Source organism: Clostridium acetireducens DSM 10703 (assembly GCF_001758365.1).
Classification (GTDB): Bacteria; Bacillota; Clostridia; order Clostridiales; family Clostridiaceae; genus Clostridium_C; species Clostridium_C acetireducens.
Map to the genome: position 1 here is coordinate 1 of NZ_LZFO01000007.1, position 57,671 is coordinate 57,671.

The 57,671-nt window shown below is 29.4% G+C and carries 73 protein-coding genes and 2 riboswitches (1 of these 75 running past the window's edge); of the genes, 2 read left to right on the forward strand and 71 right to left on the reverse strand.

What is annotated here, in order from left to right; translation table 11 throughout:
- Positions 1-149 precede the first annotated feature (149 nt).
- Positions 150-1,334 carry a dicarboxylate/amino acid:cation symporter gene (locus CLOACE_RS03075; protein ID WP_070109585.1) on the forward strand — a complete coding sequence of 395 codons (1,185 nt, stop codon included), beginning with the start codon at positions 150-152 and terminating at the stop codon, positions 1,332-1,334.
- A 42-nt stretch (positions 1,335-1,376) separates the two neighbouring features.
- Here CLOACE_RS03075 and CLOACE_RS03080 read toward each other — a convergent pair whose 3' ends face one another.
- The 18 genes from CLOACE_RS03080 to cdaA form a co-directional block, all read right to left on the reverse strand.
- Positions 1,377-1,844, reverse strand: a complete 468-nt coding sequence (locus CLOACE_RS03080; RefSeq protein WP_070109586.1) for a COG2426 family protein — start codon at positions 1,842-1,844, stop codon at positions 1,377-1,379.
- Positions 1,845-1,973: 129 nt separating this feature from the next.
- Positions 1,974-3,290: a Na+/H+ antiporter NhaC family protein gene (locus tag CLOACE_RS03085; RefSeq protein WP_070109587.1), complete on the reverse strand. Its 1,317-nt coding sequence runs from the start codon at positions 3,288-3,290 to the stop codon at positions 1,974-1,976.
- Positions 3,291-3,387: 97 nt separating this feature from the next.
- Positions 3,388-3,503: riboswitch (SAM riboswitch) on the reverse strand.
- Between the two features lie 64 nt (positions 3,504-3,567).
- Entirely contained in the window at positions 3,568-4,410 is an 843-nt protein-coding gene (locus CLOACE_RS03090; protein ID WP_341465047.1) for a YihY/virulence factor BrkB family protein, read from the reverse strand.
- 51 nt (positions 4,411-4,461) lie between these two features.
- Positions 4,462-4,896: a dUTP diphosphatase gene (gene dut / locus CLOACE_RS03095; RefSeq protein WP_101495374.1), complete on the reverse strand. Its 435-nt coding sequence runs from the start codon at positions 4,894-4,896 to the stop codon at positions 4,462-4,464.
- Positions 4,897-4,973: 77 nt separating this feature from the next.
- Entirely contained in the window at positions 4,974-6,710 is a 1,737-nt protein-coding gene (locus CLOACE_RS03100; protein WP_070109590.1) for an ABC transporter ATP-binding protein, read from the reverse strand.
- A 187-nt stretch (positions 6,711-6,897) separates the two neighbouring features.
- Positions 6,898-8,724, reverse strand: a complete 1,827-nt coding sequence (glmS, locus tag CLOACE_RS03105; protein ID WP_070109591.1) for a glutamine--fructose-6-phosphate transaminase (isomerizing) — start codon at positions 8,722-8,724, stop codon at positions 6,898-6,900.
- Positions 8,725-9,095: 371 nt separating this feature from the next.
- Complete coding sequence (gene glmM / locus CLOACE_RS03110) at positions 9,096-10,445, reverse strand: phosphoglucosamine mutase (protein ID WP_070109592.1); 1,350 nt, start codon at positions 10,443-10,445, stop codon at positions 9,096-9,098.
- Between the two features lie 153 nt (positions 10,446-10,598).
- Entirely contained in the window at positions 10,599-11,129 is a 531-nt protein-coding gene (locus tag CLOACE_RS03115) for a 2-oxoacid:acceptor oxidoreductase family protein (RefSeq protein ID WP_070109593.1), read from the reverse strand.
- Position 11,130: 1 nt separating this feature from the next.
- The gene (locus tag CLOACE_RS03120) at positions 11,131-11,880 is read right to left on the reverse strand and encodes a thiamine pyrophosphate-dependent enzyme (protein WP_070109594.1); all 750 of its coding nucleotides are present in this window, start codon (positions 11,878-11,880) and stop codon (positions 11,131-11,133) included.
- Positions 11,880-12,953 (reverse strand): 3-methyl-2-oxobutanoate dehydrogenase subunit VorB, encoded by a 1,074-nt coding sequence (locus tag CLOACE_RS03125; protein WP_070109595.1) that lies wholly within the window; start codon positions 12,951-12,953, stop codon positions 11,880-11,882. The genes CLOACE_RS03120 and CLOACE_RS03125 overlap by 1 nt, the downstream gene beginning before the upstream one ends.
- 21 nt (positions 12,954-12,974) lie before the next feature.
- Positions 12,975-13,184, reverse strand: coding sequence for a 4Fe-4S binding protein (locus CLOACE_RS03130; RefSeq protein ID WP_070109596.1), 210 nt, complete (start codon positions 13,182-13,184; stop codon positions 12,975-12,977).
- A 129-nt stretch (positions 13,185-13,313) separates the two neighbouring features.
- On the reverse strand, positions 13,314-13,976 hold the full coding sequence (locus tag CLOACE_RS03135) for an ATP-binding protein (protein ID WP_070109597.1): 663 nt from the start codon (positions 13,974-13,976) through the stop codon (positions 13,314-13,316).
- A 359-nt stretch (positions 13,977-14,335) separates the two neighbouring features.
- Positions 14,336-15,403: a butyrate kinase gene (buk, locus tag CLOACE_RS03140; protein WP_070109598.1), complete on the reverse strand. Its 1,068-nt coding sequence runs from the start codon at positions 15,401-15,403 to the stop codon at positions 14,336-14,338.
- Between the two features lie 27 nt (positions 15,404-15,430).
- Complete coding sequence (gene ptb / locus CLOACE_RS03145) at positions 15,431-16,375, reverse strand: phosphate butyryltransferase (protein ID WP_070109599.1); 945 nt, start codon at positions 16,373-16,375, stop codon at positions 15,431-15,433.
- The gene (gene buk, locus CLOACE_RS03150; RefSeq protein ID WP_070109600.1) at positions 16,359-17,462 is read right to left on the reverse strand and encodes a butyrate kinase; all 1,104 of its coding nucleotides are present in this window, start codon (positions 17,460-17,462) and stop codon (positions 16,359-16,361) included. Before buk (CLOACE_RS03150) ends, ptb begins: the two co-directional genes overlap by 17 nt.
- A 90-nt stretch (positions 17,463-17,552) precedes the next feature.
- Positions 17,553-19,151, reverse strand: coding sequence for an NAD(P)/FAD-dependent oxidoreductase (locus tag CLOACE_RS03155; RefSeq protein WP_070109601.1), 1,599 nt, complete (start codon positions 19,149-19,151; stop codon positions 17,553-17,555).
- Positions 19,141-20,376: a CdaR family protein gene (locus tag CLOACE_RS03160; protein ID WP_070109602.1), complete on the reverse strand. Its 1,236-nt coding sequence runs from the start codon at positions 20,374-20,376 to the stop codon at positions 19,141-19,143. The genes CLOACE_RS03155 and CLOACE_RS03160 overlap by 11 nt, the downstream gene beginning before the upstream one ends.
- Positions 20,346-21,194, reverse strand: a complete 849-nt coding sequence (gene cdaA / locus CLOACE_RS03165) for a diadenylate cyclase CdaA (protein ID WP_070109603.1) — start codon at positions 21,192-21,194, stop codon at positions 20,346-20,348. Before cdaA ends, CLOACE_RS03160 begins: the two co-directional genes overlap by 31 nt.
- 114 nt (positions 21,195-21,308) lie before the next feature.
- Positions 21,309-21,429: riboswitch (cyclic di-AMP (ydaO/yuaA leader) on the forward strand.
- Between cdaA and CLOACE_RS03170 the strand changes: the two genes are divergently transcribed.
- Positions 21,430-21,963 (forward strand): cell wall hydrolase, encoded by a 534-nt coding sequence (locus CLOACE_RS03170; protein ID WP_070109604.1) that lies wholly within the window; start codon positions 21,430-21,432, stop codon positions 21,961-21,963.
- 25 nt (positions 21,964-21,988) lie between these two features.
- On the opposite strand, the gene CLOACE_RS03175 is transcribed toward CLOACE_RS03170, so the two are convergent.
- The 53 genes from CLOACE_RS03175 to rpoC all read right to left on the reverse strand — a co-directional run.
- Positions 21,989-22,849 carry an NAD(P)/FAD-dependent oxidoreductase gene (locus CLOACE_RS03175; RefSeq protein WP_070109605.1) on the reverse strand — a complete coding sequence of 287 codons (861 nt, stop codon included), beginning with the start codon at positions 22,847-22,849 and terminating at the stop codon, positions 21,989-21,991.
- Positions 22,850-22,876: 27 nt separating this feature from the next.
- Positions 22,877-23,194 (reverse strand): thioredoxin, encoded by a 318-nt coding sequence (gene trxA / locus CLOACE_RS03180; protein WP_070109606.1) that lies wholly within the window; start codon positions 23,192-23,194, stop codon positions 22,877-22,879.
- A gap of 159 nt (positions 23,195-23,353) precedes the next feature.
- Positions 23,354-24,559 (reverse strand): tetratricopeptide repeat protein, encoded by a 1,206-nt coding sequence (locus CLOACE_RS03185; protein WP_070109607.1) that lies wholly within the window; start codon positions 24,557-24,559, stop codon positions 23,354-23,356.
- 61 nt (positions 24,560-24,620) lie between these two features.
- A complete protein-coding gene (locus tag CLOACE_RS03190) occupies positions 24,621-25,418 on the reverse strand; it encodes a DUF4652 domain-containing protein (RefSeq protein WP_084027535.1) in 798 nt (265 codons plus the stop codon).
- 97 nt (positions 25,419-25,515) lie between these two features.
- On the reverse strand, positions 25,516-26,289 hold the full coding sequence (locus tag CLOACE_RS03195; protein WP_070109608.1) for an NUDIX hydrolase: 774 nt from the start codon (positions 26,287-26,289) through the stop codon (positions 25,516-25,518).
- Complete coding sequence (locus tag CLOACE_RS03200) at positions 26,286-26,867, reverse strand: Fe-S-containing hydro-lyase (protein WP_070109609.1); 582 nt, start codon at positions 26,865-26,867, stop codon at positions 26,286-26,288. Before CLOACE_RS03200 ends, CLOACE_RS03195 begins: the two co-directional genes overlap by 4 nt.
- 21 nt (positions 26,868-26,888) lie before the next feature.
- On the reverse strand, positions 26,889-27,731 hold the full coding sequence (locus tag CLOACE_RS03205; protein WP_070109610.1) for a fumarate hydratase: 843 nt from the start codon (positions 27,729-27,731) through the stop codon (positions 26,889-26,891).
- A 244-nt stretch (positions 27,732-27,975) separates the two neighbouring features.
- Complete coding sequence (cwlD, locus tag CLOACE_RS03210; RefSeq protein WP_070109611.1) at positions 27,976-28,683, reverse strand: N-acetylmuramoyl-L-alanine amidase CwlD; 708 nt, start codon at positions 28,681-28,683, stop codon at positions 27,976-27,978.
- A 97-nt stretch (positions 28,684-28,780) separates the two neighbouring features.
- On the reverse strand, positions 28,781-30,406 hold the full coding sequence (locus tag CLOACE_RS03215; protein ID WP_070109612.1) for a Na/Pi cotransporter family protein: 1,626 nt from the start codon (positions 30,404-30,406) through the stop codon (positions 28,781-28,783).
- 241 nt (positions 30,407-30,647) lie between these two features.
- On the reverse strand, positions 30,648-31,040 hold the full coding sequence (gene rpsI, locus CLOACE_RS03220) for a 30S ribosomal protein S9 (protein WP_070109613.1): 393 nt from the start codon (positions 31,038-31,040) through the stop codon (positions 30,648-30,650).
- A 25-nt stretch (positions 31,041-31,065) separates the two neighbouring features.
- Positions 31,066-31,500 (reverse strand): 50S ribosomal protein L13, encoded by a 435-nt coding sequence (gene rplM / locus CLOACE_RS03225; protein WP_070109614.1) that lies wholly within the window; start codon positions 31,498-31,500, stop codon positions 31,066-31,068.
- A 153-nt stretch (positions 31,501-31,653) separates the two neighbouring features.
- Complete coding sequence (gene truA, locus CLOACE_RS03230; RefSeq protein WP_070109615.1) at positions 31,654-32,388, reverse strand: tRNA pseudouridine(38-40) synthase TruA; 735 nt, start codon at positions 32,386-32,388, stop codon at positions 31,654-31,656.
- Positions 32,388-33,191, reverse strand: coding sequence for an energy-coupling factor transporter transmembrane component T family protein (locus tag CLOACE_RS03235; protein ID WP_070109616.1), 804 nt, complete (start codon positions 33,189-33,191; stop codon positions 32,388-32,390). Before CLOACE_RS03235 ends, truA begins: the two co-directional genes overlap by 1 nt.
- Positions 33,192-33,223: 32 nt before the next feature.
- Positions 33,224-34,087, reverse strand: a complete 864-nt coding sequence (locus tag CLOACE_RS03240; RefSeq protein WP_070109617.1) for an energy-coupling factor transporter ATPase — start codon at positions 34,085-34,087, stop codon at positions 33,224-33,226.
- Complete coding sequence (locus CLOACE_RS03245; protein ID WP_070109618.1) at positions 34,072-34,917, reverse strand: energy-coupling factor transporter ATPase; 846 nt, start codon at positions 34,915-34,917, stop codon at positions 34,072-34,074. The genes CLOACE_RS03240 and CLOACE_RS03245 overlap by 16 nt, the downstream gene beginning before the upstream one ends.
- A gap of 99 nt (positions 34,918-35,016) precedes the next feature.
- Positions 35,017-35,358 carry a 50S ribosomal protein L17 gene (gene rplQ / locus CLOACE_RS03250; RefSeq protein WP_070109619.1) on the reverse strand — a complete coding sequence of 114 codons (342 nt, stop codon included), beginning with the start codon at positions 35,356-35,358 and terminating at the stop codon, positions 35,017-35,019.
- Between the two features lie 50 nt (positions 35,359-35,408).
- Positions 35,409-36,356 (reverse strand): DNA-directed RNA polymerase subunit alpha, encoded by a 948-nt coding sequence (locus CLOACE_RS03255; RefSeq protein WP_070109620.1) that lies wholly within the window; start codon positions 36,354-36,356, stop codon positions 35,409-35,411.
- 64 nt (positions 36,357-36,420) lie between these two features.
- Complete coding sequence (gene rpsD, locus CLOACE_RS03260; protein WP_070109621.1) at positions 36,421-37,041, reverse strand: 30S ribosomal protein S4; 621 nt, start codon at positions 37,039-37,041, stop codon at positions 36,421-36,423.
- A gap of 29 nt (positions 37,042-37,070) precedes the next feature.
- The gene (gene rpsK / locus CLOACE_RS03265) at positions 37,071-37,469 is read right to left on the reverse strand and encodes a 30S ribosomal protein S11 (protein WP_070109622.1); all 399 of its coding nucleotides are present in this window, start codon (positions 37,467-37,469) and stop codon (positions 37,071-37,073) included.
- A 28-nt stretch (positions 37,470-37,497) separates the two neighbouring features.
- Positions 37,498-37,869: a 30S ribosomal protein S13 gene (rpsM, locus tag CLOACE_RS03270; protein ID WP_070109623.1), complete on the reverse strand. Its 372-nt coding sequence runs from the start codon at positions 37,867-37,869 to the stop codon at positions 37,498-37,500.
- Positions 37,870-37,976: 107 nt separating this feature from the next.
- Entirely contained in the window at positions 37,977-38,090 is a 114-nt protein-coding gene (rpmJ, locus tag CLOACE_RS03275) for a 50S ribosomal protein L36 (RefSeq protein WP_016205879.1), read from the reverse strand.
- Between the two features lie 16 nt (positions 38,091-38,106).
- Positions 38,107-38,325 (reverse strand): translation initiation factor IF-1, encoded by a 219-nt coding sequence (infA, locus tag CLOACE_RS03280; RefSeq protein ID WP_011988826.1) that lies wholly within the window; start codon positions 38,323-38,325, stop codon positions 38,107-38,109.
- A gap of 7 nt (positions 38,326-38,332) precedes the next feature.
- On the reverse strand, positions 38,333-38,614 hold the full coding sequence (locus CLOACE_RS03285; protein ID WP_070109624.1) for a KOW domain-containing RNA-binding protein: 282 nt from the start codon (positions 38,612-38,614) through the stop codon (positions 38,333-38,335).
- An 11-nt stretch (positions 38,615-38,625) separates the two neighbouring features.
- Entirely contained in the window at positions 38,626-39,378 is a 753-nt protein-coding gene (gene map / locus CLOACE_RS03290) for a type I methionyl aminopeptidase (protein WP_070109625.1), read from the reverse strand.
- Positions 39,379-40,029: an adenylate kinase gene (locus CLOACE_RS03295; protein ID WP_070109626.1), complete on the reverse strand. Its 651-nt coding sequence runs from the start codon at positions 40,027-40,029 to the stop codon at positions 39,379-39,381.
- A 27-nt stretch (positions 40,030-40,056) separates the two neighbouring features.
- The gene (gene secY / locus CLOACE_RS03300; protein ID WP_070109627.1) at positions 40,057-41,334 is read right to left on the reverse strand and encodes a preprotein translocase subunit SecY; all 1,278 of its coding nucleotides are present in this window, start codon (positions 41,332-41,334) and stop codon (positions 40,057-40,059) included.
- On the reverse strand, positions 41,335-41,775 hold the full coding sequence (gene rplO / locus CLOACE_RS03305) for a 50S ribosomal protein L15 (protein ID WP_070109628.1): 441 nt from the start codon (positions 41,773-41,775) through the stop codon (positions 41,335-41,337).
- Between the two features lie 15 nt (positions 41,776-41,790).
- Complete coding sequence (rpmD, locus tag CLOACE_RS03310; RefSeq protein WP_070109629.1) at positions 41,791-41,973, reverse strand: 50S ribosomal protein L30; 183 nt, start codon at positions 41,971-41,973, stop codon at positions 41,791-41,793.
- Between the two features lie 11 nt (positions 41,974-41,984).
- Entirely contained in the window at positions 41,985-42,482 is a 498-nt protein-coding gene (rpsE, locus tag CLOACE_RS03315; protein WP_070109630.1) for a 30S ribosomal protein S5, read from the reverse strand.
- 15 nt (positions 42,483-42,497) lie between these two features.
- Positions 42,498-42,857 carry a 50S ribosomal protein L18 gene (gene rplR, locus CLOACE_RS03320; protein WP_070109631.1) on the reverse strand — a complete coding sequence of 120 codons (360 nt, stop codon included), beginning with the start codon at positions 42,855-42,857 and terminating at the stop codon, positions 42,498-42,500.
- An 18-nt stretch (positions 42,858-42,875) separates the two neighbouring features.
- Positions 42,876-43,418 (reverse strand): 50S ribosomal protein L6, encoded by a 543-nt coding sequence (gene rplF / locus CLOACE_RS03325; RefSeq protein WP_070109632.1) that lies wholly within the window; start codon positions 43,416-43,418, stop codon positions 42,876-42,878.
- Positions 43,419-43,440: 22 nt separating this feature from the next.
- Positions 43,441-43,839, reverse strand: coding sequence for a 30S ribosomal protein S8 (gene rpsH, locus CLOACE_RS03330; protein ID WP_070109633.1), 399 nt, complete (start codon positions 43,837-43,839; stop codon positions 43,441-43,443).
- Positions 43,840-43,870: 31 nt separating this feature from the next.
- Positions 43,871-44,056 carry a type Z 30S ribosomal protein S14 gene (locus CLOACE_RS03335; protein WP_070109634.1) on the reverse strand — a complete coding sequence of 62 codons (186 nt, stop codon included), beginning with the start codon at positions 44,054-44,056 and terminating at the stop codon, positions 43,871-43,873.
- A gap of 12 nt (positions 44,057-44,068) precedes the next feature.
- Entirely contained in the window at positions 44,069-44,614 is a 546-nt protein-coding gene (rplE, locus tag CLOACE_RS03340; protein WP_070109635.1) for a 50S ribosomal protein L5, read from the reverse strand.
- A gap of 22 nt (positions 44,615-44,636) precedes the next feature.
- Positions 44,637-44,960 carry a 50S ribosomal protein L24 gene (rplX, locus tag CLOACE_RS03345; protein ID WP_070109636.1) on the reverse strand — a complete coding sequence of 108 codons (324 nt, stop codon included), beginning with the start codon at positions 44,958-44,960 and terminating at the stop codon, positions 44,637-44,639.
- Positions 44,961-44,978: 18 nt separating this feature from the next.
- Entirely contained in the window at positions 44,979-45,347 is a 369-nt protein-coding gene (rplN, locus tag CLOACE_RS03350) for a 50S ribosomal protein L14 (protein ID WP_070109637.1), read from the reverse strand.
- 26 nt (positions 45,348-45,373) lie between these two features.
- Positions 45,374-45,628, reverse strand: a complete 255-nt coding sequence (gene rpsQ, locus CLOACE_RS03355; RefSeq protein WP_070109638.1) for a 30S ribosomal protein S17 — start codon at positions 45,626-45,628, stop codon at positions 45,374-45,376.
- 18 nt (positions 45,629-45,646) lie between these two features.
- Positions 45,647-45,859 (reverse strand): 50S ribosomal protein L29, encoded by a 213-nt coding sequence (rpmC, locus tag CLOACE_RS03360; protein ID WP_070109639.1) that lies wholly within the window; start codon positions 45,857-45,859, stop codon positions 45,647-45,649.
- Positions 45,849-46,292, reverse strand: a complete 444-nt coding sequence (rplP, locus tag CLOACE_RS03365) for a 50S ribosomal protein L16 (protein ID WP_070109640.1) — start codon at positions 46,290-46,292, stop codon at positions 45,849-45,851. Before rplP ends, rpmC begins: the two co-directional genes overlap by 11 nt.
- An 18-nt stretch (positions 46,293-46,310) precedes the next feature.
- Positions 46,311-46,985: a 30S ribosomal protein S3 gene (gene rpsC, locus CLOACE_RS03370; RefSeq protein ID WP_070109641.1), complete on the reverse strand. Its 675-nt coding sequence runs from the start codon at positions 46,983-46,985 to the stop codon at positions 46,311-46,313.
- Positions 46,986-47,000: 15 nt separating this feature from the next.
- A complete protein-coding gene (rplV, locus tag CLOACE_RS03375; protein WP_084027536.1) occupies positions 47,001-47,336 on the reverse strand; it encodes a 50S ribosomal protein L22 in 336 nt (111 codons plus the stop codon).
- Between the two features lie 21 nt (positions 47,337-47,357).
- On the reverse strand, positions 47,358-47,642 hold the full coding sequence (gene rpsS, locus CLOACE_RS03380) for a 30S ribosomal protein S19 (RefSeq protein WP_070109642.1): 285 nt from the start codon (positions 47,640-47,642) through the stop codon (positions 47,358-47,360).
- 65 nt (positions 47,643-47,707) lie between these two features.
- Positions 47,708-48,541 (reverse strand): 50S ribosomal protein L2, encoded by an 834-nt coding sequence (gene rplB, locus CLOACE_RS03385; protein WP_070109643.1) that lies wholly within the window; start codon positions 48,539-48,541, stop codon positions 47,708-47,710.
- A 65-nt stretch (positions 48,542-48,606) separates the two neighbouring features.
- A complete protein-coding gene (gene rplW / locus CLOACE_RS03390; RefSeq protein ID WP_070109685.1) occupies positions 48,607-48,900 on the reverse strand; it encodes a 50S ribosomal protein L23 in 294 nt (97 codons plus the stop codon).
- Position 48,901: 1 nt separating this feature from the next.
- Positions 48,902-49,522 carry a 50S ribosomal protein L4 gene (rplD, locus tag CLOACE_RS03395; protein WP_070109644.1) on the reverse strand — a complete coding sequence of 207 codons (621 nt, stop codon included), beginning with the start codon at positions 49,520-49,522 and terminating at the stop codon, positions 48,902-48,904.
- Positions 49,523-49,551: 29 nt separating this feature from the next.
- The gene (rplC, locus tag CLOACE_RS03400; protein WP_070109645.1) at positions 49,552-50,181 is read right to left on the reverse strand and encodes a 50S ribosomal protein L3; all 630 of its coding nucleotides are present in this window, start codon (positions 50,179-50,181) and stop codon (positions 49,552-49,554) included.
- Positions 50,182-50,235: 54 nt separating this feature from the next.
- Positions 50,236-50,544 carry a 30S ribosomal protein S10 gene (gene rpsJ, locus CLOACE_RS03405; protein WP_070109646.1) on the reverse strand — a complete coding sequence of 103 codons (309 nt, stop codon included), beginning with the start codon at positions 50,542-50,544 and terminating at the stop codon, positions 50,236-50,238.
- A 313-nt stretch (positions 50,545-50,857) separates the two neighbouring features.
- A complete protein-coding gene (gene tuf, locus CLOACE_RS03410; RefSeq protein ID WP_070109647.1) occupies positions 50,858-52,051 on the reverse strand; it encodes an elongation factor Tu in 1,194 nt (397 codons plus the stop codon).
- Positions 52,052-52,080: 29 nt separating this feature from the next.
- Positions 52,081-54,144 carry an elongation factor G gene (fusA, locus tag CLOACE_RS03415; RefSeq protein ID WP_070109648.1) on the reverse strand — a complete coding sequence of 688 codons (2,064 nt, stop codon included), beginning with the start codon at positions 54,142-54,144 and terminating at the stop codon, positions 52,081-52,083.
- 78 nt (positions 54,145-54,222) lie between these two features.
- The gene (rpsG, locus tag CLOACE_RS03420) at positions 54,223-54,693 is read right to left on the reverse strand and encodes a 30S ribosomal protein S7 (RefSeq protein ID WP_070109649.1); all 471 of its coding nucleotides are present in this window, start codon (positions 54,691-54,693) and stop codon (positions 54,223-54,225) included.
- Between the two features lie 139 nt (positions 54,694-54,832).
- Complete coding sequence (gene rpsL, locus CLOACE_RS03425) at positions 54,833-55,210, reverse strand: 30S ribosomal protein S12 (RefSeq protein ID WP_070109650.1); 378 nt, start codon at positions 55,208-55,210, stop codon at positions 54,833-54,835.
- Positions 55,211-55,268: 58 nt separating this feature from the next.
- Positions 55,269-55,511 carry a ribosomal L7Ae/L30e/S12e/Gadd45 family protein gene (locus CLOACE_RS03430; RefSeq protein ID WP_070109651.1) on the reverse strand — a complete coding sequence of 81 codons (243 nt, stop codon included), beginning with the start codon at positions 55,509-55,511 and terminating at the stop codon, positions 55,269-55,271.
- A gap of 116 nt (positions 55,512-55,627) precedes the next feature.
- Positions 55,628-57,671, reverse strand: partial view of a DNA-directed RNA polymerase subunit beta' gene (gene rpoC / locus CLOACE_RS03435; RefSeq protein ID WP_070109652.1) — the 3' portion only. Its footprint extends 1,484 nt past the window's final position; 2,044 of the gene's 3,528 nt are visible here — the last part of the coding sequence; the start codon falls outside the window, past its right edge; the stop codon is at positions 55,628-55,630.

Genomic DNA, 57,671 nt, shown 5'->3' on the forward strand with positions numbered 1-57,671 from the left:
AAGTATTCACTCCTCTTTGTTGTGTATTTTTGGTGGTACTTAAATATTCGACATTTTGGGGTGAATTTCCTTTTTGAATAATAAAAAAGTTAGTAAAATCAATGATTATAAAATATGAAATTTACTCAATTAATAAGGAGGGTATTATTATGCCAAAGAAAAAACTAGGTCTTATACCTAAATTAATTATTGCTATCATTCTAGGTATTATTATTGGTAAATTTGCTCCAGAATTTGTTGTAAGAATATTGGCAACGTTTAATTCAATTTTTGGTAACTTCTTAGGATTCGTAATTCCTCTTATAATCGTAGGATTCGTTGTTGCTGGTATAGCTGATTTAGGAACAGGTGCTGGAAAGCTTCTTGGAATTACAACAGGTATTGCTTATGGTTCAACATTAGTAGCTGGTACCTTAGCTTACTTTGTTGCTAAATCTTTATTTCCATTATTTATTCACACATCACAAACTTTAACAAATGCTGGTAACCCTGAAGAAAAATTATTGGCACCTTTTTTTAAAGTAGAAATGCCTCCTATAATGGGAGTTATGTCTGCGCTTATAATTGCTTTTATATTAGGTCTTGGAATAGCAGCTATAAAAACTGCTAAAGAAGGTAAATCAACTTTATTTGAAGTATTTGTTGAATTCCAAGCAATTGTTGAAAAAACTATAACTTTTGTAATTATACCTTTATTACCATTCCACATAGCAGGTATATTTGCAAATATGACTTACGCAGGTGAAGTTACTAAAATTTTATCTGTATTCTGGAAAGTATTATTAATAGTACTTTGCCTACATTTTATAATCATATTACTACAATTTACAATTGCATGTGCATATGGAAAGAAAAATTTAGTAAATTGCTTAAAAAATCAAATTCCTGGATACTTAACAGCAGTAGGAACTCAATCTTCAGCAGCTACAATTCCTGTAAATGTTAAATGTGCAGAAAACAATGGAGTATCAAAAGGTATAAGAGAATTCGTTGTACCTCTATGTGCTACTATACATCTTTCTGGTAGTACTATAACATTAACATCTTGTGCTATAGCTGTTATGATGCTTAACAACATGACATTTACTGTAGGACAAATGTTTGGATTTATAGCTATGCTTGGTATTACAATGGTAGCCGCACCAGGTGTTCCAGGTGGAGCAGTAATGGCAGCCCTTGGAGTTCTTCAATCAAACTTAGGTTTTTCTGAAGCTCAGCTTGCACTTATGATAGCTCTTTATATAACTCAAGATAGCTTTGGAACAGCTTGTAATATCTCTGGAGATAATGCTATAGCTATTATAGTAGATGGTATATATAATAAAAATAAATAACAAATTAAAATGGACAGCTGTTAAGCTGTCCATTTTAATTTGTTAAAAAGAAAGAAACCATTTAGAAACTGATGGAAAAACAACGCAAAGAACAGTTATAATACTAGCAGAAATCAACCCTCCTAAAGCTGTACAAATTAATGATTTCTTAAAATCTAATCCTAGGAATGCTGCTATAGCACTTCCTGTCCAAAGACCTGTAGTAGGCAAAGGTATAGCTACAAAAGTAATTAATCCCACTTCTTTATATTTTTCTATCTTTCCTGAATTTTTTTGTATCTTATTTTCTATAATATTGTTTATTCCATTAAATATTTTATATTTTTTCATCCATTTAAAAATAGAATTAAATAAAAATAATATAAATGGAACTGGAATGAGACTTCCAATAAAACTTACTAAAAAAACTGAAATAGGATTCAAATGATACATAAAAATACCTATAGGAATTGCTCCTCTTTGCTCTATTAAAGGTACTGCAGATATGAAAAATGTCTTTAATAAATTCATAAATATACTCTCCTTCTAAAATAAAAAGTAACATAAACTACGCTAATTTTACTATAAAAATAAAATTAAATAAAGGCATACTAATCAAAATAAATTAATTAGTATACCTTTAAAAATATTCTACATAACTTAAGCTGTTTTATTAGCATATATATCTTTATTAGAATCCAATTTTGGTAATCCTAAAGCTATTGCTATTATACAACAAACAACCATCAAATAAGGATAATATAAATATTTCATTATAGCAAAAGGTGATAATTTTGCTAATCCTGAAGCTGCTAAAAGTTGAGCTCCATAAGGTATTATACCTTGTGCAAAACATGAAAATGTATCAAGTATACTTGCACTTCTTCTAGGGTCTATGTTATATTGTTCAGAAATATTTTTAGCTATAGGTCCTGCAGTAACTATAGCTATAGTATTATTAGCTGTACAAAAGTCTACTAAAGTTATTAATATACCTATACCAAATTCTGCTCCCTTTTTACTTTTAATTTTACTAGTTATAAAATTCAATAGAAAATCTATTCCACCATTAAACTTTATCAATTCAACAGTTCCTCCAACTACTATAGAAATTATAACTAACTCTGACATACCACCTATTCCCTTAGCCATTGCTTGCATTAATCCCATAATATTAAAAGAACCGTAAACTAAACCTATAGTACCAGCAAATAAAATTCCACCTATTAGCACTAATAAAACATTTACCCCTACTAAGGCTGCTACTAATACTGCTATATATGGCAATACTTTTACAATACTATAAGAATAATTTTTTGATAATACATGATTATTTCCTGAAGTAACAACTGCAAATATAATAGCTGTAATAATTGCTGCTGGAATTACTATTTTAAAGTTCATTTTAAATTTGTCTTTTAGTTCACATCCTTGAGTTCTTGTAGCAGCTATAGTTGTATCTGATATCATAGAAAGGTTGTCTCCAAACATAGCACCACTTACTATTGCTCCTACAACCAAAGGTACAATTATTCCTGTTTTTTGTGCTACACCTACTGCTACTGGTGTTAAGGCTACTATTGTTCCCATAGAAGTACCAATAGATAAAGAAATAAAACATGCTATTATAAATAATCCAGCTATTAGTATATTACTTGGTAATATAGACAGCCCTAAATTAACTGTAGAATCTACTGCTCCCATTTCTTTAGCTACCTCAGCAAAAGCTCCTGCTAATATAAATATCAAACACATTAATATAATATTAGAATCTCCGGCACCCTTACAAAAAGCATCAACTTTATTAGTTATGCTTTCCTTCCTATTCATAAACATTGCTAATATAGCAGAAATTACAAATGGAACTATTACAGGAGTAGCATAAAAATCATTAAAAGCTATAGAACTCCCTAAATAAATTGCAACAAAAACTAATAATGGTAATAAGGCTAAAGCATTCCCCTTATTGTTTTTCATAATATTTTTCCCCCTAACTTTATAATTACATTTCTTATTTTTAAATTTTTACAATAAAAAAACTTCTTGCAGATAAATACAAGAAGCTATCCTCATATTCTTATCTGCCAGGTATTACCTGCTGGAATTGGCACCGAATAAGTATATTAAATATACTATACTTTAGGTTGCCGGGTTTCACAGGGCCAGTCCCTCCACCACTCTCGATAAGAAGCATAATATTCTCTTTTATATAAGTCAATTATATAGTTTACTATAGTAATTGTCAATACAATTACTAAATATCTTTTTCCTTTTTTTTATATTCATCTTTTTTATCAATAGCTAATACAGCATTTATTTCTCCTCCAATCAATATTACCATTGACGTTAAGTATAGCCAAGTTAACAATACAAAGACTGCTCCTAAACTGCCGTATAGTCTTGAATAATTCGCAAAATTATTTACGTAAAAGGCAAATCCTAGGGAAGTTATAATCCATCCTACTGTTGTAAAAACAGAACCTGGAATAACTTCTTTCCAAGTAAGCCTTCTACTAGGTAGATAGTGATAAAAGCTCATAAATACAAATGATTCCATAGATATAATAATCATATACCTAACTATATTCCAAGTAAATTTAAATAACTTGGGATAACCAAATTTAATAACAAACATATTTCCAATTATCTCACCAAAAACTAAAAACAATATAGTTGCTATAATTAATAAGCCCAGTGTTAATGTGCTGACTACAGAAATTAATGTAACTGATACTATAGATCTTTCTTCTTCCTCATCGTAGGCTTTATTAAGACCTTTTATTATAGCTCTAAATCCACTAGAAGCACTCCATATAGTAATTATTATACTAAAAGATAATAAATTAGGACTTTTAGTATCTACAATTTCTATTACTACATTATTAATTAATTGAAAAACAGCTTCTGGAAAAGCTTGTTGCATTTCTCTTAATACATCTTGACTAGTTAAAGAACTATATCCTACTAAAGTCATTAAAAATATTAAAAAAGGAAAGAAAGATATAATTAAATTATAAGATAATTGTGCTGCTAAAGCAGTTATATCATCATCAACAAATCTATTTATTAAACTTTTTATATCTTTTTTTAAATTCAAGGCTATCAATCCTTTTAATATGAATACAATATATATTATAGCTTATTTGTACTATTTTATTCCTGTTGAACCAAAACCGCCTTTACCTCTTTCAGTTTCAGTTAAATTATCTACTTCTACCACATTTACCTTTAAAACAGGCTTTATAACCATTTGTGCTATTCTCATTCCTTTTTCTATTTTGAAATCTTTTTTTGAATGATTTATAAGTATAACCCCTATTTCTCCTCTAAATCCTTCATCTATAGTTCCTGGAGTATTCAATACTGTAATAGAATGTTTAAGTGCAAGTCCACTTCTTGGTCTCACCTGAGCTTCTGTATCTTTAGGAAGTTCAATTTGAATTCCTGTATGTATTAGTGAAGTTTCTCCTGAAGGTATTATTTTATCTTCTGCAGAATATAAATCCATACCTGCATCGTCTTTATGTGCATATTTGGGAATTATTGAATCCTCTCTTATTTTTCTTATTTTTAAGTTCATTATACTATTTCTCCCTTCTTAAAAGTGCTGTAATTTAATTTTGATTTCTTTAGCAACATAATAAATCTTAAATAACATTGTTACTCTTGTTGAAATTGCATATTATATAAATAAGCATATATTCCATTTTTACTCAAAAGTTCATTATGACTTCCAGACTCCTCTATACCCTTTTCTGTAAGAACTAATATTTCATCTGCATTTTTTATAGTGCTTAATCTATGAGCTATAACTATAGTTGTTCTATTTTTAGCTAATTCATTAAGAGATTTTTGTATATAATATTCATTTTCATTATCCAGTGCAGAAGTAGCTTCGTCCAATATAAGTATAGGCGGATTTTTTAAAAATACCCTAGCAATAGATATTCTCTGTTTTTGTCCACCAGATAATTTTATACCTCTTTCACCTACAAAAGTATCGTATTTATTATCTAAATTCATTATAAATTCATGAGCATTAGCTTTTTTAGCTGCATCTATTATTTCTTCAAAACTACAATTTGGTTTACCATAAGCTATATTTTCTTTTATAGTTCCAGAAAACATGTATACTTCTTGTTGTACAATTCCAATAGCATTTCTTAAACTTTTTAATTTTACATCCTTTATATTTAAACCATCCACTTTTATAGTTCCTTCATCAATTTCGTAAAATCTAGGAATAAGACTACAAAATGTAGTCTTTCCTCCACCAGAAGGTCCCACAAGGGCTATATTTTTTCCTTTAGGTATTTTTATGTTTATATTTTTTAATATAGTTTTTCTGTTATCATAACCAAAAGATACATTTTCAAACTGAATATCACCTTTTACATTTTTAATTTCTACTGCTTCCTTTTTATCTTCTATATCAGGTTTAGTATTCATAATTTCTAAAAATCTTTCAAAACCAGTTATTCCCTTTTGAAATTGCTCAGTAAAATTTACAAGTTTATCTATAGGGTTTAAAAATATATTTATATATAGTATATATACTACTAAATCAGAAACTCTCAATTCTCCTAAACTTATAAAAATTCCTCCTAATAATACTACTGAAAGATACAATATTCCTTGAAAAAAATTATTTCCACTAAAAAATTTGCCCATTATAAAATAGCCTGTTTCCTTAGTATTTAAAAACTGTTCATTTCCTTTTTGAAACTTAGTACTTTCTATATTTTCATTTGAAAAAGATTTAACTATTCTTATTCCTGACAAACTATCCTGTATCTGTGCATTTACATTAGCTATTTTTTCTCTATTTTTCTTAAATACATGCTTCATTTTTTTATTGTAAAAATAAGAAAAATAAATCATTGTTAATGTTATAAATAAAAGTGATAATGTTATTTTTATATTTATGCTGAACAAAATTATAAAAGCTCCTATTATTTTTAGTAAAGATATAAATACATCTTCTGGACCATGATGAGCTAATTCTGATATATCAAATAAATCTGTAATAATTCTGGACATAAGTTTTCCTGTATTTGTATTATCATAATAAGAAAAAGATAACTTTTGAAGGTGATTAAATATATCACTTCTCATATCTGCTTCCATTCTAGCTCCCATTATATGTCCCCAAGATGTTATGTAATATTGGCAAAAGTATCTTACTATGTACATTAAAAACATTGCCATACCTATATATATTACATATGTAAATATAAGTTTTTTATTGTTTAAAATATAAATATCGTTTAAAAGATATCTTACTATAAGTGGAAATAATAAATCTATAAAAGATAAAGTTAATGCACAAAACATATCTGCAAAAAACATATTTTTATAGGGTTTATAGTAATTCATAAATTTTTTTAAAGTACTCATATTCTGCCTCCTAATTTTAAAGCTAATTGTATATAAAAATTTAGTAAAATCTCTTCACTATTCAAATTGTGTAAAGTTCTAGTGGGTAATTTTATTTTGCTTAAATTATACATAAAAAAGTCATGCAATTTAGGAATTTTCAGCTCAAAATCACATGACTTTTTTATTACAAATTTATTTTAAATACCTATTCTACCGTAACAGACTTAGCTAAATTACGTGGCTTATCTACATCGCAACCCTTTTTAACTGAAGTATAATAAGCTAATAATTGTAGTGGTATTACTGCTAAAAGTGGTGCAAATAAAGAATTAACTTGTGGAATATATATTACTTCATCTGCTGTCTTTTCTACATTAGAACTTCCTTCCATAGCTAAAGCAAGTACTTTTGCTCCTCTAGTTTTTACTTCCTTTATATTACTTACCATTTTTTCGAATAAATAATCTTGTGTAGCAATAGTAACTACCGCTGTACCATCTTCTATTAGTGCTATAGGTCCATGCTTTAACTCTCCACCTGCATAAGCTTCAGAGTGTATATAGGATGTCTCTTTAAGCTTTAATGAACCTTCCATAGCAACAGCATAATCTAATCCTCTTCCTAAGAAAAACATATCTTTATACTCATATACTTTTGAAGCAAAGTTTTTTATAGATTTTTCGTTTTCTAAGACTTTATTTACTTTCTCTGGAATATTTAATATTTCTTCTTTTAATATTTCAATTTGTTCTTTACTTAATATATTTTTATTTTCTGCAAAAAATAATGCTATTATATACATAGCTACGAGCTGAGTTTCATAAGCTTTAGTAGATGCTACAGCTATTTCTGGTCCTGCCCAAGTGTATAATACATCATCTGCTTCCCTAGATACAGTACTTCCCACTACATTAGTTACTGCTAGCACTCTAGCTCCCAATGCTTTAGTTTCTCTTAAAGCTGCTAATGTATCTGCTGTTTCTCCTGATTGGCTTATAACCATCATTAAAGTGTTTTTATTTATTAAAGGCTCTCTATATCTAAATTCAGAAGCTACCTCTACTTCTACCGGTATTTTAGCTAATTTTTCTATTACATATTTTCCAACTATTCCTGCGTGATAAGCAGTTCCGCAAGCCACAATATATATTTTATCTATGTTTTGTATTTGTTCTTTTGTAATTTTTATATCGTCTAAAGTTATAGGTTTCCCTGGCATTACTCTAGATGTCATAGTATCTTTTATTACTTTAGGTTGTTCATGTATCTCTTTTAACATAAAATGTTCATATCCGCCCTTTTCAGCAGCATCTGCATTCCAAGTTACATGATATATGTCTCTTTCTATTTTTTCTTTGTTTGCAGATAATAATTCTACTCCTTCTTTATTTATTACTACAAACTCATTATCTTCTAATAAGTATATATCTCTAGTATAGTTTAATACTGCAGGAATATCTGAAGCTATAAAATATTCATCTTTTCCTAATCCCACTATTAATGGACTGTCTTTTCTAACTGCTATTAATTTATCCGGCTCTAAACTTGAAACTACTCCTATAGCATAACTTCCTTCTATTTTTTTAATAGTTTTTATTACTGCATCTAATAAATCTCCTTCATAAAAATAATCTATTAGATGAGGTATAACTTCTGTATCTGTTTCCGATAAAAATTTATGTCCTTTTCCTGTAAGCCATTCTCTCAATTCTATATAGTTTTCAATTATACCATTATGAACAACACTTATTGTTCCTTTTTCATTACAATGAGGATGTGAATTAAAATTAGATGGTTGTCCATGAGTAGCCCATCTTGTGTGTCCTATACCTATGCTACCTGCTACAGGATTTCTATTAAGCTCATTTTCAAGATTTTTAAGTCTCCCTTTACACTTTGTAACATTTAAATTACCATCATTTATTATTGCTACACCAGCTGAATCATATCCTCTATACTCAAGTTTGCTTAATCCTTCAACTAAAACAGGTGCTGCTTGTCTTTTACCTACATAACCTACTATTCCGCACATACATTAATCTTCCTTTCTTTAACAATACATAAATATTATATTAACACCTAATTGATATTGTTCCAAAAATCACTTTTCAGTTTTATCAATCTTTAACGGTAGTGTTATACCGTGGGGCATCCGCCGAACATTTCGATACTCCCCATCCTCGTCAACTTAAAATATCTACATTTTAAGTCCTGGCGCTTTTAATTTATACTATTTATTTTAAAAACTCATTATATTTTTTCATCACCTCCTTATAGCAATTAAATAAATTATATTTAATTTAATATCCTTGGTCAAGTAAAAACACTTAAATTTCCATGAACATTTTATTAAATAAATATAGTAATAAAATACATAAAATATTTTACTACTATATTATAATGTTAAAAATTACACTTTTTTTCTATTAAAGAAGCTATGTCTTTTGCTATATCAGTTATTTCACTTTGATTTTCCCCTTCTAACATAACTCTTACAAGGGGTTCTGTACCTGAAGGTCTTATTAAAACCCTGCCTTTTCCATTTAATGCTTTTTCTGCTTGTTCTATTTTTTGTGATATTTCTTTATCAGTTATATATATATCTTTTTTATCATTAGGCACCTTAGCATTTATCAATACTTGAGGTAACTCTTTCATAATAGAAGCTAATTCAGATAATTTTTTATTGTTTTTCTTAACTATAGCTGCTAATTGAAGTGCTGTTATAAGTCCATCTCCTGTAGTATTGTAATCTAAGAATATAATATGTCCAGATTGTTCTCCTCCAATTTTATATCCTTTTTTTATCATCTCTTCTAACACATATCTATCTCCAACTTTTGTCTTTGATATATTTATTTTTTCTTTTTCTAAAGCTATGTATAAACCCATATTGCTCATTACAGTAACTACTAGTGTGTTTTTATCTAGTTTATTATTATCCTTTAAATATTTACTGCAAATTGTCATTATGTAATCTCCATTTATTATATTGCCTTTTTCATCTACAGCAATACATCTATCTGCATCACCATCAAACGCAAATCCAAAATCACATCCTTTTTCAATTATAAAATTTATAAGTGATTCTGGATGAGTAGAACCTGCATTTTTATTTATATTAAACCCATTAGGATTATTATTTATAACTAACACTTCTGCTCCAAGTTCCTTAAAAGCATTAACAGAAGTTTTATATGCTGCTCCATTAGCACAATCTAAAGCTATTTTAAGACCTTTTAAATCTACATCAATAGTAGATTTTGCAAAATTTATGTAATCTCTTTCAGCTCTTTCCTCTATAGTTCTTCTTCCTAACTCTTCTCCAATAGGAGAAGGTAGACTATGAAATTTATTTTCTATTATATATTGTATTTCATCTTCTAATTCATCAGATAATTTATATCCCTGTGAATTAAAAAATTTAATTCCATTATATTCTACTGGATTATGAGAAGCTGATATAACTACTCCAGCATCTGCACCATATTTTCTGGTTAAATATGCTACAGCTGGTGTTGGAACAACTCCTATACAAACTGCTTCTGCTCCTACTGATAATATGCCTGCTACTAGCGCATTTTCTAACATATCACCAGAAACCCTTGTATCCATTCCAACTAGTATTTTAGGTTTGTTAGCTTTATTTGTTAAAACATAAGCTCCAGCTCTACCAAGTTTATATGCTATATCTACAGTTAATTCTTTATTGGCAACTCCTCTTACTCCATCTGTACCAAACATTCTACCCATAACTATACCTCGCCTTTCTTTTAATATATGCATATAAACATTATAGTATAAAAATTATATTATAACAATATAATATAATTTCATCAATATAATTTAAAATAGACTAATTTAATAAAAAAACATCTGGAAATTTCCAGATGTTTTTTATTGAAACTATTTTGCAAATTCAGCACCTTTTAATACAGCTTTTTTATTTGTTTCATAGAATTTTTCTTTACCATGAGCTTTTAAAGCTGCTAATATTTCATCCATTGAAACTATTTTTGTCTTAGCAACTAATGCTCCTAAAAGGAACATATTAGCTATTTTAGGACTTCCTAATTCCTTAGCTAAATCTTGAGCAGGAATTTTTATTACATCTATATCTTTTCTATTAGGTTCTCTAGTTACAAGGTTACTATCCATTATTAATACTCCACCTGGAGCTATCTTATCTTCAAATTTATCTAAAGAAGGTAAATTCATAACTACTACAGTATTAGGTTTAATAACTATAGGAGATCCTACTGGAGTATCTGATAATATTACAGAACAGTTAGCTGTTCCTCCTCTCATTTCTGGACCATAAGAAGGTAACCATGAAACATTTAAGCCAATATCCATTCCAGCATAAGCAGTAAACTTACCCATAGATAATATTCCTTGTCCACCAAAACCTGCAAATATCATTTCTTGTGATGCCATTCTATTTCGCCTCCTCAGTATTATCTTTTTTTACACCTAGAGGATAATATGGTATCATGTTATCTCTTAACCATTGTAGTGCCTCTTGTGGTGATAATCCCCAGTTAGTTGGGCATATTGATAATACTTCTACTAATGAGAAGCCTTTACCAGCTAACTGATTTTCAAAAGCTTTCTTTATAGCTTTTTTAGCTTTAATTATATTTGGAACTGTGTCTACTGATACTCTTTCAACGTAACAAGCACCAGTTAATGTAGCTATCATTTCTGCTACTCTTACAGGATAACCTGCAAGTTTAGGGTCTCTTCCATAAGGTGTAGTTTCTGTAACTTGTCCTGGTAATGTTGTAGGAGCCATTTGTCCTCCTGTCATACCATATATACAGTTATTTACGAATATTGTTGTTATATTTTCTCCTCTTGTAGCAGCATGTACTATTTCTGCTGTTCCTATAGCTGCTAAGTCTCCATCACCTTGGTAAGTAAATACTACTGAATCAGGATTAGTTCTTCTAATACCAGTAGCTACTGCAGGTGCTCTACCATGTGCTGCTTCAAACATATCACAGGCAAAATAATTATAAGCTAAAACTGAACATCCAACAGGTGCTACACCTATAGTTTTATCTAAAACTCCAAGCTCATCTATAACTTCTGCAACTAATCTATGAATTATTCCATGAGTACATCCTGGACAATAATGCGTAGATACATCAAGTAAGGCTTCAGGTTTCTTAAATACTACAGCCATTATTTGTCACCCCCTAATATATCTTTAACTTTCTTTAGTATATCCTCTGGATCTGGAACCATACCACCAGATCTTCCATAGAAATCTACTGGCTTTCTACCTGCAGATACTAACTTAACATCTTCAACCATTTGTCCACAGCTCATTTCAACTGATAGATATCCTTTTTTAGTCTTATCTATTGTCTTTTCAAAAGCTTCACATGGGAATGGCCATAATGTTATAGGTCTTACTAAACCTAGTTTAATTCCTTCTTTTTCTGCTGCATCTATAACGTTTTTGCATATTCTTGAAGTTGTTCCATATGCAACTAATATTAAATCATTTTCTCTATCACAGTTAAATAATTCATATTTAACTTCATTTTTTTCTATTTCATTGAATTTTTCTTGAAGATGTTCATTATGCTTTTCAAGAACTTCTGGACTTAAATATAATGAATTTATAATGTGGTGTTCTTTTCTTCCATGTAATCCATTTGCTGCCCAATCATCCTTTGATGGAATGTTTCTCTTAGGTCTTTCTTTAAATTCAACTGGTTCCATCATTTGACCAAGCATACCATCTCCCATTACCATACAAGGAGTTTTATACATATCAGCTACATCAAAGGCATCTTGTATTAAGTCTACCATTTCTTGTATTGATGATGGTGCAAAAACTGGCATTCTATAGTCACCATGTCCTCCACCTTTTGTTGCTTGGAAATAGTCTGATTGTGCTGGTTGTATACTTCCAAGTCCTGGGCCACCTCTAACTATGTTGATAATTACACAAGGTAATTCAGCACCTGCTATATATGAAATACCTTCTGCCTTTAAGCTTATTCCAGGGCTACTAGATGAAGTCATACATCTAACTCCTGTACCTGCTGCTCCATAAACCATGTTAACTGCAGCAATCTCACTTTCTGCCTGCATAAATACTCTTCCTATTTTAGGCATTTTCTTTGACATATATGCTGCAACTTCTGTTTGCGGCGTAATAGGATAACCAAAGAAAGCTTTACAGTTTGCTTTTATGGCTGCTTCGCCTATAGCTTCATTACCCTTCATTAAAACTTTTTCTCCCATAACAGAAAACCCCTCCTCTAATTATTTTTCTACTGTTATTACACAGTCAGGACACATTCTTGCACAAGAAGCACATCCTATACATTCTTTCATTTTTTCTTCTGTTACTACAGCTGGATGATAACCTTTTGCATTTAGTTTTTCTGCAAAGCTTATTATCTTTTTAGGACATACAGCTATACAGTGGCCACAACCTTTGCATTTATCTTCGTTAAAAGTTACCTTTGGCATAAGAACCCCTCCTTATATTATTCTATATATACCAATTCATGCATTGTATATAATAATTTGTCAAAATATTTTGACAAAATTATTAACTATTTTACAATAAAGCTTGTACTTATAGTGTACATTAGATTTTTACCTCCATGGTGGTTTCATATAAACATCTATTGGAAGTACTTCTCCCTCTACTTTGTCTTTAATTTTATCAACTAAATCCTTTCTACATACTGTATACTTGTGAGGAATATTAATACTTTTAGATAATTGGTGAACATTTTTATCACCTTCAATTATGTGCTTTGGCTCAGTTTCATAAGACAAGTTTGCATTGGATATTAATCCATTAACTTTGAGTCTTGAAGCCATTTCTATTTCTTTTAAATATGTTTCCACATCTTTATTTTTTGAGGTAAGAGGTCTATTATTATTTATTACAAAATACATATCGTAAGGCTCATCCTTAAAATATCTATTGTACTGACCTAATGCAATGGCTCCTTGGTCATCTCCCCCTACGTCAATTACAGTTTCATAGCTTTTATCATTAAATGCAGCATATACTTCTGGAGTAACAACCATAAGTTCTGCATTTGATAAATTTGGATCTGCTGATATTAATCTTATTCCATATTTATCCAAGATATCCTTTACACTTCTAGTACAAAAATAAGGATTTACAATATCCAAATCTACAATAGCTGTTTTTTTGCCGGTCTTTGCTAAATTTATGGCATAATTTATTGCTATTTCTGTTTTCCCACTTCCGAAATGCCCTGTAAATATTCTTATTCTACTCATCTATACTCACCTCAACTTTATTTAGAAATCTATAATTCGTAATTTGTGATATATTATTAATACATTTATTTTACATTAATTCCTAATTACAATATTAATTATAACACATATTTTTTTTCATTTCTAATAAATTTTGAATTTTCTATAATTTTTGATAGTTTATTATTGAAAACGAATACATTTTTTTATTTTGCCTTAAATAATACAATTTTACTGACCTGTTTAACATCTTAATAAATTACATTTAATTCATTTTAGTTAATAATATTCCATTTATTTATTGTATTAATTCTAATATTTTTGTAACATATTGAAAAAATAAATAACCCTATGTAAATTACATAGGGTTATTTATTTTATTAATATTCTTTAGCTTTTTCTTCGCCTTTAAGTACTCTTAATCCACCTTGTGCAAGAGCTAATAATTCATCTTCACCTGGATAAATAACTACTGGTGCAATGAAAGATACCATTTCTTTTATTTTTTCTGTTACAACTTTACTATATGCTATTCCACCTGTTAATATTATAGCATCTACTTTTCCACATAATGCTGTTGCACATTTACCTATTTCTTTTCCTATTTGATATACAAAAGCATCTAGCATTAATTTAAAATCTTTGTTTCCTGCTACAGCTTTTTCTTCTACTTCTCTAAAATCATTAGTATTTAGATAAGCTACTACTCCGCCTTTTCCATTTATCTTTTTGAACATTTCTTCTAAAGTATATTTTCCACTATAGCATAGTTTAACTAAATCTCCTATAGGAACTCCTCCAGCTCTTTCTGGTGAGAATGGACCTTCTCCATCTAATGCATTGTTAACATCTACTACTCTTCCTTTTTTATGAGCTCCAACAGATGCTCCTCCACCCATATGTCCTATAATTAAGTTTAAATCTTCATATTTTTTATTGTTTTCTTTAGCATATCTTTTTGCTACTGCTTTTTGATTTAAAGCATGAAATTTGCTCTTTCTTTCAATTTCAGGCATACCTGATATTCTTGCAACTTCATCCATTTCATCTACAACAACTGGGTCTACTATGAAAGATGGTATATTTAATCCTTTAGCTATTTCATTTGCTATTATACCACCAAGGTTTGAAGCATGTTGACCTGATACTCCAACTTTTAAATCTTCAAGCATAGCATCATTTACTGCATATGTACCGCTTTCAATAGGTTTTAAAAGTCCTCCTCTTCCTACAACTGCATCTAATGTATTTATATCAAAATTCTTTTCTTTTAGTACTTTTAATATAACTTCTTTTCTAAATTCAAATTGTTCATATATTGTTGCATATTTTCCTATTTCTTCTGCTGAGTGTCTTAAAGTTTCTTCTAAAATTTGATTTTCATCCTCATATACACCTATTTTAGTAGATGTTGAACCTGGGTTTATTATTAATAATTTGTATGACATGTTTAAATTCCTCCCATGTTTTTTTATTTATATTGATAATAATACTTTTTCTTTGCTTTTTTTACCTAATAATTGATTTGACACCAATGCTGCTAATGCTATTGAATGCATTTTTGTTTCATGACTATCTGCTCTTGAAGTTAATACAACTGGTGCAGCTGTTCCTACTAATATAGCTCCACTCTTAGGTTTAGCAGTATATGAAATAGATTTATACATTATATTTCCTGCTTCAATATTTGGCATTAAAAATATATCTGCTTTTCCTGCTACAGGACCTGTTACCCCTTTGTGTTTAGCAGCTTCTTCAGATAAAGCGTTATCCAATGCTAAAGGTCCATCTACTATGCATCCCTTTATTTGACCTCTTTCACTCATCTTTGAAAGTATTGCAGCATCTAGTGTAGGTGGCATATTAGGGTTAACTACTTCAACTGCACAAACTGGTGCAACCTTTGGAACATCAATTCCTACAGCATGAGCAACAGATACTCCATTGTTTACTATATCAATTTTTGCTTTTAAATCTGGGTACATATTGAAAGCTGCGTCTGTTACAAATAATAATCTGTCATACTCTTTAACTTCAAATACTGCTATATGAGACATTAATTTTCCTGTTCTTAATCCTACTTCTTTATTTAATACTGCTCTTAAGAAAGATGCTGTATCAATTAATCCTTTCATAACCATGTCTGCTTTTCCTGTTGAAACTAATTCAACTGCTTTTAAAGCTGCTTTTTTAGGATTTGGTTCATTGACTATTTCAAATTCGCTAAGATCCATTTCCATTTTTAACGCTATTGAATTGATTTCATCAGCGTCTCCTACAAGAATTGCATCAGCTATATCATTAGCTTTTGCATCTCTTATAGCTTCTAGCACTGGTTTATCTTGTGCTACTGCTACTGCTACTGTTCTTGTCTCCTCGTTTTTTGCTTTTGCTATAACTTCTCTAAAACTTTTGATCATTTTGTAAATGCACCTCTTCCTCGTATATTTTTACTTTTTCTTTATTGTTTATTATTCTTAATGCTCCTTGAGCTAAAGCTAGCATTTCCATTTCACCTGGCATTACCTCTATAGGAGCAATAAAGTTTACCATATTTGTAATCCAGTTAACTATTCTTTTACTATGTGATATTCCACCTGTTAATATTATTGCATCCACTTGTCCCTTTAATACAGCTGCCATAGCACCTATTTCCTTACCTGTTTGATAAGCCATAGCTTTTAATACTAACTCTGCTTTTTTATCGCCTTCATCTATTTTCTTCTCTATTAATCTTACATCATTTGTTCCTATATATCCTACTAAACCACCCTTACCTATAATCTTCTTTTGAAACTCTTTATAAGTGTATTTTTTACTAAAAGCTAGCCTTACCACATCTCCTGTTGGAAGTCCTCCTACTCTTTCTGGTGAAAAAGGACCTTCTTCATTAGCATTATTAACATCTATTATTTTGCCACATTTAACAGGAACTACAGATATTCCTCCACCTAAATGAACAACTACATAGGAACTATTATAAAATTCTTTATCTAATTTATCACATATATATCTAGTAACTGCTTTTATATTTAACGGATGCCCTAATGATTTTCTTTCTATTTCAGGCATTCCTGAAATTCTTGCTATATCTTCCATTTCATCTACTGATACAGGGTCTACTACAAAAGCATGTATATTTAAATCAGTAGCTATTTCATAGGCTATAATTCCACCTAAGTTAGATGCATGTTGTCCTTGATAACCTACTTTTAAATCTTCTATCATACTAGGGGTAACTTTATAAGTACCACCTGGTAAAGGTCTAATTAATCCACCTCTTCCAACTATAGCACAAAAATCTTTTAAGGATAATTTTTTATCTTTTATCCATGTTAAAATCTTGCTTGTTCTCATTTCCTTTTGAGCATAAATAGTTTCATATCTATTTATCTCTTTAGAGTCATGAAGTAAAGTATCCCCATAAATACAATCTTCACCTTTGAATACAGCAATCTTAGTAGAAGTTGATCCTGGATTAATAACCAATATTAAATTTTTTTTCATTATTAATAACTCCCCCTTAAAAATAAGTAAATTAAGCCCCATGTTACATTGTATCAAATTTTTTATAGAAAATGCTATTTTTCAGAAAATTCAATATAAGGGTGAATATTGCTTCATTATAGATTCAGCTACTTTTAATCCATCTACAGCAGCAGAAATAATTCCTCCAGCAAATCCTGCACCTTCTCCTGCAGGATACAACCCTTCATAAGATATACTTTCTAATTTTTCATTTCTTTCTATTCTAATTGGTGCTGAAGTTCTAGTTTCTATTCCTGTTAATACTGCATCTTCTGATGCAAATCCTTTTATTTTTTTATTAAAGCTTATAAATCCTTCTTTTAAACTTTCTACTACATAATTAGGAAGACAATTTTTAAGCTGTCTAAATTCGTAACCTGGTTTATATGTTGGCTTAACTCTTCCTATTTTGCTACTATTCTTATCTTTTAAAAAATCCCCTAAAAGTTGAATTGGTGCAAAATAATCTTGAGTTAAATTATAAGCTAATTTTTCATAATGCCTTTGAAATTCAACTCCAGATAATGCATCTTTTCCTTGAAAATCCTCTGGTCCTACAGAAACTACAATAGCAGCATTTGAATTTTCTGCATTTCTATTATAAAAACTCATACCATTAGTAACTAATTTTTTATCTTCTGAAGCTGCAGCTACTACATAACCTCCTGGACACATACAAAAACTATACACTGCTCTTTTAGATATAGGGCTGGTATAAGTTAGTCTATAATCTGCCGCTTTAAGTTTTGGATGTTCAGCATACTTACCATATTGTGCTTCATTAATCATGGCTTGTAAATGCTCTACTCTAACACCTATAGCAAAAGGTTTTGCTCTCATAAACACTCCATTTTTATATAGCATTTCATAAGTATCTCTTGAACTGTGTCCTATAGAAAGTATTAATGATTCACTTTTTATTTCTTCACTATTTACAATAATGCCGCAAACTTTTTTATCCTTAATTATCAAATTTTCTAATTTGCTATTAAAGTTTACATCTCCACCATAATGTATTATTTTTTTTCTTATGTTTTTAACAACAGATCTTAACACATCTGTTCCTATATGAGGTTTACCAGAATATATTATTTCTTTTGGTGCTCCTAATTCTACAAATTTTTTTAAAACAAAATCACATCTTGAATCTTTTATTCTAGTAGTAAGTTTTCCATCTGAAAATGTTCCTGCTCCACCTTCGCCAAACTGAACATTTGATTCTAAATTTAGTTTACCAGTATTCCAAAATTCATCCACACTGCTCCATCTATTATCTACATCTTCTCCTCTTTCAAAAATCAAAGGTTTGTAACCATTTTTAGCTAATAGCAATCCTGCAAAAAGTCCTGCAGGTCCCATTCCAACTATTATAGGTCTAGCATTCATTTTTTTATTTCCATAAATAAATTCTTTATTATATTTAGTTTCTATAATTTTTACATCTTTATTTCTAGATTTAGCTACTATTTTAGATTCATTTTCACAACTAATTTCTACAGAATAATTAAATTTTATTTGATTTTTTTTTCTAGCATCTATAGATTCCTTAAGTATTTTTAATTCCTTTAAGTCATTTTTTGATATATTTAATTTACTGCAAACTTTTTTCTTTAAGTTATTTATATCTTCATCTATATCTAAAATTAAATTGTTTATTTTAATCCCCATTATTGTCCTCCAAAACTTTCTTTTTAATAATAACTTTTACTTGTTCAGGTTTTATAACAATATTTGAAACTCCATTAGGTAATTTTACATTTATAGGTACATTATATTCTCCTTCTTGTAAAGACTTTAAATCTATATAACAATCTATATCTTCACTAGTTAAATTATTTATTGTACTCTCTTTACCTGATACTCTAATAAATACAGTATTTTGTTCTAATTTGGCAATATAATCATTGCTTTCATTTTTTAAGGATATATCTATATTATTTATATCTTTTGTTATTATAGATTCATTAAATTGTAAATTAATTTTTATAGTAGATATGTTATTAGTAACAAATACTCCTTTAGGCAATATTAATTTGACATTTATTTCATTATTTTTTATATCATTTAAATTAATAGTTTCTGTATCAATACTATTTATATTATTTATTATGTTATTATCTCCTGCTATTTCTACAGAATCTGGTACAGCTACTATACTTTTAATATTTAAATTATTTGCATCTCCAATAGTATTTATATTTATTTTAACTAATTTTTTCTTTTTTATATCAATCTTAGTTTTGACAAAATCAGGAGAAATATTTACATTTTCCACTATATTCCCCATAGAATCTACAGCTTTTAATGGCACTTGCATTTCAAAATCCAAATCAGAATTTTTAACATTACATTTTCCTATAACCTGATTTACTTTATTTACGTAAGTAGAAGGTCCTATGACCTTAGCAAATTTCTGTTTTGATATAGGTTTTAATGCATGAAATCCTTCTTTAACTTTTCCATATAAGCTTATTTTAATAGGAACACTTTTTTCTTCTAAAGAATCTACTTTTATTTTTACCCACAAATTATTGTCATTAACTATACTTATACCTTCTGGCATTTCTCTAATTTCTACAGGTACTTTATTTTCTCCTTGCTTTAAAGCATACTTTTCTAAATCCACTACTAGTTTAAATTGTTTTAATTTAACACTATATACTTTAGATACTGGACCTTTTAAATTTAAATCAACATAGTATTTTTCTCCTGGTATTAATGTTAACTTTGAATTCTCTAAAGCATCTTTATTTATAAATTGAACTGGTACACGTCCTAATTTATATGTTCTTATAGGATTTTCTACATTAGATATATAAAGCCAAAGTACAAAAGATGCAATAAAACAACATATTTTTATTATTATTTGCTGTTTTTTATCTTTTTCTTCCACGAAATCACCTGCTCTTTCAATGTAGAACCCTTATTTTGTTTTTTCTTAATTACTTTTATTATAATTTCTTTCAATTTTTCTTTATTATAATTTCTTGTTAATCTTCCATTAATGGCAATTGATATTATTCCTGTCTCTTCCGATACTATTATAGCTAATGCATCTGAATTTTCCGATATTCCTAAAGCTGCTCTATGTCTAGTTCCTAATTGCTTACTTACAGAAAAATTATTACTTAAAGGTAAAAAACATCCTGCTGCTACTATTCTATCATTTCTTATAATAGTAGCTCCATCATGTAATGGTGTATTAACAACAAATATATTTTCCAATAAAGCAGAAGAAACTAAAGCATCTAACTTTGTTCCTGTTTTTATAGTATCTCCCAAACCAGTAAATTGTTCTATAATTATTAAAGCCCCTGTTTTAGTCTTAGATAAATTATCTACAGCGGTAACTATATCTGTAATAACATTACTTACAATTTCTTTATTTTCTAATATCGGTTTATCATTAAAAGCACTTCTTCCTATATGTTCTAAAGCACTTCTTATTTCAGGTTGGAAAATAATTATAAAAGATAATACTCCTATAGTTATAGTTTTATTAAGTATCCAATTCAACATAGTTAAATGAAGTAAGCTACTTATAGGTATAAGAAAAACTATAAGTATAATGCCTTTTAGCAATTGTTCTGCTCTAGTTTCTTTTATCAACATATAACTTTTATAAAACATATAATAAACTACTATTATGTCTAATATAGATGATAAACTTATATTTTTTATTGAATTGAAAATTACATACAAAAATTCCACTTACTTCACCCCTTATATAATTAATCATTTACATTTACAATTATACACCATTTTAAATATATATATAAATATTATATTTTTAAAATAAATGTATTTTTAATTTTTTTATGGAAAGAATAACTTTAGCCTAAGTTTTTAACGCGGGGAACCCAAAATATTGGGGTGAATCGTTTTTACGTAGGTTAACCTTTTCCGAACCCGTCAGCTAACCCCGTTGGCAAAAGGAGGATTAAATATGAAAAAAAAATTATACTTAATATTTATAGCTACATTAATTTTTTCTTTATTATTTTCACATAATGTAAAAGCTTATTGGCCCTATTATGTTAATAGTTATGATTTAGATTCAAAAAATGAAAATGTAGTTCAAGTTTTAAACTATAATGACAAAAACATATATATAACTGACTCAGATGTTTATTTAATGGCTCAAATAGTTTATGCTGAAAGTCGCTCAGAACCTTTTGAAGGTAAAGTAGCTGTAGCATCTGTAATATTAAATAGAGTTATTCATCCTAGCTTTCCTAAATCTGTAGAAGAAGTAATAAAGCAAAAGGCAGCATTTTCTTGTGTGAAAAATGGAGAAATACACGATATACCTGATTCAAGTAGTTATAAGGCTGTTTTAGAAGCTTTAAAAGGCAAAGACCCTACTGATAAGGCTGTATTTTTCTATAATCCCGATATAGCTACATCTAAATGGATGAAAAATATAAGAAAAAACAATACAAAAAAAATAGGAAACCACGTATTCTTTTTAATAAAGTAAAGTACTCGAAATAATTTCGAGTACTTTACTTTATTTCATCTAAATATTTTACTGCACTTAATGCCGCTACTTGACCTTCTCCTACAGATTTCATATACTGATAAGGCTTTCCTGTGCAATCTCCTGCTGCAAAACATCCTTTTAAATTAGTTTCCATATTTCTATTAACTTTTATATGATTATTTTCTACTTCTATTCCCGGAATTAATTGAGAAGGAGCTACACTATCTTTTAATACAAAAACTCCATCTGTAGCTATTTCTTGATTTTTTAAAATAATCTTTTCTACTTTATTTTCTCCTTGAATTTCTACAGGTTTATCCTGCAGTAGTTCTATTGATAAATTCAAATTATATTTTTCATTATACATAGGTATATAATATAATTTTTTAGCTAATTCACTTACATAATTTGCTTCTTCCTCTGCTTCTTTGTTATAACCAATAATAGTTACAATTTTATCTCTATATAAAGGTGCATCACAAGTAGCACAATATCCTACACCTTTTCCTAATAATTCTTCTTCACCTTTTATAGATTTATTATACTCCATACCAGTAGCTAGTATAATTGATTTTGCTTCATAGTTTTTTTCATTTACCATTATGGCAAAATATTCTCCCATAGCATAAATAGTATTTACCTTTTCATAATTTATTTTTATATTCATATAATCTATGTGTCTTTGAAAATACTCTTTTAATTCTGCTCCCTTTAAATTGTATAAACCTAAATAATTATCTACTTTTGGTGCTTTAATTAGTTTATTACTTAAATCTTTATTTCCAAAAATAACTATGCTTTTATTTCTAATTTTAGCATTTATAGCAGCAGCAAGACCTGCTGGTCCGCTGCCTATTATTGCTATATCATATCTTTTTTTCATTAATACACCTCTTTGTAAGTATAAAATTTATATATACTTTTCAATTTCTGATTTTAATAATTCTTTTGGTCTAAATCCTACTAAATTAGCTTTAACTTCCCCATCTTTAAATACCATTACAGTAGGTATGCTTGCTATATTATACTTACGAGATACTGTTGGATTTTCATCTACATTAACTTTTATAAATTTAGCTTTAGTTTCCATTTCTTCTGACAATTCTTCAATTACTGGAGATAACATTTTACATGGTCCACACCAAGCTGCCCAAAAATCTACTACTACAGGTGTAGTTGAATATCCTACTTCTTGTTCAAACATTGATTCACTTATTTCTCTTATCATATTATATCCCTCCATTTATACCCTTATATGGTATAGTTATAATTATATTTTATACTTGAAAAGAAATTAAGTCAATAGTATTTAATAGTTATTATTAGTTATTATTAGTTATACATATATTTATTTTGCTCAAATTAAATATATTAATTCTAATAAAATCTAATTATTAACTATTGCTCTTATATTGGAGTTATTGTACATGGATTCTGGATATTTTTCAATTAATCTTTTAGCATATTCTTTAGATTTATTTTTATTTATATTAGAATAAATCAAAGATAAATTATATAAAACTATATCTGCATAATCTCCATTTTCAAATTTTTTTATATACTCTTCATAATACACCAAACTACTTTCTATGTTTCCTATATTTTGAAAGCAGTTTCCCAATGTATACACTATATGTGGATACAAATAATTGTTTTTACCATATTCATAAGCCTTTAATAAAAAAACTGTAGATTTTTTAAAATCACCTTTATTCATATAATCTGTAGATAAATTATAAAAATACTCAACACCTTCATGCTCCATAATTTTTTCTGCTTGTGATAATAAATATTTATCATTTATACTTAAATCCTTGTTTCTCCAATAACTTATATAGTCAAATATTTTATTGTAATCTTTATTTTTTATACATTTTTGTATATCCTGATAAGGAAAAATTTCTTTTTTAGGCTTTTTATATTTAATTTTTGAAATTTTATAATTACTATTTATAGATTTATTTTTATTTATGCCAATATTGAAAGAAAGTTTTTTAGCATATAAATTTCTATACACAAATACTGAAATAATAGTAATTATAATAAATACTATTATAATTATATATTTTTTTCTAGGCTTATAAACCTTAATTCCATAAGATTTTAAAGCTTTATAACTATTTAAAGCCATAGTATTTTTTTTATCTATATTTAAAACTTTATTCAAATGCTTTGATGCTTCTTTATATTTACCAATTTTAATATAACAAATTGCTATATAATTATTAATATTTACACAATTGTAATCGCTTTTATTACACTCTTTTAGTATTATAATAGCTTCATTTATTTTATGATTTTTTATAAGTTTTACTGCTTTTAGATATAATTTAAAATTTTCTTCATCATTTTTAGTATCTTCTAAATACTTTTTAGCTATACTATCTTTATTTAAATTATAATTCATTTTCCAAAGTTTCTGGGCTGTTATTAAATCACCTTTTATATAATATAATAATCCTTTTAAATTTATTGCAGCAGAATTTTTAATATTATATCCTATACTTTTTTCACATATATCTAATGCTTTATCTATATATCCATTATTATAAGCTCTTAGTGCTTTAGAATATATTTTGCTAGACTTATCCATAGTATATCACCTTTTATTTTATTTAAAATGGTAAGGAAAATTCCTTACCATTTTAAAATTATTATTTAATTGTATCAAAAATATTTCCGTCTTTGTCTAATATGTCTATATTGCTATTAAAATTTAAATCCATATTTTTAACAAATAAAGTTTTAACACTATCTTTTGTAAAATTATCATCTTCATATATATTCATATTAATTTTAATATTAGCTGTTTTAGAATTTCGTGACTCCACTTTACAAGATATTATTTCTCTTTTATTATCTTTTGTATCATAAAGTAAATTACATTCTCCTGTATTAGTATTTAAAACATATATATTTCCACCTTTAGATATTGTACCATAAGCATGTCCTATTACAACTAATACATTTTCATCATCTAGCCATTCTAAATCTTTAGGAGAAAGCTGTTTTTTACTACTTACTATTTCAAAACTAAAAATATTATTTTGTAAATCCTTAACACATACTTTTCCTATCCCCTCTTCTTGTGCACTTTCCCCTTTGCCTTCTATACAAGCAAACAGCTTACCATTTGGTGATGATTCCCAAGGTGTATTAAAATTTATAGAATTTTCTTTTTCTAATTCTTTTTTATCAAATTTTACATCTGTGTTTTTTAATATATTCTTAGATGTTTCTTTATCTTTAGAACTATTTTCTTCTCTGTTTATTTTTTCTTTATTATCATTATTACTTTTTTGTTCATTTGTGGTAACTTTTTCTTTTGATACATTATTATTTGTTTCATTATCTTTCGAACATCCTATAATATTAAAAGAAAAAACTAATAAAATTAAAATTACAAAATACGAAACTATATTATTTTTAGGTTTATTTTTCATAAAATTCATATATGTACCTCCTGATAATGTATTAATATAATTATACAATAATAATGTTAATAATAAAACATATTTAATTTAATAAATTTTTAAATTCTTTATTATTTTAAATAAAATCAAAGTGCGTTTTATGCAAATATTCAATGGACTTTTTTACAAATCTATCAATCTTAATATCACATATATCCTTATATTCAAAACAACTATATTTTTTTAAAACATATTTAGTATTTTTTAAAAATGCTGGAACTACTTCTACACAATATATATTTTTATTTTCTTCTTTTAAAAAAACTCCTAGACTCTCTTTACAATTTATATTATAGTTGCTAACACTTTTTATATTTGGTAATATAAAAGCATTTTTACTATTTGATTTAGGCAATAAAAAATATTTTATTTTATTATATTCTATAGAATATAATAAAGCATACTTTACTTTTACTACTTTATCAGATTTAATTATATCTCTAAAATATTTTATCAAACTTGTAGTGGCTTCTGGTACTCCCTCATCACTATAAAAATCTTGCCATTTTAATTCTACTAATTCATAATATTTTGTTAATTCTTCTTCAGGATCATATCCTATTTTAGCTTCACCCTTAACTGGATAAGCTAAGAAAGTGACCATTCTATCATACATAGAATTTTTAAAAGGAGGTTTAGCTACCATTTTTATAGGTAGAAGTTTAATATCCAATCCTGTTTCTTCCTTTGCTTCTCTAATTGCTGCTTCCTCATCACTTTCTCCTTCTTCCCGTCCTCCTCCAGGAATGCCCCAAAAATATCTATTTTCTTTTTTTGCCCAATGCTTAACTAATATATATTTACTTTTTTCTAATATTATTATTTGAGACCTACTAAAGCGTTTTATCACTTACCTCCACCTCTATTAATATATTTTACTGACTCAAGATATTTTTGCTTACCTATATCATAAAGATCCTTTCCATAACAATCTACTACAACAACTGCAGGAAACTTTTCTACTTCCAATTTTCTTATAGCCTCTGAGCCTAAATCTTCATAGGCAATAACTTCTGATTTTTTTATACATTTAGATATAAGTGCTGCAGCTCCACCAATAGCTGCAAAATAAATAGCTCCATTTTTTTTTATAGATTCTATAACCTCTTTAGATCTTGCTCCTTTACCTATCATACCTTTTAACCCTATATCTAATAACTGTGGTGTGTATGAATCCATCCTGTAACTAGTAGTAGGTCCTGCAGAACCTATTACATTTCCTGGTTTAGCTGGTGTAGGTCCAACATAGTATATAATATTATTTTTAATATTAAAAGGTAAATTTTCTCCTTTTTCTATTAGATTTACTAATCTTTTATGAGCAGCATCTCTTGCAGTATATATAGTTCCAGATATAAGAACTCTATCTCCTGCTCTTAACTCCTTGATTTTGTTTCCTAGTATAGGAGTTTTTATTTCCTTTTCCATAAAATCACCTCCAAAAATATTTTATAAAATAATTTCCTTATGACGAGTTACATGACAACTAATATTAACAGCTACTGGTAGTCCTGCTATGTGAGTAGGAAAAGTTTCTATATTAACAGCTAAAGCAGTAGTTTTTCCTCCAAATCCTTGAGGACCTATTCCTAATTTATTTATTTTTTCTAAAAGTTCATATTCTAATTCACAATAAAAGCTATTATTATTTCTTTTATCTATAGGTCTTATTAAAGCTTTTTTTGACATAATAGCTGCTTTCTCAAAGGTTCCTCCTATTCCTACTCCTACTACTATCGGCGGACATGGATTAGGTCCCGCTTCTTTTACAACATCTATTATAAAATCTTTTACACCATCTATACCATCTGCTGGTTTTAACATTTTTATTTGACTCATATTTTCAGACCCAAATCCTTTTGGTGTTACAGTTATCTTTAACTTGTCTCCAGAGACTATATCATAATATATTATAGCTGGAGTATTATCTTTTGTATTTATTCTATTAATAGGGTCTTTTACTACAGATTTTCTTAAAAAGCCTTGATTATATCCCTGTCTTACTCCTTCATTAATAGCATCTTTTATATTACCTCCTACAATATGTATATCTTGACCTATTTCAATAAAAACACAGACCATTCCTGTATCCTGACACATAGGTACATTTTCGTTTTTAGATATATCTATATTTTGTAATATGTTTTTTAATATATTTTTACCTATATCCCAATCTTCTTCATTACAGGCTTTAATTATTTTATTTTTTATATCATCACAAATATAGTAATTAGCCTCTACACATAATTTTTTTACCGATGCTATTATCTTTGAAATATGTATTTCTTTCATAATTTTTCGTTTATCCAATATTTATGATAAACTTCCTCCCTTCTTAGCTATCCCTATTCTTAATTTTTATAAAATTTTATAATAAAAATTACTTACATATTAATAATAAATCATAATCAGAAATTTTTTAACCATATTTGCACTTTTTTTATTAATTTTTATGTTATATATACTATGAAGATTCTTAAAAATAAATTATAATACTTTATTTAATAAATAAGACTATATTTTTAAAAATATAGTCTTATTTATTAAAATATTCTACTATTGATTTACATATTGATTCTGCTATTTTATCTTGATAACTATCACTTTTTAATTTGCTCTCTTCTAATAAATTAGATAAAAATCCACATTCCACTAATACTGATGGAATTTCTTCACTATCCTTTAAAACCTTGTAAGAATTCATTGCAGGTTTTTCTTCTCTTTTATTATTTTTATCTAAATCTTTTTTAAAATTTTGTTGAATTATAGAAGCTAATTTTTTACTATCTTCATTATTAGCATACCATACTTGTGCTCCATAGTACTTTTCTTGTGTAAACATGTTAAGATGAATACTTATAAAAACATCACAATTACTCTCTTTTTTCATATTGCATCTATTAGTTAAATCTTCAACTTTCTTTTTTCTTAAGCTCCCTTTTTCTTTATAAAGTCCTTTATCTTCTTCTCTGGTCATTACTACATTAAAACCTTTATCTTTTAATTTATCTCTTAATTTTAAACTAATTTTTAAATTTATGTCTTTTTCAACAGTTCCTCTTTTAGATACTGCTCCTCCATCTACACCTCCATGCCCAGGATCTATCAATATTATTTTTTTATTATTCATAAGCTTGTTATTAAATGTGAAAATTGAATACTTAAAATTAGTATATGTTATACCAACTAAGCCCATAATAATAACCACTAATATGACTGTTAATTTTTTGTTTTTATATTTCATTCCATCCCTCCTAATATATCCTATAATTATTCTATGTAATATATTTCTTTTTTAATATAAAAGAACAAAAAAAATCACTAACATTGTTAGTGATTTTTTAACTTAATTTATTTAGCACCACTTCTGCCACATTAGTAGCATGATCACCTATTCTTTCAAAGTTGCTTATTATATCTAAAAATATTGCACTATTATTAGCACTACAAACTCCTTTACTAAGTCTTTTTATATTTGATTCTCTTAATTTTTCTCTTAAATTATCTATTTTTTCTTCAATATACATAACTTCTTGAGCTATTTGTGAATCATTATGTCTAAAACTTTCTATACTCTTATCTAAAGCATCAATTACTAAAACATATAACTCATTTAATTGTTCAATAGCTTCTTGTGAAAACTTTACATTTTTATTAATTACATCACAGGTTAAATCTGCTATATTTTCCGCATGATCACCTATACGTTCAACATCTTTTACTACATGAAACATTGATGTTACTAAATCAATTTGATCTTTAGATAATTCAGTATTAGATAATTTAACTAAGTAATTTGTTATATCCTTTTCTAATATATTTATTAAATTCTCATTTTTATAAACTTTATTAACTAAGTTTTTATCATTTTTACTAAAACCTTCTACAGATATTTGTAAATTCTCTTTTGCTTTATTAGCCATTCTGATTAATTCTTTTACAGTTTGACCTACAGCTATAACTGGAGTTTCCAAAAATCTGTTGTCTATGTACTTTGTTGTTTGTATTTCTTCATGTTCATCCTTACCAGGAACTACTTTATTTACAAAATTAACAATATATTTTACAAAAGGAACTTGAATAATCACATTAATTAAGTTAAATAAAGTATGAGCATTTGCTATCTGCCTAGGTACATTACCTGGAGTTAAATTTGTAACTATATCTACAAAAGGAGTCAATGGTACTAAAATACATGAAAAAAGAATTGTTCCTATAATATTAAATGAAAGATGAAAAATAGCCGTTTTTTGAGCAGTTTTAGAAGTACCTATACTAGATATTAAAGCCGTAGCACAAGTACCAATATTGTCTCCAAATAATATTGGAAGAGCTGCTTTCAATGGTAATGCTCCTGTAGTTGCCAAAGCTATAAGTATACCTATTGTAGCTGAGGAACTTTGAACTACTGCTGTCATACATAAACCTACTAATACACCTAATAAAATATTATTAGATACCATTATAGTTAAATCTTTAAAAAATTGACTCTTAGCTAATGGAGCCATAGAATCTTGCATAAAATTCATTCCAATAAATAAAATACCTAAACCTAATATTATATTTCCTACTTCTTTAGTATTTTCTCCTTCAGCAAACAGTACAATAGCAGATCCAATAGCTATAAATATAGGTGCCATTGCAGTAAGATTTAACGCTACAAGCTGTCCTGTAACAGTTGTACCTACATTAGCTCCCATTATTACTCCTGCTGCTTGGTATAAACTCATAAGACCTGCATTAACAAATCCAACTACCATAACAGTAGTAGCACTACTACTTTGTATAATAGATGTAACTACAATACCTGTTAATACACCTTTTATGGGATTTGATGTTATTTTTCTAAATATTGCCCTTAATCTATCACCAGCAACATTTTGAAGACCATCTCCCATAATCTTCATACCATATAAAAATAATCCTAATCCTCCAACTAAACCTATTAGTATAGACGTAAAATCCAAAAACATCCCTCCTACTTAAAAAGCTATGGTAAACACACATTTTAAATTTTACTATTAAACTTCTCTTATGTTAAGTATTTATTATTTATTTTAACATAGATTTAACATAATAAATTAAATGTTTATATTATTAAGCTATTTATTCATTACATTTTATAAATACTCTATATTATTTATTATTTACATAATAGTAATTATTTATAAAAAAAAGAGAAAGGTAAAAAACCTTTCTCCTTTTTTATTATCTCTTTGAAAATTGTGGTGCTCTTCTTGCTTTTTTAAGACCATATTTCTTTCTTTCTTTCATTCTTGGATCTCTTGTTAAGAATCCAGCTTTTTTAAGTTCTGGTCTTAAGTTTTCATCTGCTTTTAGTAAAGCTCTTGATATTCCATGTCTTATAGCTCCAGCTTGACCTGTAAATCCTCCACCTACTACATTTACAAGTACATCAAACTTATCTTTTGTTCCTGTTAATTCTAATGGTTGATTAACTATGAATATTAAAGTTTCTAATCCAAAATAATCTTTAATATCTTTTTTATTTATTAATATTTTACCTTCTCCAGGTACAAGTCTAACTCTAGCTATTGATTTTTTTCTTCTTCCTGTTGCCATGTATTGAACTTTAGCCATTTTTGGTCCTCCCTTCACTTACCGATTAGTATTTTAACTCTAATACTTCTGGTTTTTGAGCTTCATTATTATGTTCTGAACCTCTATATACTTTTAACTTTTTAGCCATTTTTCTTCCTAATGGTCCCTTTGGAAGCATTCTTCTTACTGCTTCTTGAAAAACAAATTCTGGTTTCTTCTCCATAGCTTCTCTATAAGGAATTTCCTTTAATCCACCTGGATATAATGTATGATGTCTTAACATCTTTTGATCTAATTTTTTACCAGTCAATACAACTTTTTCAGCATTAATTACTATAACGTAATCACCTGTATCTACATGTGGTGTATATATAGGTTTATTTTTTCCTCTTAATATTGAAGCAACTTGGCTAGCTACTCTTCCTAATGGTTTATTAGCTGCATCTACAATATACCACTTTCTTTCAACTTCTTGTGGCTTTGCAAGATATGATTTCATCTCTTTCCCTCCCTGATATTATATACAAAATAAACTATTTCCTAATACGGTCTATATAAAGATCCGGGGCTAGTGGATCTATTATACTTTAAAATACAAACATTTATATTATAATACATTCACCCTGGTGTGTCAACGAATATAAAATACAAGTTAATAAAAAACTTTTTCCAAACATAGCCCTTTGGCTGGAGCAGAAATTCCTGCATTTCTTCTATCTTTTGAATCCATTATAAATTCAATTTGTTCAGGTTTTATTTTTTGCGTTCCAACATCAAATAAAGTACCTACAATTATTCTAGCCATATTATATAAAAATCCATTTGCAGATATATTAATTTTTATAATATCTTCATACCTTTTAGAATTAATATCTGTTATAGTTCTTATATTATTTTTTACAGAACTACCTGAGCTTTTAAAAGCTGAAAAATCATGAGTTCCTATTAAATATTTATAAGACTCTTCCATAGCACATATATCTAAAGGTTTTTTAAAATGACAAACATAATTTCTTCCTATAGCTATTGAAGCTTCTCTATTTAAAATAGTATAACTATAAGTTTTTCCTTTACTACTATACCTTGCATGGAAATCTAATGGTACCTCTTCAGAAGATAAAACCAAAATATCTTCTGGTAACTTGCTATTTAAAGCATATTTAAATTTATCTTCCGGTATACTGCTTTCTGTTAAAAAACTTGCTACAAAAGCTTTAGCATGGACTCCTGCATCTGTTCTACTACATCCATTAATTTTTGTGTGTTTTCCTGAAATTTGCTCTAGAGCTCTCTCTATAACACCTTGAATAGTAATAGCATTTTTTTGCTTTTGCCAACCTGCATAATTAGTACCATCGTATTCTATAATAATCTTTATATTTTTCATTATTTCCACATCCTACTCCAAATAGATATGACTACTAAAATTGTAGTTACTGTAAAAGCAATGTAATCCCTTGAAGTAAGCTTTAATTGTTTCATTCTAGTTCTTCCTTCTCCTCCTCTATAGCACCTTGCTTCCATAGCCATAGCAAGTTCATCAGCCCTTCTAAAAGAACTAATAAATAAAGGCACTAATAAAGGAATTAAATTCTTAGCTCTTTGTATTAAATTTCCTGATTCAAAATCTGCACCTCTAGATATCTGAGCTTTCATTATTTTATCTGTTTCATCCATTAAAGTAGGTATAAATCTTAAGGCTATAGTCATCATCATAGCCAATTCATGAGCAGGAACTCCTACTTTTTTTAAAGGATTTAAAAGTTTTTCTATACCATCTGTTAGATCTATTGGTGATGTGGTTAATGTAAGAAGTGATGTTCCGATTATTAAAAATACTAATCTAATTATCATAAAAGCCGCCAATACTAATCCTTCTTTATAAATCCTTAAAAACTTCCATTTAAAAACTAAAGTTTCTCCGCCAGTCATAAATATATTTAGTAATGCAGTTATAAGAATAAGAACAAAAACAGGTTTTAATCCTTTATATATGTACCTAAATTCTATTTTTGAAATTAGTATAGATAGTAGAGTAAACAAAGTTATAAATATATATCCTTTAAAATTGTTAACTAAAAATAAATCTATTATATATATTAAAGATATTAATATTTTTACTCTAGAATCTAACTTGTGTACAAATGAATCACCAGGGACATATTGTCCAATTGTAATATCTTTAATCATTTTTAAAAGCTCTCCCTATCAAAAAAAACTTATTAATTCTTCAAATTAATATTTAACGCTTTTAATATCTCTTTTTTTGCTTGTTCAACAGTAAATATATCTTCTGAAATATTGAATCCATGCTTTTTTAATTCTTTAGCTAAATAAGTTACTTGAGGTACTGCAAGCCCTACTTTTTCTAATATATCTGTTTTTTTAAACACTTCTTTAGGTGTTCCATCTAAAATACATTTTCCTTCATGCATAACAAGTATTCTATCAGCAAGCTTAGCTACATCCTCCATACTATGAGAAACTAAAATTATAGTCAAATTATATTCCTTATGAAGAAGTTTTATTTGTGATAAAATATCATCTCTACCTTTAGGATCCAATCCTGCTGTTGGCTCATCTAATATTAATACTTTAGGTTCCATAGCAATTACTCCTGCTATAGCAACTCTTCTTTTTTGACCGCCACTTAATTCAAAAGGAGATTTATCCTTATAAGTTTCATATTCCAATCCTACCATATTCATAGCTCTTTTTACTCTTATTGCTATTTCTTCTTCACTTAATCCTAAATTTTTAGGTCCAAAAGCTATATCTCTTTCTATAGTTTCTTCAAATAATTGATATTCTGGATATTGAAAAACTAATCCTACCTTTTTTCTAATAGCATTTAATTTAACATCTTTATTTGTTATATCTAATCCATCTATATATATTTTACCTGATGTAGATTTTAATAAACCATTGATATGCTGAATTAGCGTAGATTTTCCAGAACCTGTGTGTCCTATTAATGCTATAAATTCTCCATCTTCAATACTTAAGCTCACATTATCAATAGCTTTTTTTTCAAAAGGTGTTCCTTTCATATATACATGGTTTAAATTTTTTATCTCAATTGGCATAATGCATTCACCATCTCATTAATAGTTAATATTTCTGTATTTATACATATTCCATTCTTTTTTAGTTCATATGCTAATTCTGTAACTTGAGGAACATCTAATCCAATGTCTTTCATTAATTCTACATTACTAAATATTTCTTTAGGAGTTCCCTCTTTAACTTTTTTGCCTTTATCAATAATTACTATTTTATCTGCTTCTACTGCTTCCTCCATATAATGAGTAATAAGTATAATAGTCATATTGTACTTATTGTTTAACTCTTTAATAGTTCTTATTACATCTTTTCTTCCTGAAGGATCCAACATAGCAGTTGGTTCATCTAATATTATACATTCTGGTCTCATTGCTAAAACTCCAGCTATAGCTACCCTTTGCTTTTGACCTCCAGAAAGCAAATGGGGAGCATGACTTCTATACTCATACATATTAACTCTTTTTAAACAATCTTCAATTCGTTTTCTAATTTCTTTAGGTTCTATTCCTAAATTTTCAGGACCAAAAGCCACATCCTCTTCAACTATAGTAGCAACTATTTGATTGTCTGGATTTTGAAAAACCATTCCTGCTTTATTTCTTATATTCCAAACATTCTCTTCTTGGGAAGTATCTAATCCATCTACATACACTTTTCCTTCAGAAGGTATAACTAAAGCATTCATATGCTTTGCTATTGTAGATTTTCCAGAACCATTTCTTCCTAGTACAACTACAAACTCTCCTTTTTTTATGTTAAGAGTAACTCCATTGAGGGCAAATTTTATTTGTTTATCACTATTACTTTCATATTTATATGTGACATTATCACATGCTATCATTGTATCATTCATGAAAAGCACCTCATTTAAAAGAAAAATATCAAAATATTACATTTAAATTAGCAAAATGGGGACTAAGCTGATTTTTACTTAATCCCCTAAAATAATTCATTATACTAATTCTAGTATAACTACTTCTGCTCCGTCTCCTCTTCTTTGTCCTAATTTATACATTCTAGTATATCCACCGTTTCTTTCTGCATATTTAGGAGCTACATTATCAAATAAATCTTTTACTACTTGTTCTTCTGTTATAAAAGCAAGCACTTGTCTTCTTGCATGAAGATCTCCTCTTTTAGCAAGAGTTATCATTTTTTCTGCTAAGCTTCTTGCTTCTTTTGCTCTAGTTTCTGTAGTTTGTATTTTACCATTTTTTAAAAAGCTAGTAACAAGATTTCTAAGCATAGCTCTTCTTTGATCTGTTGGGCGGCCCAACTTACGATATCCTGGCATATAGTATACCTCCTTTTACATTAATTCAGCTGTATATAAGTATATTAATTTTATTCTTCTATTTGCTTCAAGCCTAATCCTAAAGCTTCTAACTTTTGCTCTACTTCTTCAAGGGATTTCTTACCTAAATTTCTAACCTTCATCATATCATCTACAGTTCTTTCAGTTAATTCTTGAACTGTATTTATGCCCGCTCTCTTTAAACAATTGTAGCTTCTAACTGAAAGATCAAGTTCTTCAATTGTCATTTCAAGAACTTTTTCTTTTTTATCTTCTTCTTTCTCAACCATTATTTCAACATCATCCGCATGGTCTGTTAATGTCATAAATAGTTTGAAATGTTCTATAAGAATTTTAGCTGATAAACTAATTGCTTCGTCCGGCATTATAGTCCCATTAGTCCATACCTCTATAGTCAATTTATCATAATCTGTAATTTGCCCAACTCTAGTATTTTCAACAAAAAAATTCACCCTCTTAACAGGAGTATATATTGAATCTACTGCTATAACTCCTATTGGCATTTCTTCTGTTTTATTCTTATTCTGAGTTACATATCCTCTTCCTTTATCAACTATGATTTCCATGTGCAATTTTCCATCATCATCTAATGTTGCTATATGTAAATCTTTATTTACTACTTCTATATCTTCATCAGCTTTTATATATTCTGCTGTAATTTCTCCTGGTCCTTCTGCATCAATATATACTGTTCTTGGACCTTCTCCATCCATTTTCAAAGCTAAATTTTTAATATTTAATATTAATTCAGTAACATCTTCTTTTAGACCTTTAACAATTGAAAATTCATGGAGTACTCCATCTATTTTAACATATTTAGCTGCAACACCTGGTAATGATGAAAGAAGAATTCTTCTTAAAGCATTTCCTAGAGTTGTTCCATAACCTCTTTCCAAAGGTTCTATGACAAATTTGCCATAAGAGCCTTCTTCACTTAATTCAACACATTCTATTTTAGGCTTTTCTATTTCTAACATATAAACCCTCCTTTATTATTTGTATTATAACTACTTTGAGGGCAACTGATTTATGCTAATTTAATTATTTACTATATAACTCAACTATTAATGTTTCATTAATAGGAACATCTATATCTTCTCTTGATGGTTCAGCAACAATTTTTGCTTCAAAATTTTCTGGATTCCCTTGTATCCATGATGGTAATGTTTTTGGATTTTCTGCAAATGTCTTAAACTTTTCAGTAGCTCTACTTTTTTCTGAAACAGCTATTAAATCATTTACTGATAGTGAATAAGATGGAATATCTACCTTTTTTCCATTTACTAAGAAATGACCATGAGTAACTAATTGTCTAGCTTCTTTTCTTGAATTTCCATATCCTAATCTATAAATTACATTATCTAATCTCATTTCTAGGAATCTTAACAAGTTTTCACCTGTTATACCTCTCTTTTTTTCTGCATTTTTATAATAAGTTCTAAATTGTTTTTCTAAAACTCCATAGATTCTTCTAGCTTTTTGTTTTTCTCTTAATTGTAATCCATAGTTAGATATTTTCTTTCTTCCTTGTCCGTGCTGTCCTGGTGCATAAGGTCTTCTATCAAATGCACATTTATCAGTATAACATCTATCTCCTTTAAGAAATAATTTTAATCCTTCTCTTCTACAAATTCTACAATTTGCTTCTGTATATCTAGCCATTAAATTTTACACCTCCTATTACTAAAAAATTAAACTCTTCTTCTTTTTGGTGGTCTACAACCATTATGTGGAATTGGAGTAACATCTTTAATTAAAGTTACTTCTAATCCAGCAGCTTGTAATGATCTTATAGCAGCTTCTCTACCTGATCCTGGACCTTTAACATATACTTCTATGCTTTTTAATCCGTGTTCCATAGCTACTTTAGCTGCTGTTTCAGCTGCCATTTGTGCAGCAAAAGGAGTGCTTTTTCTTGAACCTCTAAATCCCAATCCACCTGAGCTAGCCCATGATAATGCATTACCTACAGCATCAGTAATTGTAACTATTGAATTGTTAAAAGTTGATTTTATATGTGCACAGCCATGTTCAACGTTTTTTCTTTCTTTTCTTCTTCTTGACTTTTTATTTTTTGCGCCAACTGCCATTTTTATCCCTCCTTATTAACATTTATTTTTATTTCTTTCTCTTAGCTCCTACCATTTTCTTTGGACCTTTTCTAGTTCTAGCATTTGTTTTAGTCTTTTGACCTCTAACAGGAAGACCTCTTCTATGTCTCATGCCTCTATAACATCCAATTTCAATTAATCTTTTTATGTTTAAAGCTACTTCTCTTCTTAAGTCACCTTCAACTTTAGTATTTTTGTTTATATAATCTCTTATAGCATTAACTTCTTCTTCAGTTAAATCTTTAACTCTAGTATCTGGATTTACTCCTGTATTTTTAAGTATTTCACGTGAAGTTGGCAATCCTATTCCATATATATATGTTAATCCAATTTCAACTCTTTTTTCTTTTGGTAAATCAATACCTGATATTCTTGCCATTAAAATTTACACCTCCTAAATCTAAATAGATAAATGATTTATTATATATAAAGTTTTAGGGCAATAAAATATGCATATTTTATTGTCAGCCGCTCCCTAAAACATTATTATCCTTGTTTTTGCTTGTGCTTAGGATTTTCACAAATAACCATTACTTTGCCTTTTCTTCTAATTATTTTACATTTTTCACATATAGGTTTTACTGATGGTCTTACTTTCATAGTTTAAACCTCCTTACTATTTTGCTCTCCAAGTTATTCTGCCACGTGTCAAATCATATGGTGAAAGTTCAACAGTAACTTTATCACCAGGTAATATTCTGATGAAATTCATTCTTAATTTTCCAGATATATGTGCTAATATTTTATGACCACTTTCTAATTCTACTTCAAACATTGCATTAGGTAAAGCTTCTAAAACAGTACCTTGCATTTCAATAACATCATCTTTTGACATAAGGTAATCAAACCCCCTTATTATCGTCTTGAGACTGTAAAAACTCACTTATAGACTTATTATTAACCTTTTTGCCTGATAATATTGAACTCCTAGCTTCATCTAAAACTGCATCACCTAATATAAGATGGCGCAATTTTTTCTTCTTTGGTTTATCTACACTCCTAAGCTTTCCATCAGAAATATACACATATTTATCATCAATTACACCTATAATTATAAACAATCTTCCTTTATCTCTTCCAGCATTAGAACGTGCTACCCTTCCTAATAGCTCTTTATCATTCAAACTATTCACCTCTATTGAATTAAAGTCAATATTTCAGGTCCATTTTCTAATATAGCAACTGTATTCTCGTAATGAGCTGATAAAGTACCGTCTTTAGTTACAACTGTCCAACCATTAGGTTTTGATTCAACTTCATAGGCTCCTAAATTTATCATAGGCTCAATTGCCAATACCATTCCACTTACTAATTTAGGACCTCTTCCAGGTCTTCCGAAATTAGGAACTTCTGGATCCTCGTGCATATCTTTTCCTATACCGTGACCAACATAGTCTCTAACTACAGAATAGCCATAACTTTCTGCATATTGCTGAATAGCAAAAGATATATCTGTTAATCTATTATTTTTTAAAGCTTTTTCTACTCCCTTAAAAAAACTTTCTCGTGTTACATCTATCAACTTTTGAGCTTCTTCACTAATTTTTCCTACTGGAAAAGTTCTTGCAGCATCACCCTGATATCCATTTAATATAGCACCACAATCTATGCTAATTATGTCTCCTTCTTTGAGTATTGCATTTTTATCTGGTATACCATGAACTACTTGTTCATTTACAGAGGTACATATTGAAGCTGGAAAACCATAGTATCCCTTAAAGGATGGTTTTCCGCCTCTTTTTGTTATAAATTCTTCAGCTATTTTATCAAGCTCTGCCGTTGTAATTCCAGGTTTTACTGCTTTTTCTAACTCTAAAAGTGTTTCCCCAACAAGTTTTCCTGCTTTCCTCATATACTCTATTTCAGTATTATTTTTTATAATTATCATTTATTTATCGCTCCCCAAAATGTTGCAGATATCTTTAAATACATTATCTATTGTTTCTGTACCATTAACCTTGCATAGTGCATTTTTTTCATTATAATAATCTACAAGCGGTTGAGTCTGCTTTTCATATACATTTAATCTTTCTTTTACTGTCTCTTCTTTATCATCTTTTCTTTGTATTAAAATTCCTCCACATATATCGCATTTACTTTCTTCTTTTGGAGGATTAAACTTAATATGATAACTTCCACCACAAGATTGACAAACTCTTCTTCCTGTCATTCTATCTAAAATAAACTCATTAGGCACTTCAATAAGAAGAGCAAAATCAATTTGACTATTATTGCTTTTTAAAAATTCATCTAAAGCTTCTGCTTGTTTAACAGTTCTTGGAAAGCCATCTAGTAAAAATCCTTTTTTACAATCATCAGATTGTAATCTATCTTTTACTAAATCAATTGTTAATTCATCAGGGACTAATTGACCTTTATCCATATATTCTTTTGCTTTTACACCTAATGGTGTCTTTTCTGATATATTTTTTCTAAATATATCTCCTGTAGATATATGTGGTATAGAGTATTTTTCACTTATTAATTTTGCTTGTGTGCCTTTTCCTGCACCAGGAGGACCTAATAAAATTATATTCACCCGAACCATCTCCAAAATATTTATTTTTTATTTTAAAAAACCTTGATAGTGTCTAACAACAAGCTGAGATTCTATCTGTCTTATAGTTTCAAGAGCTACTCCAACTATTATTATTAGTCCTGTTCCTCCAAAGGAAATCCCTTGAAACTTACTATGAGTTGATACCAGAATTGGTACTACGGCTATTATTCCTGCAAATGTACCACCAATTACTGAAATTCTATCTAAAACTTTTTCTATATATCTTGCAGTAGGTTCACCAGGTCTTATCCCTGGTATAAATCCTGACGACTTATTCATATTTTCAGCCATTTCTTCAGGTTTAAATGTAACTTGGGTGTAGAACCAAGTAAAGAATACTGTAAGTATAAAATACATTAAAGCATATTGCCAACTTCCATCTCTAAAAAAACTATATTTACTTCCTGTTATAAATTTATAAAAGGCTGAGTCAGGCCAAAATTGACCAATAGTTGCTGGAAATTGCATAGTAGAAATAGCAAATATTATTCCTATAACTGCTGATCCATTTACATTAATAGGTATATGTGTGGATTGACCTTTATAAAGTTTGCCTCCTACAGCTTTACCTGCATATTGTACTGGTATTCTTCTTTCTGCTAAACTCATAATTACAACAGCAATAAATAAAATTAATACTAAAACTAGAAAAATTATAACTTCAACAAAATTAACTGTTTCTGCCTTTTGTAACCCTGCAATTCCATATATAGTACTAGGAAATCTAGAAACTATATTTACAAATATCAAAAGTGATATTCCATTTCCTATACCTTTTTCTGTTATTTTGTCTCCAAACCACATTAAAAAAGTAGAAGCAGTAACTAAAGTTATTATTATCAAAAACAAAGTTAGTTTTGAGTTATTTTCTAAAGCATTAGCACGAGTTATTATTGCATATGTAGTAAATGCTTGAATAATACCAAATAAAACTGAACTATATCTTATATATTGTTGAATTTTTTTTCTTCCTTCTTCACCTTCTTTTGATAATTGTTCTAAAGAAGGTACTGCTATTTGTAGTAATTGCATTATAATTGAAGCATTTATATAAGGAACTACGCCCATTGCAAATATACTAAACCTACTAAAAGCTCCACCTGATATCATATCATAAAAGCTAAATAAAGTTCCACTTTCAGTAAGTTTAACTAATTTAGATGTGTCTATTCCTGGAACAGGAATAAAATTACCTAATCTAAAAATTGCTAACATAAATAATGTAAATAGCAGTCTTTTTCTTAATTCAGGAACTTTCCAGGCATTTTTTAAGGTTGAAAGCACCTATATCACCTCTACTTTTCCTCCTGCTGCCTCAATTTTTTCTACAGCAGCCTTAGAAAATTGAGAGGCCTTAATAGTTAAACTTTTAGTTAACTCTCCGTTTCCTAATATTTTAACTCCATCATTTACTTTTCCTATTATTCCTTTTTCAAGTAATAACTCTGGTGTAACTTCTGTTCCATTTTCAAAAACATTTAATCTATCGATATTTATAGCAGTTATTTTTTTAGCAAAAATATTAGTAAAACCTCTTTTTGGAATTCTTCTAAATAAAGGCATTTGACCTCCTTCAAATCCCGGTCTTACTCCTCCGCCTGATCTTGAATTCTGTCCATTTTGACCTCTTCCAGCAGTTTTTCCAAGTCCAGAGCCTGTTCCTCTTCCTACTCTTTTAGAAGCTTTTCTTGAACCTACTGCAGGTTTTAATTCATGAAGTTTCATACTATACACCTCCTCTTAGTTTAGTTCTTCAACTTGTAATAAATAACCTATTTTATTTACCATACCTCTTATTTGAGGAGTATCATTTACTTCTATAGTTTTTCCTATTTTTCTTAATCCAAGAGCATTAACAGTAGCAATATGATCTTTTTTTCTTCCTATTAAGCTCTTTTTTAAAGTTATTTTAAGCTTAGCCAAGGTTATCCCTCCTAACCTAAAATCTCATCTACAGTCTTACCTCTAAGCTTAGCTACGTCTTCCACTGTTCTTAGTTCAGATAAGCCATTAATTGTAGCATTTACCATATTTCTAGGATTATTTGATCCTAAAGATTTAGCTCTAACATCTTTCAATCCTGCAAGTTCTAGTACCGCTCTAACCGGTCCTCCTGCTATAATTCCTGTTCCTTCTGGAGCAGTCATTATAAATACATGACCTGTACCGAATCTTCCATGTATATCATGGGGTACTGTATCATTTACTATAGGAACTCTAATTAAATTTTTCTTTGCATTTTCTATTCCTTTTCTTATTGCTTCAGGTATTTCAATAGATTTTCCCATTCCTACACCAACGTGTCCTTCTTCATCGCCAACAACTACAAGGGCACTAAATCTAAAATTTCTACCACCTTTAACAACCTTAGCAACTCTATTTATATATACTACTTTTTCTTTAAGATTTAAATTGCTAGGATCTATTCTCATTTTTTTCCCTCCTTTTTAGAAATTTAAGCCGATTTCTCTTGCACCTTCAGCAAGTTCTTTCACTCTACCATGATATATGTATCCGCCTCTATCAAATACAACATCTTTTATTCCTTTTGCTAAAGCTCTTTCAGCTATAATCTTTCCAATTTCTTTAGCTGATTCTTTGTTGCTTCCTATGCCTTTAAAATCTTTGTCTAAAGTTGAAGCAGCAACTAAAGTATTTCCGTTAACATCATCTATTATTTGTGCAAATATATTTTTTTCACTTCTATAAACTGATAATCTTGGTTTGTTAGGAGTACCAAATATTTTTTTACGAACTCTTAGATGACGTCTGACTCTAGCTTTATTTCTATCTTCTTTTTTAAACATTAACTGTCACTCCCTTCTTTATTTCTTACCAGCTTTTCCTTCCTTACGTCTAATTACTTCATTTTCATATTTTATTCCTTTTCCTAGATAAGGTTCTGGTTTTCTCCACTTTCTAATGTTAGCAGCTATTTCTCCTACTAATTCTTTATCGATACCTTTTACTATAATTTTAGTAGGTTCTGGTATTTCAAAGTTTATACCATCTACTATATCCATTTCAACTGGATGTGAGAATCCAAGATTTAAAACTAATTTTTTGCCTTTAACTTGTGCTCTATAACCTACACCTATTAATTGCAATACTTTTTGGTATCCTTCTGTTACACCTATTACCATATTGTTTATTAAAGCTCTTGTTAGACCATGAAGAGCTTTGCTTTCTTTACTTTCATCTTTTTTTGTAATTATTACTTCGCTATTTTCAACAGATATATTTACTTTTTTATTCATAGCTTTAACAAGCTCACCTTTAGGACCTTTTACTGTAACAACATTCTCCGGTGCTACAGTAACATTAACGCCATCTGGTATAGCTATTGGAAGTCTTCCTATTCTTGACATAACTGCACCTCCTATTCATTCACTACCAAATGTAACAAAGTACTTCCCCACCAGTTTGTAATTTTCTAGCTTCTTTATCTGTAACAATTCCTTTTGAAGTCGATACAATTGCTACACCTAAGCCATTTAATACTTTTGGAACTTCATCTTTTCTACAGTAAACTCTTAAACCAGGCTTTGATATTCTCTTAAGTCCAGTTATAACTCTTTCTTTATTTTTTCCATACTTCATAGTAAGTCTTAGCATATTAACACTACCATCTGTATATTCTTCTAAATTATTTATATATCCTTCTTGAAGCATTATATTTGCAATAGCCTTCTTAATATTTGATGAAGGAACTTCTACTATTTGATGTTTAACTATATTTGCGTTTCTTATACGAGTTAGTAAATCTGCTATAGGATCTGTCATAGCCATTTTTTTGCCTCCTTTCTCTAAAACAAAGTAATTACCAACTTGCTTTTCTGCAACCAGGTATTTCTCCTTTATATGCTAATTCTCTAAAACAAATACGGCATATTCCGAATTTTTTTAGTACTGAATGTGGTCTTCCACATATTCTGCATCTAGTATAGGCTCTTGTTGAATATTTAGGTTCTTTTTCCCATTTTTTTACTAAAGCTTTACGTGCCACGTTTTTCCCTCCTTAATTATGAGCAAATGGCATTCCAAGATATCTTAATAATTCTCTTGCTTCTTCATCAGTCTTCGCAGTTGTAACAAAAATTATATCCATTCCTCTAACTTTATCAATTTTATCATATTCTATTTCAGGAAATATTAATTGTTCTTTAATTCCTAATGAATAATTTCCTCTTCCATCAAAAGATTTATCTGATATTCCTCTAAAGTCTCTAACTCTTGGTAATGCAACGTTCATTAATTTATCTGCAAATTCGTACATCTTTGATTTTCTTAAAGTAACTTTACAACCTATTGGCATATTTTCTCTTATTTTAAAGTTAGCCACAGATTTTTTTGCTCTAGTTAATATAGGCTTTTGACCTGTTATTATAGACAAATCACTTACTGCTGCTTCTAAAACTTTTTGATTCTCTTTTGCTTCTCCAACACCCATATTAATAACTATTTTTTCAAGTTTTGGTGCTTCCATTATATTTTTATATCCGAACTTTTCCATTAGAGCTGGAACTACTTCTTTTTCATACTTTTCTTGTAATCTTGTAATCATTAATTGTACCTCCTTTCAAAGATTAGAATGTTTCTCCGCACTTTTTGCATACTCTAACTTTAGTTCCATCATCTAAAACTTTTTTACTTATTCTAGTTACGGTTTTACACTTTGTGCAGTATAACATAACCTTTGAACTAAAAATTGGAGCTTCTTGACGAACTATTCCGCCTTGCATGTTCTGTCTATTTGGTTTTTGATGCTTTGTAACTATATTTATTCCTTTTACAAGTACTTTCCCTTTTCTAGGATATACTGCTAAAACTTCTCCTATTTTTCCTTTATCCTTACCTGAAATAACCATTACTGTATCTTGCTTTCTAACATGTATCTTATTTGAAGCCATTCTAGCCACCTCCTTATCTTATAGAACTTCAGGTGCTAATGATAATATTTTTATAAAATCTCTATCTCTTAGCTCCCTTGCAACTGGTCCGAAGATACGAGTTCCTCTTGGCTGCTTATCATCTTTTATTATAACAGCTGCATTCTCGTCAAATCTAATATAAGATCCGTCATCTCTTCCCAAGCCTTTTACTGATCTAACAATAACAGCTTTAACAACTTCTCCCTTTTTAACAACACCGCCTGGTGTTGCACTTTTAACACTGGCAACTATTACATCTCCTATATTGCCCCATTTTCTTTTAGATCCGCCTAGTACTCTTATGCACATAATTTCTTTAGCACCAGAATTATCTGCAACTTTTAAGATGGTCTGTTGCTGAATCATTTATATATCCTCCTTTCAGCTTTAAGTTATTTAGCCTTTTCTACTATTTTTACTAATCTCCATCTTTTTTGCTTTGATAATGGTCTAGTTTCCATTATTAAAACTCTATCATTAACATTTGCCTCATTATTTTCATCATGAGCTTTAAATTTAGTTGTTCTATTGATTATTTTTCCATACAATGGATGACGAACTTTTGTTTCTACCGCTACTACAACTGTTTTATCCATTTTATCTGAAACAACTTTACCTATTCTTGTTTTTCTATTTCCTCTTTCCAAAGTGGTACCTCCTTTCAATTACTGCTGATACGCCTTTAATTCTTCTTCTCTAAGGATGGTTTTTATCTGGGCTATAGATTTTTTTACTTCTTTAATTCTCATAGGATTCTCTAATTGTCCAGTGGCTAATTGAAATCTTAAGTTAAATAATTCTTCTTTAAGATCTAATAATTTTACTTGAAGATCTTTTTGTTCGCTATTTCTTAATTCTTTTAACTCTTTAGCCTTCATTTAATTCACCACCCATTTCTTCAAAATCTCTTCTTGCAACGAATTTAACTTTTATTGGTAATTTATGTGCAGCAAGTCTCATAGCTTCCCTTGCTGTTTCTTCGTTAACTCCAGCTATTTCAAATAAAACTCTTCCTGGTTTTACAACTGCTACCCAATATTCAGGGGAGCCTTTTCCGGAACCCATACGAGTTTCAGCTGGTTTTTCAGTAACAGGTTTATCTGGAAAAATTTTAATCCAAACTTTTCCTCCTCTTTTAACATATCTATTAATAGCTATTCTGGCAGCTTCGATTTGATTGCTTGTAATCCATCCACATTCAGTAGCTTGAATACCGAAATCACCATAAGCTATAAAATTTCCTCTAGTTGCTTTACCCTTCATTCTGCCACGTTGTACTTTACGACGCTTTACTCTTTTAGGCATTAACATACTATATTCCTCCTTCCTTTACGCATTAACTTCTTCTTTTGGTTGTTGCACTTTTTTTGTTGGAAGAACTTCTCCCTTATATGTCCAAACCTTAACTCCTATTTTTCCATATGTTGTATCTGCTTCTGCAAAACCATAATCTATATCCGCTCTTAATGTTTGTAGTGGAATTGTTCCTTCATGATATTCTTCAGCTCTAGCTATTTCAGCTCCGCCTAATCTTCCTGAACATGAAATTTTTACACCTTTAATTCCAAATTTCATTCCTCTTTGAATTGTTTGTTTCATTGCTCTTCTAAATGAAATTCTTCTTTCTAATTGTTGAGCTACATTTTCTGCCATTAATTGTGCATCGATTTCTGGTCTTTTAACTTCCACTATATTTATCGATATATTTTTACCATTATCTAACATTATTTTCAATTGTTTCTTTAATTGTTCTATTTGTTGTCCGCCCTTACCAATAATCATTCCTGGCTTAGCAGTAAAAATATTTAATTTAATTCTTTTAGCTGCTCTTTCAATTTCTATTTTTGATATTCCAGCTGCATAGCTTCTTTTTTTCACGAACTTTCTTATCTTATTATCTTCAACTAAGTAATCTGCAAAATTTCTACTATCAGCATACCATTTAGCGTTCCAATCTTTAATAACGCCAACTCTTAATCCATGTGGATTTACTTTTTGACCCACTCTATATCCCTCCTTTTACTCTCTTTCTTTAACTACTAATGTAATATGACTAGTTCTTTTATTTATTCTAAACGCTCTTCCTTGTGCATGTGGTTGATATCTCTTTAATATTGGTCCTTGGCATGCATATGCTTCAGAAACATATAGTTTATTTACATCTAAATTTAAATTATTTTCTGCATTTGAAACTGCAGATTTTAATAATTTATTTACTACAGTAGCTGCTGCTCTTGGAGTATATTGTAAAATAGCAAAAGCTTCTTTAACATTTTTCCCTCTTACTAAATTAAGAACAACCCCAACTTTTGTTGAAGACATTCTTATATATTTTGCTATAGCTTTAGCTTCCACTTTGGTTACCTCCTTCCTGGATTATCCTAATTTTGATGATTTTTCAGTTTTGTCTGCGTGTCCTCTGAAGGATCTAGTTGGCGCAAATTCTCCTAATTTGTGTCCAACCATATCTTCTACTACATATACTGGTACATGTTTTCTTCCATCATGTACTGCAATAGTATGACCTATCATTTCCGGAAAAATTGTTGAACTTCTTGACCATGACTTTATAACTTTTTTTTCACCAGATTTATTCATTTCTTTTATTTTCTTTAAAAGTGACTCTTGTATATAAGGTCCTTTTTTTATTGATCTACTCAATCTTATTTGCCTCCCTTCACAACCTACATAATAGTCTGGAAGAGAATATTAATATTCTCTTCACACTACTTATCGTTTCTTCTCTTAACAATAAATTTATTTGAGTATTTTTTATTTTTTCTAGTTTTAAGACCAAGTGCTGGTTTACCCCATGGAGTAAGTGGACTTGTGTGTCCTATTGGTGCTTTACCTTCTCCTCCTCCGTGTGGGTGGTCATTAGGGTTCATTACTGAACCTCTTACTGTTGGTCTTACTCCTAAGTGTCTCTTTCTTCCGGCTTTACCTATGTTTATGATTTCATGTGTTACATTTGATACAGTTCCGATACATGCTCTGCATTCAATTCTTACATATCTTACTTCACCACTTGGAAGTCTAACTTGAGCATAATTTCCTTCTTTAGCCATAAGTTGTGCTGAGCTTCCTGCTGCTCTAACAAGTTGAGCTCCTTTACCTCTTGATAACTCTAAATTATAAATAAAAGTACCTACAGGTATATTTTTAATTGGAAGACAATTTCCAGGTTTTATATCTGAATTTTCTCCGGACATAATAGTATCTCCAACTTTTAATCCTACTGGAGCAATTATGTATCTTTTTTCTCCATCAGCATAAATTACAAGAGCTATGTATGCTGTTCTATTTGGATCATATTCTATTGTTGCTACTTTAGCTGGTATATTATCTTTTTCTCTTTTAAAATCTATTATTCTATATTTTCTTTTTGCTCCACCACCAATGTGACGAACAGTTATTTTGCCTTGATTATTTCTACCACCTGTTCTATTAATATTGGCAAGAAGAGATTTTTCAGGTACATTTGTAGTTATTTCTTCAAATGTACTTACTGTCATATGTCTTCTTGCAGGAGTGGTAGCTTTAAATCCTTTAACTGCCATTTCATTCCCTCCTTTTTAGCTTATCTGGCTTTCAAGCCAATACCTGCTTTTTTTAATTTCCTAAATTACATACCTTCAAAAAATTCTATTGGTTTGCTATCCTCAGTTAACTTAATAATAGCTTTTTTGTAATCAGGTCTTTTTCCGTAGTGAACACCCACTCTTTTATTTTTTCCTAAACTTCTTATAGTTTTAACATCTTCTACTTTAACTTCAAAAATTTCTTCTATAGCTCTTTTAATTTGTGACTTATTAGCACGTATATCAACAACAAAGGTGTATTTTCTATCGTTCATAGAAGCCATACTTTTTTCTGTTATAATAGGTCTTCTAATTAAATCATAATTTGTTAGCTTCATTTTAAGCATACACCTCCTCAATTTTTGATACAGCATCTTTTGTTACTATAAATTTATCATATTTTAATATATCATAAACATTTAAATTATTTACAGGTAACACTGCTACTCCTTTAATATTTCTAGCTGATTTATATACATTTTCATTTGATTCAGCTGTTACTATTAAAGTTTTATTTGCATTAAAAGCATTCAACATTTTAACTATTTCTTTAGTTTTTGGTGCTTCTAAGTCTAAATTATCTAATACAACTATTTGACTTTCAGCTACTTTTGATGAAAGTGCAGATTTTATAGCAACTCTTCTCATTGATTTTGGAATAGATATTCTATAATTTCTAGGTTTTGGTGCAAATACTATTCCACCATGTATCCATTGAGGAGCTCTTATTGAACCCTGTCTAGCTCTACCTGTTCCTTTCTGTCTCCAAGGTTTGATTCCGCCCCCTGAAACTTCAGCTCTAGTTTTAGCTGATTGAGTTCCTTGTCTTTTATTGGCTAACTGTGCAACAACAACTTGATGTAATGCACTTTTATTAATTTCAGCTGCAAAAATGCTATCTAAAAGTTGAATATCTCCTATTTTCTGTCCTTCCCTATTAAATAATCCTACAGTAGGCATTTTTCTGTATCCTCCTTTCTCTAATTTATTTAAGCTTTAATTGTATTTCTAATAACTACATATCCTTTATTTGGTCCTGGTATTCCACCTTTAATTAATATTAAATTCTTTTCTGGTAATACTTTAACTACTTCTAAATTTAAAACAGTAGCTTTAACGTGTCCCATATGACCAGCACTCTTCATATTTTTAAAAGTTCTTGATGGGTATGATGATGCTCCCATTGAACCTGGTGCTCTGTGGAATTTTGAACCGTGACTCATAGGTCCTCTATGAGCATTCCATCTTTTAATAGTACCTTGGAATCCCTTACCTTTTGAAATACCTGATACATCAATTTTATCTCCTGCTTCGAATACATCTGCTTTTATTTCTTGTCCTACTTCGTATTCATTAACATTTTCTAATCTAAATTCTTTTATTAATTTTTTATAAGAAATATTAGATTTATCAAAATGTCCTTTCATTGGTTTGTTTACTAACTTTTCTTTTATATTACCAAAAGCTACTTGAATAGCTTCATATCCATCTTTTTCAACAGTTTTCTTTTGAACAACTACGCAAGGTCCTGCCTCTACTACTGTAACAGGAACAACTTTTCTTTCGTCATTAAATATTTGAGTCATTCCAAGTTTTCTACCTAAAATAGCTTTTTTCATAGTTTACACCTCCCTAATTTATTAGCGGATCGCTTTAACAATCATAACAAATTATTATAATTTAATTTCAATATCAACACCTGCTGGCAAATCTAGCCTCATTAAGGCGTCAACAGTTTTTGGAGAAGGACTCATTATATCTATTAATCTTTTATGAGTTCTTATTTCAAATTGTTCTCTTGCATCTTTATACTTATGTGGAGCTCTTAATATAGTTACAACATCTTTTTCAGTTGGTAGTGGAACTGGTCCTGCTACCTTTGCTCCTGTTGATTTTGCAGTTTCCACAATTTTTTCAGCTGATTGATCTAATATACTATGATCAAAAGCCTTTAATCTTATTCTTATTTTTTGTTTTGCCATTTCTATTTCCCTCCTTTTCATGCACGCTTTACTTCTTACGTGCAACAGCGGATATGTTCTGTAAACTGCTCCGGGTGTTGCATATTTTATTTCACAACACACCATACAGAACCACCGTCGCATGGTTCGTGACCATACATACTCAGCTAAGAATTACCCGGAAGCCCGGCAACCTCTTGCCTCATCGCTGTTACCACATTACAACTTCTTAAGTATACAATATTTTTTTTAATTTGACAAGTATTTTTAATATAAAATTCAATTCATGTAGTAAAATTTTTATAAAAAATGGGGAGAATCCCCCCCATTCAAATTATTCAATTATGCTAGTAACAACACCTGAACCTACTGTTCTTCCACCTTCTCTTATAGCAAATCTTAATTCTTGATTCATTGCTACTGGTGTTATTAATTCAACTCTCATGTCTATGTGATCTCCTGGCATTACCATTTCTACTCCTTCTGGTAGTGCTATTGTTCCTGTTACGTCTGTTGTTCTGAAGTAGAATTGTGGTCTATATCCATTAAAGAATGGTGTATGTCTTCCACCTTCTTCTTTCTTTAATACGTATACTTGACCTACAAATTTTTTATGTGGTTGTACTGAACCTGGTTTTGCTAATACTTGACCTCTTCTTATGTCTTCTCTTTGTACTCCTCTTAGTAATGCTCCTATGTTATCTCCTGCTTCTGCTTCATCTAATAACTTTCTGAACATTTCTACTCCTGTTACTACTGTCTTTTTCTTTTCATCTGTCATTCCTACGATTTCTACTTCGTCGCCTACTTTTAATATTCCACTTTCAACTCTTCCTGTTGCAACTGTTCCTCTTCCTGTGATTGTGAATATGTCTTCTATTGGCATTAAGAAGTCTTTATCTGTTGCTCTTTGTGGTGTTGGTATATATTCATCTACTGCTGCCATTAATTCACCTATGCATTTTGTTGCTTCTTCATCATCCATGTTTTCTAATGCTTTTAATGCTGATCCTACGATTATTGGACAGTCATCTCCTGGGAATCCATATTCATTTAATAGTTCTCTTACTTCCATTTCTACTAATTCTATTAGTTCTGGATCGTCTACTTGGTCTGCTTTATTTAAGAATACTACTATATATTCAACTCCAACTCTGCTTGCTAGTAGTATATGTTCTCTTGTTTGTGGCATTGGACCATCTGCTGCTGATACAACTAAGATAGCTCCATCCATTTGTGCTGCTCCTGTTATCATGTTCTTTACATAGTCAGCGTGTCCTGGACAGTCTACGTGTGCATAGTGTCTGTTTTCTGTTTCATATTCTACGTGTGATGTATTTATTGTGATTCCTCTTTCTTTTTCTTCTGGTGCTTTATCTATTTCATCATATTTTGTTGCTTGGGCTTTTCCGTCTTTTGATAATATTGTTGTTATTGCTGCTGTTAATGTTGTTTTTCCATGGTCTACGTGACCTATTGTTCCTATGTTTACATGTGGTTTTGTTCTTTCAAATTTTGCTTTTGACATTTCTTTTTCCTCCTTAAATACCTTGTTTTTTATTTTTCGCCAATTATTTTTTCTTGAATATTTTTTGGCACATCTTCATAATGGTCAAATTGCATAGTATAATTTCCTCTTCCTTGAGTTCTTGATCTTAATGTTGTAGCATAACCAAACATCTCTGAAAGAGGTACAAATGCTTTGATTACTTCAGCACCTGATCTTGGTTCCATTCCTTCTATTCTTCCTCTTCTTGAGTTTAGATCTCCCATTACGTCTCCCATGTATTCTTCTGGCATAACAACTTCTACTTTCATAACAGGTTCCATTAATACTGGATCTGCTTTTTGCATAGCATTCTTAAATGCCATAGAACCTGCTATTTTAAATGCCATTTCTGATGAGTCTACATCATGGTATGAACCATCAACTAATTTAACTTTAAAGTTTATAGTTGGATATCCTGCAATTATACCTGTTTCAGAAGCTTCTTGAATTCCGTTATTAATAGCTGGGATGTATTCTTTAGGTATAGCTCCTCCAACAATAGCATTTTCAAATTCATATGCACCTTCTGTAGGAGTCATTTCTATCCAACAATGTCCATATTGTCCACGTCCTCCAGATTGTCTAACAAATTTACCTTCTGCTTTAACTGGTTTTCTAATAGTTTCTTTATATGCAACTTGTGGTTTTCCTACGTTACATTCAACCTTAAATTCTCTTTGAAGTCTATCTACTATAATTTCAAGGTGAAGTTCTCCCATACCTTCTATTATTGTTTGACCTGTTTCCTGATTTGTATAAGTTCTAAATGTTGGATCTTCTTCAGCTAATTTTGCTAAAGCAATTCCCATTTTTTCTTGACCTGCTTTAGTTTTTGGTTCTATGGCTACAGATATAACCGGTTCTGGGAATTCCATATTTTCTAATACTATTACACTATTTTCATCTGATAAGCTATCTCCTGTTGTAGTATCTTTTAATCCAACTATTGCTCCTAAATCTCCTGCTAATAATTCATCAACTTCTTCTCTGTGATTAGAATGCATTCTAACTAATCTACCAATTCTTTCTCTCTTACCTTTATTTGAGTTATACACATATGTACCGCTCTTCATTACTCCAGAATAAACTCTAGTAAAAGCTAATTTACCTATAAATGGATCTGTAGCTATTTTAAATGCTAAAGCTGACAAAGGTTCCTTATCATCTGCTTTTCTTTCTTCTTCTTCTCCTGTATTTGGATTTATTCCCTTAACTGGTGGTATATCTAATGGTGAAGGCATATATCTTACTATAGCATCTAACATTAATTGAACACCTTTATTTTTATATGCTGAACCACAAAGTACAGGCACTATTTCATTGCTCAATACACCTTTTCTTATGGCAGCATGAATTTCTTCTTCTGTTATTTCTTCACCTTCAAGATATTTCATCATTAATTCTTCATCTAATTCTGCTATAGATTCTATCATAGATGTTCTATATTCTTCAGCAATTTCTTTCATATCTTCTGGTATATCTTCTTCATCCATTACAGTTCCTAAATCATCTTCATAAATTATTGCTTCATTTTTAACAAGATCTATTATTCCTCTAAAAGTATCTTCTTTTCCAATTGGTAATTGTATTGGAACTGCATTAGCTTTAAGTCTTTCATTTATAGTACCAACAGACATAATAAAGTCTGCACCTAATTTATCCATTTTATTTACGAAAACCATTCTTGGTACTCCGTATTTATCTCCTTGTCTCCATACTGTTTCTGTTTGAGGCTCAACACCACTTTTAGCATCTAGTATTGTAACTGCTCCGTCAAGTACTCTTAAAGATCTTTCAACTTCAACTGTAAAATCTACGTGTCCTGGTGTATCAATTATATTTACTTGGTGATTTTTCCAAAAGCAAGTTGTTGCTGCTGATGTTATAGTTATTCCTCTTTCTTGCTCTTGTTCCATCCAGTCCATTGTAGCTGCACCTTCGTGAGTTTCTCCTATTTTATGAGTTTTTCCTGTATAAAACAATATACGTTCTGTAACTGTTGTTTTTCCAGCATCTATATGAGCCATTATTCCTATATTACGATACTTATTTAATGGATATTCTCTTGCCACTTATATTTCCTCCTAACCAAAGCTATAAATTAAAATTTTAGAAAACTGTTTTGGCTGAAACCAAAACAGTTTTTATTATTAATATCTATAATGTGCAAAAGCTTTATTAGCTTCAGCCATTTTATGAACTTCTTCTCTCTTCTTAACAGCTGCACCTGTATTATTCGCTGCATCCATTATTTCAAAGGCTAATCTTTCTCTCATGTACTTTTCGCCTCTTTTTCTAGTTGCAACTAATAACCATCTGATTCCTAATGTTTGCCTTCTTTCTGGTCTTACTTCAATTGGAACTTGATATGTAGCACCACCTATTCTTCTAGCTTTTACTTCTAATAGTGGCATTATATTGTTCATAGCAGCTTCAAAAACTTCCATAGGATCTTGGTTTGTTTTTTCCTTAATTATATCAAATGCTGCATAACATATTTTTTGTGCTACACCTTTTTTTCCATCTAACATGACTCCATTAATTAACTTAGTAATAACCTTACTATTATACATTGGATCTGGTAATACATCTCTCTTTGCTATATATCCTTTTCTTGGCACTTTCCTTCCCTCCTTAACAATTTAAAATTTAAATCATAGGTACTCGGTCTTTATGACCGCAAAGTGCTTTGTACTCCTGCAATCATTATATATAAAATTATTTATCTATATCAAAAGCTGAAGACATTGCACTATAACATTATTTTTGCTTTGGTCTCTTAGCACCATACTTAGATCTTGATTGCATTCTGTCTGCTACTCCAGCAGCATCTAATGCACCTCTAACTATATGATATCTTACACCTGGAAGGTCTTTTACCCTTCCTCCTCTTATAAGAACAACACTGTGTTCTTGTAAATTATGTCCTACTCCTGGAATGTAAGCTGAAACTTCATATCCATTTGTAAGTCTAACTCTTGCTATTTTTCTTAAAGCTGAGTTTGGCTTTTTTGGAGTTGCTGTCTTAACTACAGTACAAACCCCTCTTTTTTGAGGACATTGTTTTAATGCTGGTGCTTGAGACTTAGCTGTGCTTGCTTTTCTGCCTTTTCTTATTAACTGACTTATTGTTGGCATATCTACACCTCCTTAGTAAATACTATCTATTAAATAAATTAAGTTATAAACGTAAAATTTATTCTTTTAAAATTAATGCAGTAGCTGCTCCTACATTAATCCCACAAAGCTTTCCCAACTTTTTCATTGTCTCTACATATTCTATATCTACAGAATTATCTCTAGCTACTTCTTCTAATCGATTTATTAAATTTTCATCTGCATCTTTTGCTATATAAATTTTAATTCCTTTTCTATTTTTCATGAATTTTAGAGTTTGTTTAAGCCCAATAACTTTCTTTCCTGTTAGCCTATCGACCATTTTAATTCCTCCCTATGATCATGTTATAAATAAAAGTTTTTTCCCTTATTTAAAACACACAGGTGTATTTTATCATTTTACAGCTACCATGTCAATAAACTAATAATATTAAGCTTTTATTTAACATTTGTTAATTTATCTTCATCATTTTCTTTTTCAGTACTTATTCTTATAGATCTATATCTTGTCATTCCTGTACCAGCTGGTATCAACTTACCAATTATTACATTTTCTTTTAATCCTAGTAATGGATCAACTTTTCCTTTTATTGCAGCGTCCGTTAATACTCTAGTAGTCTCTTGGAAAGATGCAGCAGACAAGAAAGATTCTGTTGCAAGAGCAGCCTTAGTTATTCCAAGTAATGCTATTCTTCCTTTAGCAGGCTCTCCTCCATTTTCTTTTACTTTTCTATTTTCTTCTTCGAAATCAAATATATCTATCATGGTTCCTGGTAGTAACTCTGTATCTCCCGATTCTTCAATTTTAACTTTTCTAGTCATTTGTCTAATTACTACCTCTAGATGTTTATCATTTATATCAACACCTTGAAGCCTATATACTTTTTGAACTTCTGAAAGTAAATAGTTTTTAACTCCCTTAACGCCTTTTATTCTTAGTATATCATGAGGATTAACAGAACCTTCTGTTATTTCATCTCCTGCATTTATATACTCTCCATTACTAACTTTTAGCCTTGAACCAAACGGTATATCATAGCTTATTTCTTCTGAATCTGTTACTACATAAACTACTCTTTTCTTTTTTGTTTCTTCTATTCTTATAGTTCCTGATACTTCACTTACTATAGCTATTCCTTTAGGCTTTCTAGCTTCAAATAATTCTTCAACTCTAGGTAAACCTTGAGTTATATCTGATCCTGCAACTCCCCCTGTATGGAATGTTCTCATTGTAAGCTGAGTTCCTGGTTCTCCTATAGATTGAGCTGCAATTATTCCTACTGCTTCACCTATATTAATTTTATCTCCTGTAGCCATATTCATTCCATAGCATTTAGAACAAACTCCATGTTTAGATTTGCATGTAAATACTGATCTTATTTTTACATTTTTAATTCCTACTTTTTCTATTGTTTCTGCTAATTTTAAATCTATATATCCATTTCTCTTAACTATTATTTCTCCTGTTTCAGGATTTATTATATCTTCACCTGCATATCTACCTGAAAGTCTTTCAGATAATGATTCTATTATTTCATTTTCTTCCCTTATTTCCGAAACTTCAAATACTTCTTCAGTTCCACAATCCTCTTCCCTTACAATAACATCCTGACTTACATCTACTAATCTTCTAGTAAGATATCCAGAGTCTGCTGTCTTAAGTGCAGTATCTGCATTTCCTTTTCTAGCACCATGAGTAGATATAAAGTATTCTAAAACATCCAATCCTTCTCTAAAAGAAGCTCTTATAGGTAATTCTATAATTTTTCCAGAAGGATTAGCCATAAGCCCTCTCATTCCTGCAAGTTGTTTTATCTGACTCTTAGAACCTCTGGCTCCTGAATCTGCCATCATAAATATAGGATTAAATTTATCTAAGTTTTCCATTAAAGCATCTGCTATGTCTTCTGTGGTTTTAGTCCACTTATCTATTACTCTTTGGTATCTTTCTTCTTCAGATATAAATCCTCTTCTATACATTTTTTCTATTTTGCCTATAGTTTGATCTGCTTCTGCTAATAACTTTTTCTTATCTTCTGGTACAACCATATCTGAAGTTGATACTGTAATAGCACCTATAGTAGAGTAATGGTATCCCTTAGCTTTTATTTTATCCAACATTACAGATGTTTCTGTAGCACCGTGTTTTTTATAACACTTTTCTATAATTTTACCAAGGTTTTTCTTTTTAACAAGAAAATCTATTTCCAATTTAAATTTGTTTTCTGGTTTGCTTCTATCTACAAATCCTAAATCTTGAGGTATGGATTCGTTAAATATAATTTTTCCTGGAGTTGTTTCTACTATTCCAGTAATTTCTTCTCCGTCTTCTACTTTTGTAATTTTTACATTTATCTTGGCATGTATATCAATTTGTTTTAATTGATAAGCCATTATGACTTCATCTGGTGAAGAAAAAAATCTTCCTTCTCCTTCTACACCTTCTTTATTCATAGTTAAGTAATATGATCCTAATACCATA

Bases quoted from the DNA above. Each gene is read 5' to 3' on its own strand.
- CLOACE_RS03075 (WP_070109585.1), top strand. From the start codon at position 150: ATGCCAAAGAAAAAACTAGGTCTTATACCTAAATTAATTATTGCTATC.
- CLOACE_RS03080 (WP_070109586.1), bottom strand. From the start codon at position 1,844: ATGAATTTATTAAAGACATTTTTCATATCTGCAGTACCTTTAATAGAG.
- CLOACE_RS03085 (WP_070109587.1), bottom strand. From the start codon at position 3,290: ATGAAAAACAATAAGGGGAATGCTTTAGCCTTATTACCATTATTAGTT.
- CLOACE_RS03100 (WP_070109590.1), bottom strand. From the start codon at position 6,710: ATGAGTACTTTAAAAAAATTTATGAATTACTATAAACCCTATAAAAAT.
- glmS (WP_070109591.1), bottom strand. From the start codon at position 8,724: ATGTGCGGAATAGTAGGTTATGTAGGTAAAAGACAAGCAGCACCTGTT.
- glmM (WP_070109592.1), bottom strand. From the start codon at position 10,445: ATGGGTAGAATGTTTGGTACAGATGGAGTAAGAGGAGTTGCCAATAAA.
- CLOACE_RS03115 (WP_070109593.1), bottom strand. From the start codon at position 11,129: ATGGCATCACAAGAAATGATATTTGCAGGTTTTGGTGGACAAGGAATA.
- CLOACE_RS03120 (WP_070109594.1), bottom strand. From the start codon at position 11,880: ATGGCTGTAGTATTTAAGAAACCTGAAGCCTTACTTGATGTATCTACG.
- CLOACE_RS03125 (WP_070109595.1), bottom strand. From the start codon at position 12,953: ATGGGAGAAAAAGTTTTAATGAAGGGTAATGAAGCTATAGGCGAAGCA.
- CLOACE_RS03130 (WP_070109596.1), bottom strand. From the start codon at position 13,184: ATGCCAAAGGTAACTTTTAACGAAGATAAATGCAAAGGTTGTGGCCAC.
- CLOACE_RS03135 (WP_070109597.1), bottom strand. From the start codon at position 13,976: ATGAGTAGAATAAGAATATTTACAGGGCATTTCGGAAGTGGGAAAACA.
- buk (WP_070109598.1), bottom strand. From the start codon at position 15,403: ATGTCATACAAATTATTAATAATAAACCCAGGTTCAACATCTACTAAA.
- ptb (WP_070109599.1), bottom strand. From the start codon at position 16,375: ATGATCAAAAGTTTTAGAGAAGTTATAGCAAAAGCAAAAAACGAGGAG.
- buk (WP_070109600.1), bottom strand. From the start codon at position 17,462: ATGAAAAAAAATTTAATATTGGTTATTAATCCAGGATCAACTTCTACT.
- CLOACE_RS03155 (WP_070109601.1), bottom strand. From the start codon at position 19,151: ATGGGGATTAAAATAAACAATTTAATTTTAGATATAGATGAAGATATA.
- CLOACE_RS03170 (WP_070109604.1), top strand. From the start codon at position 21,430: ATGAAAAAAAAATTATACTTAATATTTATAGCTACATTAATTTTTTCT.
- CLOACE_RS03175 (WP_070109605.1), bottom strand. From the start codon at position 22,849: ATGAAAAAAAGATATGATATAGCAATAATAGGCAGCGGACCAGCAGGT.
- trxA (WP_070109606.1), bottom strand. From the start codon at position 23,194: ATGATAAGAGAAATAAGTGAATCAATGTTTGAACAAGAAGTAGGATAT.
- CLOACE_RS03185 (WP_070109607.1), bottom strand. From the start codon at position 24,559: ATGGATAAGTCTAGCAAAATATATTCTAAAGCACTAAGAGCTTATAAT.
- CLOACE_RS03190 (WP_084027535.1), bottom strand. From the start codon at position 25,418: ATGAATTTTATGAAAAATAAACCTAAAAATAATATAGTTTCGTATTTT.
- CLOACE_RS03200 (WP_070109609.1), bottom strand. From the start codon at position 26,867: ATGGAAAAGGAAATAAAAACTCCTATACTAGGAAACAAAATCAAGGAG.
- CLOACE_RS03205 (WP_070109610.1), bottom strand. From the start codon at position 27,731: ATGAAAGAAATACATATTTCAAAGATAATAGCATCGGTAAAAAAATTA.
- cwlD (WP_070109611.1), bottom strand. From the start codon at position 28,683: ATGAAATATAAAAACAAAAAATTAACAGTCATATTAGTGGTTATTATT.
- rpsI (WP_070109613.1), bottom strand. From the start codon at position 31,040: ATGGCTAAAGTTCAATACATGGCAACAGGAAGAAGAAAAAAATCAATA.
- rplM (WP_070109614.1), bottom strand. From the start codon at position 31,500: ATGAAATCATATCTTGCAAAGCCACAAGAAGTTGAAAGAAAGTGGTAT.
- truA (WP_070109615.1), bottom strand. From the start codon at position 32,388: ATGAAAAATATAAAGATTATTATAGAATACGATGGTACTAATTATGCA.
- CLOACE_RS03235 (WP_070109616.1), bottom strand. From the start codon at position 33,191: ATGATTAAAGATATTACAATTGGACAATATGTCCCTGGTGATTCATTT.
- CLOACE_RS03240 (WP_070109617.1), bottom strand. From the start codon at position 34,087: ATGCCAATTGAGATAAAAAATTTAAACCATGTATATATGAAAGGAACA.
- CLOACE_RS03245 (WP_070109618.1), bottom strand. From the start codon at position 34,917: ATGAATGATACAATGATAGCATGTGATAATGTCACATATAAATATGAA.
- rplQ (WP_070109619.1), bottom strand. From the start codon at position 35,358: ATGCCAGGATATCGTAAGTTGGGCCGCCCAACAGATCAAAGAAGAGCT.
- CLOACE_RS03255 (WP_070109620.1), bottom strand. From the start codon at position 36,356: ATGTTAGAAATAGAAAAGCCTAAAATAGAATGTGTTGAATTAAGTGAA.
- rpsD (WP_070109621.1), bottom strand. From the start codon at position 37,041: ATGGCTAGATATACAGAAGCAAATTGTAGAATTTGTAGAAGAGAAGGA.
- rpsK (WP_070109622.1), bottom strand. From the start codon at position 37,469: ATGGCAGTTGGCGCAAAAAATAAAAAGTCAAGAAGAAGAAAAGAAAGA.
- rpsM (WP_070109623.1), bottom strand. From the start codon at position 37,869: ATGGCAAGAATATCAGGTATTGATTTACCAAAAGAAAAAAGAGTTGAA.
- rpmJ (WP_016205879.1), bottom strand. From the start codon at position 38,090: ATGAAAGTAAGACCATCAGTAAAACCTATATGTGAAAAATGTAAAATA.
- infA (WP_011988826.1), bottom strand. From the start codon at position 38,325: ATGTCAAAAGATGATGTTATTGAAATGCAAGGTACTGTTTTAGAAGCT.
- map (WP_070109625.1), bottom strand. From the start codon at position 39,378: ATGATAATTATAAAAAATAATACTGAAATAGAGTATATGAGGAAAGCA.
- rplO (WP_070109628.1), bottom strand. From the start codon at position 41,775: ATGAAACTTCATGAATTAAAACCTGCAGTAGGTTCAAGAAAAGCTTCT.
- rpsE (WP_070109630.1), bottom strand. From the start codon at position 42,482: ATGAGAATAGATCCTAGCAATTTAAATCTTAAAGAAAAAGTAGTATAT.
- rplR (WP_070109631.1), bottom strand. From the start codon at position 42,857: ATGTTTAAAAAAGAAGATAGAAATAAAGCTAGAGTCAGACGTCATCTA.
- rplF (WP_070109632.1), bottom strand. From the start codon at position 43,418: ATGTCAAGAATAGGAAGACTTCCAATAGCTATACCAGATGGCGTTAAT.
- rpsH (WP_070109633.1), bottom strand. From the start codon at position 43,839: ATGGCTATGACAGATCCTATAGCAGATTTACTAACTCGTATAAGAAAC.
- rplE (WP_070109635.1), bottom strand. From the start codon at position 44,614: ATGATTACAAGATTACAAGAAAAGTATGAAAAAGAAGTAGTTCCAGCT.
- rplX (WP_070109636.1), bottom strand. From the start codon at position 44,960: ATGGCTTCAAATAAGATACATGTTAGAAAGCAAGATACAGTAATGGTT.
- rplN (WP_070109637.1), bottom strand. From the start codon at position 45,347: ATGATTCAGCAACAGACCATCTTAAAAGTTGCAGATAATTCTGGTGCT.
- rpmC (WP_070109639.1), bottom strand. From the start codon at position 45,859: ATGAAGGCTAAAGAGTTAAAAGAATTAAGAAATAGCGAACAAAAAGAT.
- rplP (WP_070109640.1), bottom strand. From the start codon at position 46,292: ATGTTAATGCCTAAAAGAGTAAAGCGTCGTAAAGTACAACGTGGCAGA.
- rplB (WP_070109643.1), bottom strand. From the start codon at position 48,541: ATGGCAGTTAAAGGATTTAAAGCTACCACTCCTGCAAGAAGACATATG.
- rplW (WP_070109685.1), bottom strand. From the start codon at position 48,900: ATGAAGCTAACAAATTATGATTTAATTAGAAGACCTATTATAACAGAA.
- rplD (WP_070109644.1), bottom strand. From the start codon at position 49,522: ATGCCTACTGTAGGATTATTTAATAGGGAAGGACAGAAAATAGGAGAT.
- rplC (WP_070109645.1), bottom strand. From the start codon at position 50,181: ATGAAAAAAGCTATTTTAGGTAGAAAACTTGGAATGACTCAAATATTT.
- rpsJ (WP_070109646.1), bottom strand. From the start codon at position 50,544: ATGGCAAAACAAAAAATAAGAATAAGATTAAAGGCTTTTGATCATAGT.
- tuf (WP_070109647.1), bottom strand. From the start codon at position 52,051: ATGTCAAAAGCAAAATTTGAAAGAACAAAACCACATGTAAACATAGGA.
- rpsL (WP_070109650.1), bottom strand. From the start codon at position 55,210: ATGCCAACAATAAGTCAGTTAATAAGAAAAGGCAGAAAAGCAAGCACA.
- CLOACE_RS03430 (WP_070109651.1), bottom strand. From the start codon at position 55,511: ATGGTCGATAGGCTAACAGGAAAGAAAGTTATTGGGCTTAAACAAACT.